42 protein-coding genes are annotated in these 51,514 nt (G+C 55.3%); 30 read left to right on the forward strand and 12 right to left on the reverse strand.

The window, feature by feature from the left end:
* Positions 1-9: 9 nt before the first annotated feature.
* The 5 genes from BN3911_RS00100 (at position 10) to BN3911_RS17045 (ending at position 3,750) form a co-directional block, all read left to right on the forward strand.
* A complete protein-coding gene (locus tag BN3911_RS00100) occupies positions 10-333 on the forward strand; it encodes a FecCD family ABC transporter permease (protein ID WP_341440177.1) in 324 nt (107 codons plus the stop codon).
* A complete protein-coding gene (locus BN3911_RS00105) occupies positions 330-1,115 on the forward strand; it encodes an ABC transporter ATP-binding protein (RefSeq protein WP_066859668.1) in 786 nt (261 codons plus the stop codon). Before BN3911_RS00100 ends, BN3911_RS00105 begins: the two co-directional genes overlap by 4 nt.
* A 49-nt stretch (positions 1,116-1,164) precedes the next feature.
* Positions 1,165-1,851 (forward strand): precorrin-2 dehydrogenase/sirohydrochlorin ferrochelatase family protein, encoded by a 687-nt coding sequence (locus tag BN3911_RS00110; protein WP_066859671.1) that lies wholly within the window; start codon positions 1,165-1,167, stop codon positions 1,849-1,851.
* A complete protein-coding gene (gene cobA, locus BN3911_RS00115; protein WP_066859674.1) occupies positions 1,848-3,350 on the forward strand; it encodes a uroporphyrinogen-III C-methyltransferase in 1,503 nt (500 codons plus the stop codon). Before BN3911_RS00110 ends, cobA begins: the two co-directional genes overlap by 4 nt.
* A 166-nt stretch (positions 3,351-3,516) precedes the next feature.
* On the forward strand, positions 3,517-3,750 hold the full coding sequence (locus BN3911_RS17045; protein WP_147578461.1) for a hypothetical protein: 234 nt from the start codon (positions 3,517-3,519) through the stop codon (positions 3,748-3,750).
* Between the two features lie 216 nt (positions 3,751-3,966).
* Here BN3911_RS17045 and BN3911_RS00125 read toward each other — a convergent pair whose 3' ends face one another.
* The 6 genes from BN3911_RS00125 to BN3911_RS00150 all read right to left on the reverse strand — a co-directional run bounded on the left by BN3911_RS00125 (position 3,967) and on the right by BN3911_RS00150 (position 7,783).
* Positions 3,967-4,518, reverse strand: coding sequence for a helix-turn-helix domain-containing protein (locus BN3911_RS00125; protein WP_066859679.1), 552 nt, complete (start codon positions 4,516-4,518; stop codon positions 3,967-3,969).
* 292 nt (positions 4,519-4,810) lie between these two features.
* Positions 4,811-5,398 carry a helix-turn-helix domain-containing protein gene (locus BN3911_RS00130; protein ID WP_066859681.1) on the reverse strand — a complete coding sequence of 196 codons (588 nt, stop codon included), beginning with the start codon at positions 5,396-5,398 and terminating at the stop codon, positions 4,811-4,813.
* A gap of 95 nt (positions 5,399-5,493) precedes the next feature.
* Positions 5,494-6,063: a helix-turn-helix domain-containing protein gene (locus BN3911_RS00135; RefSeq protein ID WP_066859684.1), complete on the reverse strand. Its 570-nt coding sequence runs from the start codon at positions 6,061-6,063 to the stop codon at positions 5,494-5,496.
* Positions 6,064-6,143: 80 nt separating this feature from the next.
* On the reverse strand, positions 6,144-6,692 hold the full coding sequence (locus BN3911_RS00140) for a helix-turn-helix domain-containing protein (protein WP_147578463.1): 549 nt from the start codon (positions 6,690-6,692) through the stop codon (positions 6,144-6,146).
* 18 nt (positions 6,693-6,710) lie between these two features.
* Positions 6,711-7,310 carry a helix-turn-helix domain-containing protein gene (locus BN3911_RS16885; RefSeq protein ID WP_147578464.1) on the reverse strand — a complete coding sequence of 200 codons (600 nt, stop codon included), beginning with the start codon at positions 7,308-7,310 and terminating at the stop codon, positions 6,711-6,713.
* Positions 7,311-7,438: 128 nt separating this feature from the next.
* Entirely contained in the window at positions 7,439-7,783 is a 345-nt protein-coding gene (locus tag BN3911_RS00150; protein WP_066859688.1) for a helix-turn-helix domain-containing protein, read from the reverse strand.
* Positions 7,784-7,914: 131 nt separating this feature from the next.
* Between BN3911_RS00150 and BN3911_RS00155 the strand changes: the two genes are divergently transcribed.
* From BN3911_RS00155 to BN3911_RS00180, 6 genes are all read left to right on the forward strand, one after another.
* A complete protein-coding gene (locus BN3911_RS00155) occupies positions 7,915-8,637 on the forward strand; it encodes a hypothetical protein (protein ID WP_066859692.1) in 723 nt (240 codons plus the stop codon).
* Between the two features lie 2 nt (positions 8,638-8,639).
* Complete coding sequence (locus BN3911_RS00160) at positions 8,640-9,686, forward strand: M56 family metallopeptidase (protein WP_187127653.1); 1,047 nt, start codon at positions 8,640-8,642, stop codon at positions 9,684-9,686.
* Positions 9,683-9,997 (forward strand): hypothetical protein, encoded by a 315-nt coding sequence (locus tag BN3911_RS00165; protein ID WP_066859698.1) that lies wholly within the window; start codon positions 9,683-9,685, stop codon positions 9,995-9,997. The genes BN3911_RS00160 and BN3911_RS00165 overlap by 4 nt, the downstream gene beginning before the upstream one ends.
* Before the next feature lie 136 nt (positions 9,998-10,133).
* On the forward strand, positions 10,134-10,985 hold the full coding sequence (locus tag BN3911_RS00170; RefSeq protein ID WP_066859700.1) for a DNA methyltransferase family protein: 852 nt from the start codon (positions 10,134-10,136) through the stop codon (positions 10,983-10,985).
* A 57-nt stretch (positions 10,986-11,042) separates the two neighbouring features.
* Entirely contained in the window at positions 11,043-11,951 is a 909-nt protein-coding gene (locus BN3911_RS00175; protein WP_066859703.1) for a type IIL restriction-modification enzyme MmeI, read from the forward strand.
* A gap of 303 nt (positions 11,952-12,254) precedes the next feature.
* The gene (locus BN3911_RS00180; protein ID WP_066859706.1) at positions 12,255-13,235 is read left to right on the forward strand and encodes a phosphotransferase enzyme family protein; all 981 of its coding nucleotides are present in this window, start codon (positions 12,255-12,257) and stop codon (positions 13,233-13,235) included.
* 118 nt (positions 13,236-13,353) lie between these two features.
* Here BN3911_RS00180 and BN3911_RS00185 read toward each other — a convergent pair whose 3' ends face one another.
* Both BN3911_RS00185 and BN3911_RS00195 read right to left on the reverse strand, forming a co-directional pair.
* Positions 13,354-15,894 (reverse strand): heavy metal translocating P-type ATPase, encoded by a 2,541-nt coding sequence (locus BN3911_RS00185; RefSeq protein WP_066859709.1) that lies wholly within the window; start codon positions 15,892-15,894, stop codon positions 13,354-13,356.
* Between the two features lie 392 nt (positions 15,895-16,286).
* The gene (locus BN3911_RS00195; protein WP_066859715.1) at positions 16,287-16,613 is read right to left on the reverse strand and encodes a metal-sensing transcriptional repressor; all 327 of its coding nucleotides are present in this window, start codon (positions 16,611-16,613) and stop codon (positions 16,287-16,289) included.
* 239 nt (positions 16,614-16,852) lie between these two features.
* On the opposite strand from BN3911_RS00195, the gene BN3911_RS00200 reads away from it, so the two are divergent.
* Positions 16,853-17,779, forward strand: a complete 927-nt coding sequence (locus tag BN3911_RS00200) for a helix-turn-helix domain-containing protein (RefSeq protein ID WP_066859717.1) — start codon at positions 16,853-16,855, stop codon at positions 17,777-17,779.
* A gap of 597 nt (positions 17,780-18,376) precedes the next feature.
* Here the strand turns inward: BN3911_RS00200 and BN3911_RS17050 are convergent.
* A complete protein-coding gene (locus BN3911_RS17050; RefSeq protein WP_066859719.1) occupies positions 18,377-19,138 on the reverse strand; it encodes an AraC family transcriptional regulator in 762 nt (253 codons plus the stop codon).
* Positions 19,139-19,291: 153 nt separating this feature from the next.
* On the opposite strand from BN3911_RS17050, the gene BN3911_RS17320 reads away from it, so the two are divergent.
* The 10 genes from BN3911_RS17320 to BN3911_RS00260 all read left to right on the forward strand — a co-directional run bounded on the left by BN3911_RS17320 (position 19,292) and on the right by BN3911_RS00260 (position 31,958).
* The gene (locus tag BN3911_RS17320) at positions 19,292-20,056 is read left to right on the forward strand and encodes an SDR family NAD(P)-dependent oxidoreductase (RefSeq protein ID WP_066859722.1); all 765 of its coding nucleotides are present in this window, start codon (positions 19,292-19,294) and stop codon (positions 20,054-20,056) included.
* Between the two features lie 173 nt (positions 20,057-20,229).
* Positions 20,230-21,054 (forward strand): type I 3-dehydroquinate dehydratase, encoded by an 825-nt coding sequence (locus tag BN3911_RS00215; RefSeq protein WP_242871043.1) that lies wholly within the window; start codon positions 20,230-20,232, stop codon positions 21,052-21,054.
* Entirely contained in the window at positions 20,948-21,685 is a 738-nt protein-coding gene (locus BN3911_RS00220) for an SDR family NAD(P)-dependent oxidoreductase (RefSeq protein WP_066859729.1), read from the forward strand. Before BN3911_RS00215 ends, BN3911_RS00220 begins: the two co-directional genes overlap by 107 nt.
* Before the next feature lie 50 nt (positions 21,686-21,735).
* Positions 21,736-22,752 carry an NAD(P)H-quinone oxidoreductase gene (locus BN3911_RS00225; protein ID WP_066859732.1) on the forward strand — a complete coding sequence of 339 codons (1,017 nt, stop codon included), beginning with the start codon at positions 21,736-21,738 and terminating at the stop codon, positions 22,750-22,752.
* A gap of 60 nt (positions 22,753-22,812) precedes the next feature.
* A complete protein-coding gene (locus BN3911_RS00230) occupies positions 22,813-23,862 on the forward strand; it encodes a serine hydrolase domain-containing protein (RefSeq protein ID WP_066859735.1) in 1,050 nt (349 codons plus the stop codon).
* A gap of 94 nt (positions 23,863-23,956) precedes the next feature.
* Positions 23,957-25,681, forward strand: a complete 1,725-nt coding sequence (locus BN3911_RS00235; protein WP_066859740.1) for an extracellular solute-binding protein — start codon at positions 23,957-23,959, stop codon at positions 25,679-25,681.
* 162 nt (positions 25,682-25,843) lie between these two features.
* Complete coding sequence (locus tag BN3911_RS00240; protein ID WP_066859743.1) at positions 25,844-26,779, forward strand: ABC transporter permease; 936 nt, start codon at positions 25,844-25,846, stop codon at positions 26,777-26,779.
* 14 nt (positions 26,780-26,793) lie between these two features.
* Entirely contained in the window at positions 26,794-27,711 is a 918-nt protein-coding gene (locus tag BN3911_RS00245) for a carbohydrate ABC transporter permease (RefSeq protein ID WP_066859747.1), read from the forward strand.
* A 225-nt stretch (positions 27,712-27,936) separates the two neighbouring features.
* The gene (locus tag BN3911_RS17445; protein WP_207644486.1) at positions 27,937-31,500 is read left to right on the forward strand and encodes an HNH endonuclease; all 3,564 of its coding nucleotides are present in this window, start codon (positions 27,937-27,939) and stop codon (positions 31,498-31,500) included.
* A complete protein-coding gene (locus BN3911_RS00260) occupies positions 31,497-31,958 on the forward strand; it encodes an SMI1/KNR4 family protein (protein ID WP_066859752.1) in 462 nt (153 codons plus the stop codon). The genes BN3911_RS17445 and BN3911_RS00260 overlap by 4 nt, the downstream gene beginning before the upstream one ends.
* A 287-nt stretch (positions 31,959-32,245) precedes the next feature.
* Here the strand turns inward: BN3911_RS00260 and BN3911_RS00265 are convergent, their stop codons facing one another.
* Genes BN3911_RS00265 through BN3911_RS00275 form a run of 3 tightly spaced genes read right to left on the reverse strand, consistent with a single transcriptional unit; the run spans position 32,246 to position 33,335 of the window.
* Positions 32,246-32,623 carry a DUF5655 domain-containing protein gene (locus BN3911_RS00265; protein ID WP_066859755.1) on the reverse strand — a complete coding sequence of 126 codons (378 nt, stop codon included), beginning with the start codon at positions 32,621-32,623 and terminating at the stop codon, positions 32,246-32,248.
* Positions 32,623-33,030: an iron chaperone gene (locus BN3911_RS00270; RefSeq protein ID WP_066859758.1), complete on the reverse strand. Its 408-nt coding sequence runs from the start codon at positions 33,028-33,030 to the stop codon at positions 32,623-32,625. The genes BN3911_RS00265 and BN3911_RS00270 overlap by 1 nt, the downstream gene beginning before the upstream one ends.
* A gap of 23 nt (positions 33,031-33,053) precedes the next feature.
* Positions 33,054-33,335: a DUF1905 domain-containing protein gene (locus BN3911_RS00275; RefSeq protein ID WP_066859761.1), complete on the reverse strand. Its 282-nt coding sequence runs from the start codon at positions 33,333-33,335 to the stop codon at positions 33,054-33,056.
* A gap of 279 nt (positions 33,336-33,614) precedes the next feature.
* On the opposite strand from BN3911_RS00275, the gene BN3911_RS17055 reads away from it, so the two are divergent.
* The 8 genes from BN3911_RS17055 to BN3911_RS00320 form a co-directional block, all read left to right on the forward strand.
* Positions 33,615-33,773: a hypothetical protein gene (locus BN3911_RS17055; RefSeq protein ID WP_154669684.1), complete on the forward strand. Its 159-nt coding sequence runs from the start codon at positions 33,615-33,617 to the stop codon at positions 33,771-33,773.
* 122 nt (positions 33,774-33,895) lie between these two features.
* On the forward strand, positions 33,896-35,395 hold the full coding sequence (locus BN3911_RS00285; RefSeq protein WP_066859767.1) for a PBSX family phage terminase large subunit: 1,500 nt from the start codon (positions 33,896-33,898) through the stop codon (positions 35,393-35,395).
* 392 nt (positions 35,396-35,787) lie between these two features.
* Positions 35,788-38,052: a portal protein gene (locus BN3911_RS00290; protein WP_066859769.1), complete on the forward strand. Its 2,265-nt coding sequence runs from the start codon at positions 35,788-35,790 to the stop codon at positions 38,050-38,052.
* A 237-nt stretch (positions 38,053-38,289) separates the two neighbouring features.
* Complete coding sequence (locus BN3911_RS00295; RefSeq protein WP_066859772.1) at positions 38,290-39,930, forward strand: hypothetical protein; 1,641 nt, start codon at positions 38,290-38,292, stop codon at positions 39,928-39,930.
* 162 nt (positions 39,931-40,092) lie between these two features.
* Positions 40,093-47,238 carry an RHS repeat-associated core domain-containing protein gene (locus BN3911_RS00300; protein WP_066859775.1) on the forward strand — a complete coding sequence of 2,382 codons (7,146 nt, stop codon included), beginning with the start codon at positions 40,093-40,095 and terminating at the stop codon, positions 47,236-47,238.
* Positions 47,239-47,242: 4 nt separating this feature from the next.
* Positions 47,243-47,647 (forward strand): hypothetical protein, encoded by a 405-nt coding sequence (locus tag BN3911_RS00305; protein WP_066859778.1) that lies wholly within the window; start codon positions 47,243-47,245, stop codon positions 47,645-47,647.
* Complete coding sequence (locus tag BN3911_RS00310; protein ID WP_066859781.1) at positions 47,637-48,551, forward strand: hypothetical protein; 915 nt, start codon at positions 47,637-47,639, stop codon at positions 48,549-48,551. Before BN3911_RS00305 ends, BN3911_RS00310 begins: the two co-directional genes overlap by 11 nt.
* Positions 48,552-49,127: 576 nt before the next feature.
* A partial coding sequence (locus tag BN3911_RS00320) for a hypothetical protein (RefSeq protein ID WP_207644487.1) occupies positions 49,128-51,514 on the forward strand: 2,387 nt, incomplete at its 3' end.

A 51,514-nucleotide genomic window follows, 5' to 3' on the forward strand; every position in this document is an offset into this window, starting at 1 on the left:
GCCCGGAGCCTGGGCCTGCCGGTGCGGCGGGTCCGGCTGATCCTTCTGGCGCTGGCCGCCGCGCTGGCGGGGGCGGCGGTGAGCTTTGCGGGCCTGCTGGGCTTTGTGGGGCTGATCGTCCCCCACATGGTGCGGCGGCTGGTGGGCGGCGAGGGCAGAAGCCTGCTGCCGGGCTGCGCTCTGGGCGGCGCGGCCCTTCTCACCCTGTGCGACATCGCCGCCCGCACCCTGTTCGCCCCCTACGAGCTGCCGGTGGGCATCGTCCTCTCCCTGGTGGGCGGCCCCTTCTTCCTCTGGCTGCTGTTCCGCAAAAAGGGGGTGATCCACCCGTGATTGAGCTGCGCCATCTCAGCGCGGGCTACCGCGGGACGCCCGTCCTGGAGGACGTCACCCTTACTTTCCCCACCGGCTGCGTCACCGTCCTGCTGGGCCCCAACGGCTGCGGGAAGACCACGCTGCTGAAGACCGCCCTGGGGCTGCTGCCCCCCCTCTCCGGCGAAGTTCTTTACGGGGGAGTCCCCCTGTCCTCCCTCTCCCCGGCCCAGGCGGCCCGGCAGGCCGCCTATATGGCCCAAAGCCGCAACATCCCCACCATCACGGCCCGGCGCATGGTCCTCCACGGCCGCTTTCCTTACCTTTCCTTTCCCCGGCGTTACCGGAAAGAGGATTTTGAGGCCGCGGACCGGGCCCTGTCGGCTGCCGACGCTCTGGCGCTTGCGGAGCGCCCCATGCAGGAGCTCAGCGGCGGCCAGCGGCAGAAGGTCTATCTGGCTATGGCCCTGGCCCAGGAGACCGAAAGCGTCTTCATGGACGAGCCCACCACCTGGCTGGACGTGCGCCACCAGCTGGAGGTGATGCGCACCGCCCGCGCCCTGGCCGAAAACGGCAGGGCCGTGGTGCTGGTGAGCCACAACCTCTGCCAGTCCCTGCGGGTTGCCGGACGGGTGGCCCTGCTGGCGGAGGGGCGGCTGCAGCAGCTTTCCGCCCCGGAGGCGCTCTATGAAAGCGGCGCGCTGGACCGGGCCTTCGGGGTCCGGGTCCGGCGGGTGGAGACGGAGGGCGGCTGGCAGTATTACTGCGAGGAGCCGCCGGAAGGCGGCGTACACAACGGCTGACGGAAGCGGGAAAGGGAAAAGCGTTCTCCCGCCCGGAAAGGAACTGGCTATGGCATATTTCCCTCTGTTTATTGAATTGGAGGCCGCCCCCTGCCTGGTGGTGGGCGGCGGCCCCGTGGCCCTGCGCAAGGTGCAGAAGCTGCTGCCCTACGGCCCGAAGCTCAAGGCAGTGGCCCCGGACTTCCTGCCCGCGTTCCGCCGCCTGGAAAAGGAGGCGGGGCTGGAACTGCACTGCCGGGAATTCCGGCCGGACGACCTGGCAGGCAGCACGCTGGTCATCGCCGCCGCAGGCGACAGGGCGGTGAACCGCAGAATCGCCGCCCTGTGCAGGGCGGCCGGCATCCCGGTAAACGCGGTGGACGACAAGGAGGCCTGCACCTTCCTGTTCCCCGCCCTGGTGCGCAGGGGGCCGCTCTCCATCGGCATCTCTACCGGCGGGGCCAGCCCCAGCGCCGCCGTCTTTGTCAAGGAGCGGGTGGAGGCCTGCCTGCCCGTCCCCCGGGATACGGACGGGGCGGACGGCTTCGGGGAAATCCTTGCCTATCTCGCCTCCCTGCGTCCCCGGGTCAAGGGGGAAATCGGGGAAGAAAGCCTGCGGGCGGCCCTGTTTTCCGCGCTGTTTGACGCCTGCCTGGAGCGGGGCCGCCCCCTGACGGAGGAGGAGTACGCCGCCCTCATGGGGCAGGTTTGTTCCAGGGGCTGCGCCCCATTGATCGGAAAGGAGAGGGAAGGATGAAAGAAACCGGCTGTGTCTATCTGGTTGGCGCGGGCTGCGGCAGCGCGGATCTCATCACCGTCAGGGGCCTGCGCCTGCTGCAAAGCTGCGGCGCCGTGGTCTACGACGCGCTCATCGACCCCGCCCTGCTGGAGGAGGCCCCCCTGGCGGAGCGGTACCCCGCGGGCAAGCGCAGCGGCAGTCATTCCATGCCCCAGGAGGAGATCAGCGCCCTGCTGGTGCGGCTGGCCCGGGAGGGGAAAACCGTGGTGCGGCTCAAGGGCGGGGACCCCTTTGTCTTCGGCCGGGGCGGCGAGGAAATTCTGGCCCTGCAGGAGGCGGGGATCCCCTTTGAGGAGGTGCCCGGCATCTCCTCCGCCGTGGCCATTCCCGCCGAGGCGGGAATCCCCGTGACCCACCGGGAGCTGAGCAGGAGCTTCCACGTCATCACCGGCCGCACAGCGGCAGGGGGGGAGCTCCTGCCCGAATCCCTGCAGGCCCTGGCCGCCCTCCAGGGCACGCTGGTGTTTTTGATGGGCCTGGGCGGTTTGGAGCGGATCGCCGCCGGGCTGATCGCCGCGGGAAAGTCCCCGCAGACCCCTGCCGCCGTGGTTTCCGGAGGCAATTCTCCCAGCCCCGCCAACCTGCGCGGCACGCTGGAAACCATTGCGGAACAGGCCCGCGCCGCCGCCGTACAGGCTCCCGCGGTCATTGTGGTGGGGGAAACCGCTGCCCTTCATCTGGAATCCGGCATTTCCCGGCCTCTCCGGGGCGTGAGCGTGGGCCTGACGGGAACCCCGGCCTTTGCCGCCAAATTGGCAGACAGTCTGCGGCCCCTGGGGGCCCGGACCTTCCCCCTGCTCACGGCCCGCATCCAACCGCTGCCCCTGGAATTTGACCTGTCCCGTCTGGGGGACGGCGCCGGAAGGTGGATCGTCCTGACCAGCGCCAACGGGGTTTCCTGTTTCTTTGACCTGCTGAACCGGGAAAAAATCGACCTGCGCTCCCTGAAGGGCTGCAAATTTGCCGTCATCGGGCAGGCCACCGGGGAGGCCCTGGCCCGGTACGGCGTCTTTGCGGACCTTTGCCCAGGCTGCGCCACAGGGGAGGATTTGGCCGCGGCCCTCTGTGCCGCCGTCCGTCCCCCGGAAACGGCGCTGCTGTTCCGGGCGGCTGGGAGCAGTCCCGCCCTGGGGAAAGCGCTGGAGGGGAGCCGCATCCCCGTGGAGGAGCATTCCCTCTATGAAACCGTCTACGTTCCCTGCGAACCCCAGGAACAGCCGGACTACCTGACCTTTGCCAGCGCGGGGAGCGTGCGGGCCTATTTCCGCGCCTTCGGCGCGCCGCCGGAAAGCTGCACCTGCGTCTGCATCGGCCCGGTGACCGCCGCCGCCCTGCAGGAGCGCACCCCGGCCCCCTTCCTCACGGCCCCGGACATCTCCGCCGCATCCATAGCCTCCGCCATCCTGCACCACAAAACTTCCGCTTTCTTTCGCAGAAAGCGAGGCCATGAACTCTGAGTTTTATCCCCCAAGCTGTCTTTTTTCCTCCGGCCGGGGGGAAAAAAGGCGGCCTCATTTTATTCGGTCATCTTCTTGCCACCTTATCAGCCGCCTTTGGTCTTGGTCGGTGCTGGGCGCATGCCACTGGCATGCAGCGCCCTTAGCCTTCCCCTTGAGGGGAGAGGTGGAACAGATTCCTGCGGAATATGCTGGCTGTGCCGTGACGGATGAGGTGGAAAGCTCCCCGCTTACACCGCAGCGGCAGAGTACGGGCGGAAGATGGCCGAGCGGAGGCGAGGCTTATCTTCTTGACACCTCATCAGTCACCTTTGGTGACAGCTTCCCCTCAAGGGGAAGCCTTGGGCTGGGCGAAAACCCGGCAGCAGCCGGGGCCGCGGGAGCAAACCCGAAAATTTAGGAGACGAGCGCAGAATATCTCCTTACGCGGCGCTGCCGCTGTCTGTGGAAAAAACAAGGAAAGCATCCTAATTGGAAACGAACCACCCACCCTTGGCGGCGGGTGGTTTTCTTATTGCCTGCAAACCGAATACAGCTGTTATTCTGAAAGAAATTGAAGATGGAAAAACACCCTTGAATTTGGCTATGGATAGCCGGATTCAAGGGCGTTTTCGCTTTATGCTAATTCCTTCAGGGCTTTCACAACTACTTTTATGGTTTCCAAAGCAACAACTCGTTTGTATCCATCCAGATCGGCAACCTCGCTTTGGAGGAAAGACGCCTTAATGGGAGTTGCCGATATTAGACTATCACATAATGCGGCATCGGCAGACATTTCAAGTTCATTTAGGATGTGAACGACTAAATCGAAACTTGGAATTTTAGTCCCGCTTTCTACTAAATTCAAATAAGAGGGAGTAATTTCCAGCTGTTTAGCAAAATCAGCTTGCTTAATACCCTTTTCAATACGGTAATCACGGATTCGTTTTCCAAATTGAAGTAAGGAAAGAGAAAGCCCATCAGACTGCTTCTGCATATCGGGGCTATTACCTATCAAATAGTCAACGGTTACTCCAAAAAAATTGGAAATAGCGATAAGCATATCTATGCCGGGTTCCTGATCCGTTTCATATGCCGATACTCTCCGGGAAGAAATACCGAGGGCCGCGCCCAGCTCTTTCTGTGTAAGATTAAATTGTTCTCGCAGTTCACGTAATCTTTTTACCAATTTGGTATCCTCCCTAAGATTCGATAAGATCAGTATACCATTACGCAAGTGCAAATCAAGGATGGATTTTGATTTCAAAAAACAGTTAGAAGTTCCTTAAAACCAATTCTGCGCATTTATTATCGCTAGTAATGTGGAATTGGAGCAAGGCGCTTTCTATTTTGCACCTTGCTCCAATTCCAAAAAAGTATCAAAAAGGCTTTCTATTGCATCTAGGAGCAGTCGTTGGTGCGTTGGATTCAATTCATCCATTTTTAAAAAGGGAAATTCCCTTTTTGATTTGCAAGAAATGTTACCTTGTTTCGTTCTCGTCAGGTAAATTGACATCGGCTGATTTTAAAACTTCCACGGTTTTCAATAGTAAGTCTAAAGCAAGTCTTTGTTTAAAAAGCGGGAGTGAAGAGACGGCACACTGCACAAAGGTCGCTTGCCGAGGGATCGCGCCATTAAGTACGTCCCGGAGGATATCATCTGCAGGTGCGTCTAAAATATTGAGCATACGAATAAATGTTTCCATTTTAGGAAGCTTTTTTCCGTGCTCTATAAGGGAAATATACGCGGGCGTAACGCCTAGTGCTTTTGCAAACTGAGCTTTGGTCATTTTTTTCAAATTCCGATATTTTTCGATCTGAGAACCTATGCTATCAGTGTTTATAGGTACAACTGCTTTCGGTGTTTGTGTGATATCTTCGTTTAATAAGCGATTGATAGCAATACCGAAAAATTCAGACAAGGCGAACAGGGTTTCGATGTCCGGTTTAACCGTACCATGTTCATAGGTGTAAATTCGACGAATGGTCAACCCAGTAAATTCCGCCAACTGTTTTTGTGTAAGATTGCAGGCATTGCGCAAAGCTTTCAAATTATTAGCTAATAACATATTTCCCAAAATGACGCACTCCACGAAAATAATTTATTGAAATGACAATGGGGTGTCAATGCGCTGTCTGTCACAAATCATCCAAATAGCAGTGGCTATTGACCTGCTTTCTCAATTTCAGCCAATGTCCTGAAAACAGATTCAATCGTGTCGAGCATAATCCTTTGGTTTGTGGGACGAAGTGAAGGAATAAGCGTCTCCAAATATCGTGCCCTTGTCGTATGTGCGGCGACCAGATTATCGGCAAGTGCGAAATCAGCTGACATCCCCAATGCGTTCATAAGTTCAATAGCTGTATCGAATTTCGGTATTCTAAATCCCTTTTCTATAGCGCTAAGATATTGCACACTTATATGGGCACGGTCTGCTATAGTTTTTGGGGGAATAGCTTTTTCCTCCCTGAACCGACGAATCCGATCCCCAAATTTTGCCAAAGATAAGCTATAGCCATCTGCGTCGGTAACGGAGGGGCTTTGCCGATCCATTAAATCATCAAGGCTGATTTCATAAAAGTCTGCAAGATCAGCAAGTGTATACAAATCCGGCTCGGCTTCACCGGACTCATAACTGGAAATCCGTCTTATAGTGAGATTTAAAGCAGTAGCAACATCGTCTTGCGTTAAGTGACGCGACAGGCGATAAGACTTTAGTTTATCACCGAGCATTGACTTCACGACCCTTTCCTGAAGATGATGTAACCACAAAAATAATATATTGAAATGACCATTTCAATATATATCCAACGCTATAATGTTTTTAAAATCGCTTCAATAAGATTAAGTGCTTGGGCCCTTTTTTCTACTGGCAAAGAAAAAACGCGATCCTGCAGCAAGGCCGATTTGATTGGGGCACTTGCCGTCAAAACATCCATAAAAGCATAATCAGCAGAAGCACCCAAGGCATTTAGAATGCGAATTGCGGTCTCCAATTTGGGGCTACGTCCATTTTCGATTGCCCCTAAATAAGTACATGTAATCCCAGCCGCCTCTGCGATATCTTTCTTTTCGAGGTTGTGATTGATACGGAACTGCTGTATTCTTTCTCCGAATCGAGAGATATTAAGTGGTTCCGCTAATTCATCATACGGCTGTGTGTCGGGATTTGACCGTCCTAACAGGAAATCCACTGATACATTAAAAACATCGGCAAAGGCAATGAGCAAATCTATGTCAGGATTCACACCTTCCCGTTCGTAGGAAAAAATCATACGAACCGTCACACCGCGCCCAATAATTTTGCACAGTTGCATTCTGCTCCAACCTTTACCGTTTCGCAACGCTTCCAAGTTTGTCACTTTAGGATACCTCAAATGTCAATCTGATGCTTTCTTGATACCTTGATCTTCTTCCAGCTTTTCTATCATGCTCTCAATCATGTCAAGCATAAACTTCTGTTTTTCAGGGCGTAAAGCAGCCATTCTGATTTCCAAATAATGGCTTCGTACAGTGTAGCCTGATACTAAAGAATCCATAAAAGCTGCATCAGCTGAAGCACCAAGGGCATTCAAAATCTTAATTGCTGTTTCTAGCTTAGGAATTTTTTTGCCAGCTTCAATCAGCAAAAGGTATGTTTGAGATATACCGATTTCCAAAGATAATTCCTTAGCTGAAATGTTTTTTTCTGTTCGACACTGACGGACCCTTTTCCCAAAAGCCCATAGACACAAATCAGAATCTTCCGGCTTGGGGAACACTGTTGTCTCCCTGCCTATCAGATAGTCTACTGTAACCCCAAAAAAGTGTGCAAGTTTATCCAAAGTTTCTATATCCGGTTCAGCTTTTCCTGTCTCATAAACAGAGATGCGTTTCGGATCAAATTCTTCGTTATCATAGGCTCCAAGGGCTTCAGCTAGAGCTCTTTGGCTAAGGTTATGCTGTTCCCGTAAGTGACGAAGCCTGTTTAAGTTCGCCAAGGCCACCGCCCCTTTGCATTTTAAGGTATAAATCGTACAACTAAGTATATATCACAAGACAAAAAACAGGAATCTTTTAAAATGTCGAAACATTTGCATTGACGAGACAAAAAATAGGATATATTATATTACTTGGAGACGCGCTTTTGTTCTTCATTCATAGTCTCATCGAATTCATCCAGAATCCCAAGAAGATATTGTACTAGCTTTGGGTTATTGACCCTGTTTATGCGATATGCAAGTTCCTTATCAGCGTCAGTCAGACTGTCTCTTACTTCTGTGAACTCCAGGAGGTAGTCGCTAGATACGTTGTAATATGTCATAAGGGCTTTTAATGCTTTTTTAATGCTCTTCCCTCTGTTTCCGGCTTCCCATTGCTGAAAAGTGGATTGGGTAAGGCCAATGCTATCAGCGGCTTCATCTTGTGTTTGCCCAGATTCTATCCGTAGTTTATGGATGTGTGTCTCTTCCATTTTTTCGACCTCCTCACGGACTTCACTATTTGTTTGAATTGTACCTTTATTTTTTTGCCCATGCAAATTGAAAATATAAAGATAAACATATAAATTTATATTTTCAAGTAAAATTGGAGGAAAAATTGAGAATGATAGAGATTGAAAATATAGAAAAGTTAGAATTATCCTATTGGTTAAAAAGATACTTGAAGTCAAATAGGATGACCGAGGACAGTTTTGCAGCTTATAGCGGTCTGGATGTTGACACTGTACGTAGAGCTGTTTCACAAAAAACTATACCTCAGTCAGCAATGAAATCTATAGGTGCAAGCATCCATAGATCCTATGAAATGTTTCGGGTTGCACCCATAGAAGATCCGGCTGTCAAAACGATGATGGCAATGCTCGCATTGGAATGTCGAGAAAACTCTATGTGTAATAAAGCTGACTCAGACACTGTCAGTCATGCCTATAGGATTATTAAAGAGAATTATGCCGTCGAAGATATTGAGCGTGCCTCCCAGTGGTTAAGATATTTATTACAGCATCCAGATAGTAAAGAGGCTACGTTTGTAATTGTCCAAATGGAAGATATCATAAAAGATTGTCTCAATCAAAAAACAGCATCCCAGAGCATACTAGACGATACTTCAACCCTGAATCGAGTGCCTAAAACATTGCGTAAGCTCAGGAGAACGGTAGGAATGATACAAAAGCCCACTTGTGGAATTAGCAGCCTTAGCCAAAGGATACGCGTCGCTTTTCAAAGTGAATTGGATGCTATTCCCGCACCCGGTTATGCTGAAAAGGAAAGCCCCGAAGCCATAGCCAAGGCAAAAACGCACATAGCCGGAAAAAACAAGGGAAAGTGAGAGTGTCGTTTTACTCTGTGCTTATGTCTGTCGTCTGGTGCGATTTACTGATCCTGTTAATCTACTTTCTGCGCCGCCGTTTGTGGTTCGTCCGGGCTTTTGGCTCTCATAGCCTCATTGTCCTGTATGTTGGGTGTGCGCTCCGCCTTTTGCTTGGTTTCGAGCTGGAGGCGGCGGTGGAAATTCCGGTGCGGTTCTTCAATCCGGTAGCAACGTTGCTGATGAAAACTGTTCCGCTTGGCCCGCGTAGTATTCCCATCAAAACGGTGCTTTTGTCGGTGTGGCTCTTGGTCGGCTTGGCGGCTATGGCCCAGGTGTTTCGGAAGCACCGGCGTTTTTGGAAAGCCGCCCGCTCCTTGCCGGAGGCTGGTGAGGAAGTGAAACGGTGTTTGTCTCAAATAGTGGATAGCCGGGATTCCGAAAAACTGCGCGCTGTGGTTTCTTCGCAAATCGGTTCGCCTTTCTTGACCGGGTGCTTCCAAGGGACGGTTTGTTTACCGGATCGGAATTGGAAGAAGCGGGAACTGCTCTGCGTCCTGCAGCATGAGGCTGCGCACTTCAAACATCATGACGAATTTACCTATTTGCTGGCAGATCTCTTTTGCGCGTTTTTTTGGTGGAATCCCTGCGCGTACCTCTTGAGACGCTGCGTCAAGGAAATTCTGGAATATAGGGCGGATGAAGAGGTGGTCAGAGGAAGGAAACCCAGTGATGTGCGGTACTACTGCATGACGCTCATCGAGTTCGCAGGAACCGAGACTTCCATCGCGCCCAGTTTTGCAGCTTCCAAACTGGAATGCCGGGTGGCAAGGATTATGGACAAACCGTTTGCCAAGGCGGGAAAAGTCTTGAGCGGAGCGACTCTGTTACTGACAGCTGCCGTTTTGTTTCTCGTTTCTTACTGCATCATATTTCAGTCCTACTTTGTGGCGGACGTGGAGCCCTGTTTCATTCTGGAAGATAGGATATCGGCAAAACCGCAAAGTGAATGTGAGTTGGTAAAACTGCGGGAGATCTTACCCGCTGAATATTCAGGAGGAAAGTTATGAAAAAATTTGCTGCCCTATTTCTGGCCGCCACGCTTCTGACGTCAGGTCCTGCCCTCGGTGCGGGAGTACAAGCCCACGCCGCAGAAACGCCCCCTATTGTGGCGAATGCCGGCTTCCGTGATTTGACGCCGAAGCAGATTGCGGAACTTCCATACATCACCATTGAGCGGGCCGATTTTGGACCGTCCACCAGGGCGGATGTGATCGAATGGTACATCGTGAGAGATAAGAACACAGGGAAACGGTATGCCCGCCGCTGGAATGCTACCTGGGGCTACTGGGTAGACCCGGACTGGATTCCGATTGACTAATTCAACTGCCCTTGTTGGCGCTCCAGTTTTGGAGCGCCAAAGTTTCGGACTGCAGGGTGAAAAATGATTACTTTAATAAAGCGGAACCCGCTGACGGATAAGCGCGGGAAACGGAAAAGAAAGGAAAGATAGGGTTGTGAGAGAAAAGGGCCGGTTGGACTGGGAAGCCACGGTGGGGAAGATCAAGAAGCAGGGGAAACCGCTGTTTTTTCAGGAATCCATACCAATAGCAGCGGAGTTGAATCTGGTTATGTCCCCGAAGGCCAGGGACAAGCTGCTCAGGCTATTTCCCGCGGCGGAAAGCTGCCTATACCCCTTTGTAAGCGGCAACACGCTGTTCTACAGGGAGAGGAAGGATTGCCTCTGGCTGCCGGGCTGTCCCGATATCTTTCTGAGAAACCGTATTTTGCTGGCGGCGGAGGCGGAGCTGAACGGGCCGGACCGGGAGAGCTGGGGAAGGGCGTACTGCGGCCTTGTTCCCGCGAACAAGGAGGAGCCGCTTGTAGCGGCTGGGCAGAGATACCGAAAAGGCTCGGGGGCGCCGGTGCGGATTTTCCGGGAGCCTGTGGCGGTGGGGGAGCTGGTGATTGCCAGCAGAGGAAATACCCTGCTGCAGTACGGCTTGCTGTCGTCCCGAATGTTCCGCGTGTGGAGCAATGCGTTGAGCAGGAACGCACAGACCCGCAACTTGTACCAATATGTCTACAATGCTTTTCCGGTTCCGAAAGCGGAGAGGAATTTTTTGGAGAAAATAGAAAGCGCCGCCTTTGAGCTGGCGGAAGGCGGAAATAGGGCGGAGAAGCGCAAAAACTTGGACAATTGGGTAGAAGAGCTGTATGGAGGGCCTTTTGCTTCCGATGAAGAACGCCTGAACAGGCTGGCGGCACTTTTCCTATCGAGAAAGCGTCCGGCAAGAACTGAGAACAAAGAAAGAATGGAACCTGCCGGACCGGCTGCTCCCGGCGTGAGCCTGACATGTGCGGGCTGAAGAACGCCCCGGCGGCTTCGGGCACTGCCAAAATTTGTAGAGAAGGAGAGCGGACGGATGAATGCTGCAAGGATAGAAGTACGGAACCATGTTCAGAAAATCAAGGAGCAGGGGTGCGGGAAAGCTCTGATTCCGGATTGGATTGCCTATGGTACTTCCGCAGAGCCGGGAACGCAGCTTTTTCTGCTGACGGAGGCGCAGGCAAAGAGAATCAGGGAGGAATCTCCAGACACGGCGAAGCTGATCCGTCCCTATTACAGCGATGAATACTTCAGAACGGGAATTGCAAAGTCCTGTATCCTGCTGGAAGGAAAACCGGAAAAGGCCGCCTTACGCTATCTCTGGGAGAACCTGTGGAAGGATGGGGAAAGGAAAAGAAGCAGCTTTTACGTTCCTTCCGCACTGCGCCGGGCGCGGCGGGGGCGTCTCATTCTGCCGGGATGCCTGGATCCGGAATTTGAAATCATGCCTATGGCGTGGGTCCAAGCCGATTCGGTAATAGGGAAGGGGCTGCTCACCATTGCCGACCCCTCCGCGTTGGCTTGCTGTGTGGCGGCGTCCCACGCATTCCATGTATGGCATCGGGCGTTTTCCAGAAGGGATGAGGAGGGAAGACTGCACTATACCATGCTGTACCGCTGTTTCGAGAACTGTCCCAATCCCGGTCTTGCGCCCGCGCTTGCAGAGGAATTGACGGGAAAATTAAAGCGCTTCCATATGGAGACAATCCGGGCAATTCGTGAAGCCCGCCTTGCCGGAAAGCCTTTCACCAGATATGAAGACTTTGCTTCCAGAGAGACGGCGGCGTGTCTGCAGCAGGTCAACGAGGCTGTAAATGCGGGCTATGGGGCTGATTGCCAGCCCGCCGGCGGCGATTCCGGGGCTTTCCGGGAGCAGCTTTTGTGGAAGCTTTTGGAGGTACACGAGTGCCAGCGGCAACAGGCGGAGCGCTCCAAACCCATCTGACCGCGCAGTATTGCCGGGCAGCAGGCGGCTGGAGGAAAGTAAAGTTTTCGCCCACCTTTGAGAATGGTGCGGCGGAGGGAATCACGCATTGACAGCGGCAGAAATTTCTGATAGAGTGATAACAGTATTGAAAGGCAGGTGAGCGGGCAGTATGAAAATCGAATTTTATCTGAAAAACCGAAGTAATACCGCTCGCTTGATCAGCATCGTATAAGAGGCACTCGTGTTTATGATCAGTAAGCGATAAATTTTGCACTTCTGTTTTTCAGGAGTGCTTATTTTATTTTTGAAAGGATAGACACGATGTTAAAACTCAAATACTTATTTGAAAACTATGGCTTGGCAAAGGAAGCGCTTGAAAATTGGGAGCATGATGAGGACACGCTTGACAGGATGCTGTCTCAGTTTCGGATTTCTTCCAATGCAATTTATCCGTTTTGCCAAAATGGCGAGGTCTGTTTTTTACGGCTTTCCCCTCTTGAAGAAAAAATGGAGAACAATGTGTTTGGAGAGATGGAATTCATCCGTTATCTTCTGGAGCGCGGCTATCCCGCCTTAAAGCCCATCGGGACAAAAACGGGGGAACTATGCTTGAAGCTGGACACCGAGTGGGGTCAGTTCTACGCGGCCGCGTTTCGCAAAGTGGACGGCGTGCCGGTAGAAGACACGGAGCTGTCGCACGAAATTATGCGGGAATACGGAAAAACGCTGGGGAGGCTTCATTCCCTATCCTCTCACTATGCTGCAAAAACGAAAAAGTGGACGCACAGTGAGGTTTTGGACTGGATTATGTCGGTGCTTTCAGAATACCATGCTCCGGAAGCTGCCGTTTCAGAACAAATCGCCATAAAAAATGAACTGGGTAGACTTCCGGCAAACCGCAATACGTATGGATTGGTTCATTACGATTTTGAACTGGACAATGTTTTCTATGACAAAGAAAAGAAGGCCTGCTCTGTCATAGATTTTGACGACGGCATGTACCATTGGTTTGCCTTAGATTTGGAACAGGTTTTTGAATCCCTCGAAGACAGGCTAAGCGGCGAAGCCCTTCAATCGGCAAGAAACGAATTTATCGAAGGGTATCAGGAGGAACGCCCGTATACGCGGGAGATGGAAGAATGGCTTCCGCTTATGCGGCGGTTCAGCAATCTGTATGGCTATGCGCGGCTGATCCGGTGTGTTGCGGAAAAATTTGCCGATGAGCCTGAATGGCTGACAGAGCTGAGAAAGAAATTAGAAAGAGCCATTTTGGAAAAAGAAGCAAGGCTGCTGAAACCGTAAAGGGCGTCCCTGCGAACAACGGGACCGGCTCTGTGCCGCGCTCATTTTGTATGGGAAAAACCCCTCCTGACGCAAGAAAAGGAACTGCGTCAGGAGGGGTTCTGTCTGCCGTGCGCTTTCAGCTTTTCGTGAATGGTTGGCGTCTGATATCCAATACGTTGTAGCCTGCTTTTTCCACTGCCTTTTTCAGGGCGCTGTGCCGGAGGCCGGAGGGGATTTTTGCCGCGGCGGTTCCGGTTTCATGGCTTACGGAGAGGCACTCTGTGCCCTCCAGGGACTCCAGGGCCTGTTTCACCGCCGCCTCGCAGTGGCCGCACATCATGCCCTGAATCTGCAGGGTGACGGCGGCGGGTTCCTCCTGCCCCTTGGCGGCGGGGGACTTTTTCCTCTTCCTGTCCCGGCTGGGGTCATACAGCTTGAAAAGGTTCAGGCGCAGGGCGTTTGCGACCACGCAGACGCTGGAAAGGCTCATGGCCGCAGCTCCGAACATGGGGCTGAGGGTCCAGCCGAAAAGGGGAATCCAACAGCCCGCCGCCAGCGGGATGCCGATGACGTTGTAGACAAAGGCCCAGAACAGGTTTTCATGGATGTTGCGCAGCGCGGCCCTGCTCAGGCGGATGGCCGCCGGCACGTCGGGAAGCCTGCTCTTCATCAGCACAAGGTCCGCGGCGTCGATGGCCACGTCGGTCCCCGCGCCCACGGCGATGCCGGTGTCCGCCCTGGTGAGGGCGGGGGCGTCGTTAATGCCGTCGCCCACCATGGCCACCTTCCCCTGCTTGCGCAGCCTGCCGACCACTGCTTCCTTGCCGTCGGGCAGCACGCCGGCAATCACCTCGTCCACGCCGGCCTGGGCGCCGATGGCCCGTGCCGTGCGCTCGTTGTCGCCGGTGAGCATCACCACGCGGATGCCCATGTCCTGCAGCTCCTTCACCGCCCGGGGACTGTCCTCCCGGATCACGTCCGCCACGGCGATGATGCCCAGAAGCCTGCCGTCTTTGCTGAAGAACAGGGGCGTTTTCCCCTGTCCGGACAGCTGCTCCGCCCGGCGGACCGCCTCCTCCGGTAGGTCAGCCCTTTCCCGGAGGAAATTCAGGTTCCCGCCTGCCAGGGCTGAACCGTCCAGAAAACCGGACAGTCCGTTTCCGGGGACAGCGCGGAAATCCGCCGCCCCTTCCGCCGCGATTCCCCGCTCTTCCGCCAGGGAGAGGACGGCCTTTGCCAGGGGATGCTCGCTTTTCTGCTCCAGGGACAGGGCGGCTTTCAGAAGCTGCTCTTCGGTGCAGCCCTCCGCGGGGAGAAGGTCGGTCACTTTGGGCGTCCCGCTGGTGATGGTGCCGGTTTTGTCCAGCACCGCAATCTGCGTCCGGCCCGCCTCTTCCAGGGAGACCGCGGTTTTAAACAGGATGCCGTGCCTGGCCCCCACGCCGCTGCCCACCATGATGGCCACCGGCGTGGCCAGCCCCAGGGCGCAGGGGCAACTGATCACCAGGACGGAAATGGCCCTGGACAGGGCGTAGCCGGCGCTCTGCCCCGCAAGCAGCCAGACGGCCAGGGTGATCAGGGAAATGCCGATGACTACGGGCACGAAAACGCCGGATACCCGGTCCGCGATTTTGGCGATGGGGGCCTTGGTGGCCGCCGCGTCGCCCACCATCCGGATGATTTGGGAAAGGGTGGTGTCCTCGCCCACCCGGGTGGCTTCACAGACCAGAAAACCGGACTGATTTACCGTGGCCGCGGAAACGGGGTCGCCGGTGGCCTTGTCCACAGGGACGCTCTCCCCGGTGAGGGCGGATTCGTCCACCGCGCTGCCGCCCTCTAAGACCACCCCGTCCACGGGGATGCTCTCCCCGGGCCGGACCGCGAAGCGGTCCCCGGGCTTTACCTGCTCCACGGGGACTTCCGTCTCCGCGCCGTCCCGCAGGAGCAGGGCGGTTTTCGGCCGGAGCTGCATCAGGCTCCGGAGGGCGTCGGTGGTCTTGCCCTTGGAGCGGGCCTCCAGCAGCTTGCCCACGGTGATCAGGGTCAAAATCATGGCGGCGGATTCAAAGTAGAGGCCGTGGAGATAGCTCATGGCCGCCCCCGCGTCCCCCCGGGCCAGCGCGCCGCTCATGGCGAACAGGGCAAAGGCGCTGTATCCAAAGGAGGCCGCGGAGCCCAGCGCCACCAGGGTGTCCATGTTGGGGGCGCGGTGGATCAGGCCCCGGAAGCCGCTGACAAAGAATTTCTGGTTGACCACCATCACCGCGGCGGAGAGCAGCAGCTGCACAAGGCCCACCGCCACGGGGTTGCCCTCAAAAAAGGGGGACAGGGGCCAGTTCCACATGGCGTGCCCCATGGACACGTACATCAGCGGCAGCAGCAGGCAGAGGGAGGCGGTCAGCCGCCGCCTCATTTTCAGGATTTCTCCGTCTCCGGCTGTCCCGGCGGAGGCCGTGCCCTCCGCTTTCGCCGGCGCGGCTCCCTTTTTGGACGCGCCGTAGCCCGCCTTTTCCACGGCGGCAAGCACGGCCTGGGGGGAAGCCGTTCCCTCCACGCCCATAGAATTGGTCAGCAGGCTGACCGAGCAGGCGGTGACGCCGGGCACCTTGGACACCGCCTTTTCCACCCGGGTGCTGCACGCCGCGCAGCTCATTCCCGTCACTTCATATTGTTCCAAAGGGAACACTCCTTTCTTTACAGATATTGCTCTTTGCCTTCCCCTCGAGGGGAGAGGGGGAACAGATTCCTGTGGAATCTGCCGGATGAGGTGGAAAGCCCTTCGCCTTCCCCTTGAGGGGAAGGGGGACCGCTTGCGGTGGATGAGGTGGAGTGTCTTATTTATCACACCGAGGCGGCAGAATACAAGTCAGAGCCACCTCATCAGTCACCTACGGTGAAGATCTCTGAACAGAGTGAAGAGATCTTTTTGACAGACTTCCCCTCGAGGGGAAGCCTTGGGCCGCGGGAAACGAGCCGAAAATTTGAAGTCCGAGCGTAGCGGAGCGAGCGACCCCCGCGACTCAAAAGTCTTTGGCCGTCTTTCTTCAGAAAGACGGGGCGGCTTAAAAATTACTTCATCAGTTTTCGCAGCAGGTCGGTGAGTTCGTCGATTACGTTGTCGTTGCCCTGCCGGATGTTCTCCGCGACGCAGGTCCTGATGTGGTTTTCCAGAAGCGCCTTGTTGAAGCCGTTCAGGGCTGAGCTCACCGCTGACGCCTGCACCATCACGTCGGTGCAGTAGGCGTTTTCCTCCAACATCTTTTGAAGCCCGCGCACCTGGCCCTCAATCCGCTTCAGCCGGTTCATCAGGTCCCGGTACTCTTTTTCAGGCCGCTCCTTCGTTTTACGGGTCTCCGCCGGACAGCAAGCCCGGCTTTCCGTCTCCCGGTGTTCCATAGCGTTTCGGTCACTTCCTTTTTTGTGTGAATACCCCATGGGGGTATCTCTTGATCTCTACTATATACCCCATAGGGGTATTTGTCAAGGGGAATGGAAGAAAAACCGGCGGGGAAAAGATGTGCTGGAATGTTACACGGGTTCTGTGGTATGGTATAGGCTGAAGAGGATAGGGAAAGGGAGCGGCGTTCTCGCCGCTCCCTTTTTTTGCCGGAACAGAGGATAGGGAGGTTTTCTTGATGGGGACGGGAACAGCGGGGAAGACGGGACGTTTTATCAGGCTGGACCAGGAAACGGTGGGCAGGCTGCGGCCCACCGAGCTGGCTGTCTATGTGGCGTTGTGCGCCTTTGCAGACGGCAAAAACAGAAGCTGCTTTCCCTCCTACGCCACGCTGGCCAGACGGGCCGGGTGCTCCCGCCGCACGGCGATCCGGGCCGTGTCCGGGCTGGAAAAGCTGGGGCTGGTAATCAAGCAGGAGCAGCGGAGCGTCAAAGGGGATCCCACCGCCAACCTGTATGTGCTGACGGAGCAGCGGACGCTGGAAGACCGCGGGACGGTTTTCCGGGAGCCGGAGGTTCCCGCTGTTCCGGAGAAGGCTGCGGAACCGGAGGAAGGGCAGAAAGAACAAAGTGAAATAAATTCACTAAAAAGTGCACAGGAAAGCCGCCGCAGGGAAGAGAAAATGCCATCGCGCCCAGTGCCGGCTTGTCACCGCAGTGATGACAAAAAGTCACCACCCCCAGTGCTAAATTGTCACCACCCTAGTGACAAATTGGCACCCGAACTAGAAGAACTTAACAAGCCCCAATGGAACAAGAGCCATTCTATCCCTCCTTCCCCGGCACTGCGCAGGGACAGGGAGCGGGAGAGGGAGAGAGTGAAGGAAAAATTGGAGTACGGATATTTTGCGGAGAACATGCCGGACAAGCTGCCTTTTCTGGACAAGCTGATCGCTGTGATGCTGGAACTGCGCCGGGAGGACGCGCCGGAAAACCGCCGGGTACTGGAAGCAGTGGACAGCACGGTGATCCTGGATTTCCTGGAGGAGATGAAGGAGAAGCAGAGGGCGCTGATGGGCGTCCGGAATACTTCCGCCTGGCTCAAAAAGGTGTTTTTGGAGTTCCTGTGGAAACGCGAAGCCGCCTTGGCCGCCCTGGACCCCTAACCCCGCTTTCTTTCGCCGCTTTCTTTCGCAGAAAGCTTGGCAAAGAACTCTGAGCTCCAGCCCTCCAGCAAAAGCTGCTCTCACTTCGTTCGGGCCGGAAGAAGCCCGGTACTTTCCGCAGGAAAGGCGAACGCTTCGCGTTCGAGGGGTTCTTCCCGAAGATCTCCGAACAGAGTGAGGAGATCTTTTGCTTCCAGGCTGGAGAAGGGCTGCCCTTAGCCTTCGGCTTTCGGGTTGGGAGGGCCTTAGCCTTCCCCTTGAGGGGAGAGGGGAAGCAGATTCCCTGCGGGAATCTGCTGGATGAGGTGGAAAGCTTCCCGCTTACACTGCAGCGGCAGAATACAAGTCAAAACACCTCATCAGCCGCCTACGGCGGCAGCTTCCCCTCAAGGGGAAGCCTTTGGACTTTGCCTTCCCCTTGAGGGGAGAGGGGAAACAGATTCCCTGCGGGAATCTGCTGGATGAGGTGGAAAGCTTCCTTTTTTCTCCGTAGCGGCGGAATACAAGCCAGAACCACCTCATCAGCCGCCTACGGCGACAGCTTCCCCTCAAGGGGAAGCCTAAGGGCGTTCCCCCTCATCAGCCGCTTGTTCGGCGTCAGATGCCCTCAAGGCCATAGCGGTTCCTGTATTCCGACGGGGTCAGGCCCGAATACTGTTTGAAGGCGCGGCAGAAGTGATAGACGCTGGAAAAGCCGCATTGATAGGAGATTTCAGTGACCGATCCCCTGTTTTCCCGGAGGGCCTGTCCGGCTTTCTGTATGCGCGCCTCAATCACATACTGCTTTGGCGTGGTCTTATAATTCTCCCGGAACATCCGGCGCAGGTAGCTTTCACAGACGCCGGCCTCTGCGGCGATTTTACTGTTGGACAGCGCGGTGTCGTCCAGATGGTCGACCACATATTGCGTGGCCCGCCGCAGGCTGACGTTCCTGTTTTGGGATTCTTCAAAAAGCCGTTCCAGAACGCTGTAAAAGAGGCTCATCATCTTCAGGCGGCTGCCGTGCATCGTGGCAAGCCGCCTTATTTTTTCGTAATCGCTGAAATATTCCTCCGTCTGGCTGAGAGGGATCACGATGAATTCCTCCGTAAGCGGCTCCATACAGGTGAAATTGAGCAGAGGGAATTCCCCGCCCAGGTTATTATAAAGGGTATAGGTGGCACCCATGGGCAGAATCACGGCGCGGTCGGGAGCAGACACGAATTTTTTCCCTCCGTGCGTATAAGTGATTTTTCCGCTTTTACAGAAGGACAGGCCGAAGGTACTGCGGTTCTCAATTTGGATGTGCTTTCCTGCAGTGGCGCTGACAGTATAGACAGATTCCAGCTCCTTCACCGTAACCCATTCCAGACGATACATTTGCCTCACCTCCCTTTCATTTTACTGTTTTTTGAAATAATTTCCAAGTATTTTGAGAAAAATTGTATCGGAAATGTTAAATCGCTTCGGTTTTTTGCATTGAACTGCCTTTGGCCTGAAATTATAATGTTTGCAGGAGGGAAGGTGAGTTTTATGGTTTCTTTGAACAAAACGGCAATCGTGACCGGCGCCGCGTCCGGGATGGGGCTGCTGTTTGCGCAGAACTGGGCCGGGCTCGGCGGCAGCGTCGTCCTGTGCGACGCCGACGGGGAAGCCCTGGCGAAGGCGGCCCGCGGAATCCGTGACAGCCATGCCGGTCAGGCTTTGGACGTGCTGTGCGACGTGAGGGAATACGGGCAGGTGGAGCATGCCTGCAGAACCGCTTACGAAACCTTCGGCAGTCTTGACCTGGTGTGCAATTTTGCGGGAGGGACCGCCACCCGTGTGCTGGGGGTGCGCGGGACGATCGGAGAATTTCCCGATGTTCCCATCGCCGTGTACGATTGGGGCATCGACGTGAATTTGAAGGGCCAATTCTATTTCTGCCATGCCGCCAGCCGCTATATGCGCCGGCAGAAAAGCGGGCTTATCGTCAACATCGGTTCCATCACCGGCATGGAGGGGGACGGCTACGGGGTGGATTACCCCACCGCCAAAAGCGGCGTCATGTTCGGCCTGACCAAATCTGTGGCGCAGTACGGCTCGCAGTACGGCTTTCGCTGCGTCTGCGTTTCTCCCGGCCCGGTCTTGACGAGGCCCGGCATGGCGGAGATGGAAACCCTGTTGGGCAGGGCGGCCGAGCCCCAGGAAATTGTCGACCTCATCCTGTTTTTGGCGTCGGACAAGGGGCAGTTTATCAACGGCGAAAATATCATGATTGACGGCGGCAGAAACGCGATGGGCAGAGGGAAAGCGTGAAGCGTATTTTTGAAACGGTGTTTTGCGGCTTTCAGGGTTGGGAAAATCCCGATTTTGCTGTGCAAAACCACCCGCAATTCCACGAGAAAGGAATGCTTTCGCAAAGTGAAAGCCATGGTTTATAAGTGGTGAAAGGGTCTTTTTTTGGAAACGAGAGGGCGCTTTTAACGGTGATGGTGCAGGCGGATACCCCCCGGAGAATCCAGGAGCTGATGGACTGTTCCGCCCTGGAGGGAGCGGAGGCCTTTGGAATACAATTCGAGCGGCTCAGGCCCGAATTCAGAACCGGGGAGGTATACCGGCAGCTGTTCGCCCGGACAGACGGCAGGCCTGTCTATGTGACAAATTACCGGTCTGCGCAAAACAGGGGAAAAACAGACGACATGCTTGCCCGGGAGCTTCTGGAGCTTGCCGGATGCGGCGCCGACCTCTGCGACGTGATGGGGGATTATTTCGACAGGCGGCCCGACGAGGCCGCCGTGGACAGGGCGGCGATCCACAGGCAGCTCCGGCTGATCGAAGCCCTTCATGAGAGGGGCGCAAAGGTTTTGATGTCCTCCCACATACATAAATTCACCCCGGCGCAGCGGGTGCTTGAAATCGCGCTGGAGCACCAGAAGCGCGGCGCGGACATCAGCAAAATCGTCACCGGAGCCCAGACGATGGACGAGCAGGTGGAAAACCTGAAAATCATCCTGATGCTCAAGAGAGAGCTGCAGATCCCGTTCCTCTTTCTCTGCGGCGGCCAGTGCGGCATTTTAAGGCGGATCGGCGGCGAGCTTGGCTGCTGTATGTATCTCTGCGTACACGAGCACGACGGGTTTGCAACGCCCGTCCAGCCGCTTTTGCGGGATGTGAAAACAATGAGAGAACTATTGGGGAGGCCGGCGTATGAAATTCAGCAACAGGACTGCCCTTGTAACGGGAGCGGCAGTGGGAATCGGACGGGCGGCTGCGAGGATGCTGGCGTCGGGCGGCGCGGATGTGGCACTGCTTGACCTCAATGCCGAAAAGCTGTGCGGCGCGGAGAAAGAGGCGCGGCAGTACGCCGGCCGGACGGTTGCGCTTCCGTGCGATATCAGCAGGGAGGCTGAGGTTTATGCGGCCGTCTCAAAGGCGGAAGCCGCCCTTGGACACATTGACATTCTTGTGAACAACGCCGCTGTCTGGAGGTGCTGGGACGCCTTTGTCAATGTCTCCGCGGAAGAATGGAGAAAGTTTATTGACGTCAACCTCATGGGGACGGTCTATTGCACCAGGGCGGTGCTTCCCGGGATGCTGGAAAGGCGGTACGGGAAAATTGTAAACGTGGCTTCGGTGGCGGGCGTTTACGGAAACGCCAACATGGCCCATTACTCCGCCACAAAGGGCGCGGTGATCTCCCTCACCTATGCGCTGGCCAAGGAGGTTGCCGAAAAGGGGATCTGTGTCAACTGCGTCTCTCCCGGGAGCGTGAGTCCAGCGGAAAACCCGGATATGGATTACTTTCAGGAAAGCGGGCTCTCCTACCTGGGCAGGACGGGCACTGACAACGAGAACGCCAACCTGATCTGCTTTCTCGCCAGCGACGAGGCAAGCTATATTTCAGGCCAGAACATACAGATCGACGGCTGCAGAAGAAAGCTGTAGCGGAGGGGGGCCGGGCGGGGGCTTTCCTCATTTGGAAAAGGGGGATGTTTATGAAAGCAATTCTCGTGAACGGGGACAGAAGCCTTCGCTGGGACGAGGTTCCCGATCCGGTTCTGGGAGAGGACGACTGCCTGATTCAAGTTGAGGCGGCGGCGCTGAACCGGGCCGACCTGATGCAGCGGGAAGGGGATTATCCGCCGCCTCCCGGCAGCCCGGAATGGATGGGCCTTGAAATTTCCGGAACAGTCATCGGGATGTCCCCGGGGGCGCGGCGGAAATCAAAGTTCCAAATTGGCGATCAGGTCTGCGCGCTTTTGGGCGGCGGCGGGTATGCCCAGTATGCGGCCGTGCGCTGTGATATGCTGATGCCGGTTCCGCAAAACTGCTCGATGATCGAGGCGGCGGCGATGCCGGAAGCCTTTGCCACCGCCTACCTGAACCTGTTTCTGGAGGGAGGGCTGCAGCCCGGCGGCACCCTGCTGATGCATGCCGGCGCCAGCGGCCTGGCCAGCGTCGTCATCCCCATGGCGAAGGCATTCGGCGCACGGGTGATCACCACTGTTTTGACCGGCGGGATTGCCCGCAGCATAGAGCATTTGCAGGCGGACCGGGTGGTCGTCACCGCCCGGGAGGATCTCTCCGAGGTCCTGAAGGAGGAGCTGGCGGACGGTCATGGGGTGGACGTGGCAATCGACTGCCTGGGCGGCGAAACCATGGGGAAATGCCTTCCTTACCTGGCCCGCGGCGCAAGGTGGATCATGATTGCGGCGCTGGCGGGAGCCAAAACGGAAATTGACCTGAAGAATCTTTATGTGCGGAATGTGCGGATCATCGGCAGCACCCTGCGTTCCAAAAGCCCGGAGGCAAAGGCGGGGATTTTGGCGGAGCTGGTGCAAAACGTGTGGCCCAAAGTGTCGGCGGGCGCGGTCAGGCCCACCATTTACAGAGTTCTGCCCATCACCGAGGCGGAGGCCGCCCAGGAGATCCTCTACCGCGGAGAAAATGTGGGAAAGGTCGTTTTGACAGTGGGAGGAGGCAGCCGGGGGCGTTTCCCGGCTGTGCCGTGAGAAACCGGGGAGGCGGAGGCCGGAGAGGGCCGCCGTTCCGCCTCAGAGAGGAGGAATCAAATGCTGCTGAGCCGTACGGCGGAACTGCTGCAACAGAAACAGAAGGACGGGGATTTTACTTCCTATGCCCTGTTTGTCAGCAGGAGGGGAGAAGAGGCCTTCTTCCATTCCGCGCAGGTGGACGGGGATACCTATTTTGACATAGCGAGCATGGGCAAGGTTCTGGTGACCGCCCCTTTGATTTTGCAGGCAGTGGGGGAAAAGAAGCTCTCGCTGGACGACCCGCTCACAAGGTTTTTCCGGCATGTGCCGGAGGAGAAGCGGAAAATCACCGTGAAACAGCTGCTCACCCACACCTCGGGAATCGTGAGGCACCCTATCTCCCCGGAGGCGGCGGGACGGGGAGCGGAGGCGGTGGCGGAGGAGATCCTGAAGCATCCGCTGGCCTTTCCGCCGGGGACAGGGTATCTCTATTCCTGCAGCGGGATGCTTCTGCTGGGGTTTCTTCTGGAAAGGAGTTACGGCCTGTCCCTGGAAACCCTTTTTGAGACAAGGCTGAAAGGGCCGCTGGGGTATACGAGAAGCAGGTTCAATATTGCCGTGGACGAACCGAACGCGGCGCTCTGTTACAGAAGCGAAGACGTAAACGGCCTGCCTCACCCCTGGGACGATGAAAACATACGGGTGCTGCAAACAAGCGCCGGTTCGGGCGGGCAGTTCTTTACCCTCTCCGATTTGAAAAAGTTCTCAGAGGCAGTCATGGCCAAAAGCGGCGGGCTGTATCCAGAGAATTATTACGCTTTGGCGGAGGCGGATTACACCGGAAAGTGCGGCGAGGGCAGGGGCCTTGGCTGGCTTTATGTGGACGGGAGATACCCGCAGACGGGCAGGCTCTTCCCCGCGGGCAGCTTCGGGCATTGCGGGCATACGGGAACTTCGATTTTCTTTGACCGCGCCGGCCGGCTGTATGTCATTCTGCTGACCAACGCGACCAGGGCCCTGAACAGGAAAAACGGGTTCAGGGGGTACGATTACGGCAGGGTCTGCCAAATGAGAGAGGAGATCCACAACGCAGTTTACGAGGATTTTGCCGCGGAGAAGCTCCTTTGAAGGAAGGGCCGGCAGATCCGGCGCGGTTTGTTCCGCCTGCTGCGGCAAGGAGAGTGCGACACAAGTAAAATCAGAAAAAGAAAGGATGTCAGGTATGAAAAAGTTTTTATCCCTTGTGCTGAGTTCGGCTTTGCTGATTTCCGCAATGGCGGGCTGCGGCCCGTCCAACGCGGACGGTTCCGGTTCGGCCGCTTCCGTAGAGTCCGCCGTTTCGTCCGTGTCCGGCGGGGCTGAAGAATCCGCCGCAGCGGGAGAAAAGCCGGCGCTCACCATTGGCCTGCGGCCAAATCCGCTGACCACCGACTATGAGGACAACTATCTGACGGACCTGATGGAAGAAACCGCAGGGGTCAGCCTGGAATTTTTCTTCTTCCCATCGGAGGGGGCGGAGGCAAAACAGAAATTTTCCATGATGGTGGCTGGTGGCGAAACGCTGCCTGATATCGTTGTATTGCCGGGGCTTTCCGACGTGGAGCGTTACAACTACGGTTCCGGCGGCTACTTCATCCCGTTGGACGAGTATATGGAAAACGACGCCGTAAACTGGAATAAGACCATGGATACCTGGGCCACGGGACAGCAGAAAGAGAGCGTGCTGCGGGATGCGCGTTCCTTCGACGGGAAGATCTACGCGTTCCCTCAGTTTTACTGTGACCCCGCGGACGCGTCCTCCCTGTACATGAGCATCAATAAGCAGTGGCTGGACAACCTGAAGCTGGAAGTCCCCGCCACCACGGATGAGCTTTACACGGTGCTGAAGGCGTTCAAGGAACAGGACGCCAACGGCAACGGCGACTCCAAGGACGAAATCCCCATGATGGGCCACACCGGCTGGCAGGGCAGCGCAGCCACTTTCCTGCTGAATTCCTTTACCTATTTTGCCTACAGCGGCGATTTTGGCTACCAGCTCAACGCGGAGAACGGACGGCTGAGCGCGCCTTTTGTCACCGAAGAGTTCCGGGAAGGGCTTCGTTTCCTGAGAAAGCTGGTGGAAGAAGGGCTGCTTTCGGATTTGAGCTTCTCTCAAACGGACGCGGAGGTAAAGAGCATCCTGCAGGCTCCGGAGGACCAGGACAGCCTGGTGGGCGTCGTGGTAGGCCATCCCTCCCCGCTGTTCGGCACCGGTGTGCCCCGGGTGAAGGAGTATGTGGGGATTCCCTCTTTGAAAGGGCCCGATGGGGTGGAATGGGCCCCGTTTTCCTATCAGTCTGGCACGTATCAGGTCTTCATCACCGGCGACTGCGGGAATCCGGACGCGGCCTTCCGCTTCCTCGACGCCATGTCGGAAACCGAAATGAGCCTGACCATGCGGTTCGGTAAAAAAGACGTCAACTGGAGATATGCGGAGGGGGAAAGCCGCTACAGCGGGATCGGCGAGGAATATAAGGCCGTTTACGAGCAGGGCTTTGATCCGGAGGAAACCGTGCCCTGGACAACGGAGAATGCCGTCATCTGGCATGATAATGTCTTTAACTCCCTGCCCCCGCTTCTGATGGGCGGCGCTCTGGCGGTGCCCTATGCGGACGAATATCAGGAATATAAGCTGACGGAGCTGTGCTACAACGTGTTCCCCAGGCGTTACAATCTCCATCCGGAGGAAATGCCCGTCAAGGTCACCTTCAACGAGGAGGAGACGGACCGAATCCACGATATTCTGAGCTCGGTCCAAACCTATGTGGATGAGTCCATCACCCGTTTCGCGCTGGGTGATCTGGACGTCGAGACCGGCTGGGAGGCATATCTTGCCGAACTGGATACCATGGGCCTTGCAGAGTACCTGGAAACCTCCCAGGCGGCGTATGACCGGGCCATGGGATAAACGGGCGCGCCGGAACGTTCCGGAAGGGTACAGCGCTTGAATGGGTCCGCCGCCGTCTCCCGCGCCTGATGTACGGCGGCGGATTTCCGCGCCGGAGCGGGCTTTCGCAAGCGGACGGGTTTGACTGGAGTCTTTTATATTTGTGAGGGGGAATGGTTGGAGATGAGGGGAAGATTTATCACCTTTGGCCGCAAATGCAGGGAACGCTGGCAGCTGTTTTTGTTTTTGATCCCTGCGGCGGCGGTGGTCCTGATTTTTAATTACTGGCCCATGCTGGGGGCGCAGATTGCCTTCCGCGATTATCAGCCGAGGGCGGGCATCTGGAACAGCCCCTGGGTGGGGTTCAAGCATTTCATCAAGTTTTTTCATTCCTATCAGTTTGAGCGGGTGCTGGGCAATACCCTGATCCTCTCCTTTTACAGCCTGGCGGCGAGCTTTCCGCTGTCTATCCTGATGGCGCTGGCGATCAATCTGGTGCGGAGGACCGGGTTCAAAAAGTTCGTGCAGACTGTTTCCTACATGCCGTACTTCATTTCCGTGGTGGTGCTGGTGGGAATCCTGAACCAGGTGCTCAGCCCGGTGGTGGGGATTTACGGAGGCGTATACCGGCTGTTCTGCGGCTCAGGTTATCCCCCGGATATTCTGGCAAACGCGGGGACGTTCCGGCACCTTTACGTGTGGTCGGGCATCTGGCAAAGCCTTGGCTGGAATACGATCATCTATCTGGCGGCCCTATCCTCTGTGGATTTGGAGCTGCATGAGGCCGCCCAGCTGGACGGGGCAAACCGGTTGAAACGGGTGGTTTATATCGACCTGCCCATCCTTCTGCCCACGGCGGCAATCATGCTGATACTCAGTGTGGGCAGCCTTATGAGCGTGGGCTTTGACAAGGCGTATCTGATGCAGAACAACGCGAACCTGTCCGCCTCGGAGATCATCAGCACCTATATTTACAAGACCGGTATGAACAACGGCACGGCCCAGTTTTCCTATGCGACGGCAATCGGGCTGTTCAATTCAGCGGTAAACTGCTGTATGCTCCTGGTGGTCAACAAGCTGGCGGACAAGGTGGGCGACGGCGGCTACGGGCTTTTTTAGGGGAGGGAATGGATATGAGCAGAAACAAAGGCGGACGCCCTGCCGGAGCAATCCGGGATTCCAGGGAGGACAAAATTCTCTACACGGCGGTAACTGCCGTTCTGATCGTCTTCCTTCTCCTGGTGGCGTATCCGCTGATCTATGTGGTTTCGTCCTCCTTTTCCTCCGGCACGGCGGTGAGCACCGGGCAGGTGTTCCTCTGGCCGGTGGATTTCAGCCTGGAGGGGTATAAGACGGTATTTGCCCACAAGCTGATCGGCGCGGCGTACCGCAACACCCTTTTTTACACGTCGGCGGGCACGGCCATCAACGTGACCATTACGGTGATGTGCGCTTATCCCCTGGCGCGCAATGATTTTCCCATGCGGAAGTTTTTCTCCGTCTTCTTTCTCGTCGTCATGTTTTTCAGCGGGGGGATGATCCCCACCTATATGGTGGTGTCGAATCTGAAGCTGACCAATACCATTTGGGCGATGCTGCTGCCCGGAGCCATTTCCGTGTACAATATGATCCTGGTGCGGACCTTCCTCAAGAACAGCATCCCCCAGGCGCTTCTGGAGGTTTCACAGATCGACGGCTGTTCGGACGCGAAATACTTTTTCCATATCCTTCTTCCGCTGTCGAAACCCGTCATTGCAGTGATTACCCTGTATTACGCGGTGGGCCACTGGAACGCCTATTTCAACGCCATGATGTACCTGAGCGACCAGGAGCTCTATCCGCTGCAGCTCATTCTGCGGCAGATTCTGGTGGCAAATCAGGTGAACTTGAACGAAATGGTGGATGTGGAAGCGCTGGTGGCCAAGCAGGGGCTTGCCGATGTGCTGAAGTATGCCCTGATCGTCGTCTCCACCGCGCCCATTCTGTGTGTCTACCCGTTCCTCCAGCGTTTCTTTATGAAGGGCGTTATGCTCGGCTCGGTAAAAGGGTGACGCGGCGGAGGGCTTGTCCGCCATATGGGAGAAAAGGCAGTCCCACGGAAAAGATGTTCTGGAATGTTACATGGGTTCTGTGCTATGCTATAAACTGAAAGACAACAGAAAAAGGGAGCGGCGGAAACGCCGTTCCCTTTTTTGCGTGGAAAAAAGGCAGTCTCCGGAGGGGTTCCTTCGGGGCTGTCTTTTCTTTTGGAAAAAAAGAAAAAAAGGAGGAAGAAAATGCAGGTAGAGACTGGAGGAGGAAAAAGACCGGATGGGGGGACGTCAGACCAGGAAAGATTGGAATACGCCCGTGCCTGGGTGAGGGACGCGCTGCAGGAATGGGAAGAGGAAAAAGCAAAGATCAATCTGCCGAAGCCTGCGGAGCATGTGGGGAACAATCCCCTGCAGACGCCGGGATTCAGCCGTCCGGACGGCCGGGCGCAGGCAGCGGATGTGGCCTTTGGCGCCATGAAAGCGGCAGAGCAGGCTGCAAAGGCAAGAGAAGCGCAGTTGGAAAAGCAGCTGGAGCAGGCCAGGCAGCGCACATCTGCCCTGAGTTTTCTGGAGCCGGATCAGGCGGAGTTTCAGAAGCAGGCTCAGGAATCCCTGGAAAAAACTTTGGAAGAAGCCAGGCGGAGAAGGGAGGCCCTGCTGCCGGATTTCCAGAAGACGCAGTACGCCATGCTCCCCCTGGAGCCGGATTGGGAGGAAAAGTCCCAGTACCGCTCCACAGCCAACGGAAAGGATGCATCCTACACCACCGGCTACAGCTATAATCCCGGTTACGACTATGGATTTGCCACCAGTATCCCGCAGGAAACTGGGTTTCAGGATGAGAGGTACGACTATATCAACAAAAATCCCCAGGCCATAAAGCTGGTGGACAACAACGACACCATCACAGGGAGCTATTTTTTGGGCCTGGACAAGAATTATCTCAAGCAGATGACCGGAGAAGAGGTGAAAACCTACAATTACCTCTACGCCCGGGACGGCAGGGAAAGGGCGGAAAAATACCTGGAATTCATTACCCCGGAGCTGACGGAAAAGCAGAGGCGTCAGGAGGAGCAAAAAGCGGCCCGGGAGGCCAGAGAGGATCCCGTTGGGACGTCCGTGGCCAGCGTGGTGGCGTCCCCGCTGAAGTTTTTGACCTATCTCAGCCAGCTGGCAAATTTTGCCGGGGATGGAAAAATCGACCAGAACGCGGCCTACAACCGGAATTCCTACAAGAGCGCGGCAGTCCGCAGGGAAGTAAGCAAAATCGCGGAGGAAAACTGGGGAGTACCGGGAAGCTTTCTGTACAGCATGGGAATGGGGATGGGAGACTTCCTGATGGCCACGGCGCTGACAGGAGGGAACCAGACGCTGACCCTGGCGATTTTGGGGACCGGAGCGGCGGCGGACGCGACCATAGAGGCCAAGGACCGGGGATTGGAGGACTGGCAGGCGTTCACGCTGGGGACCATAGCCGGAGTGGCGGAGGTGATAACGGAAAAGGTGAGCCTGCAGACGCTGCTGGACAAGGCATCGCTGGGGAAGGACGCGGTGGGCTATCTGCTGAAGAACACGCTGGCCGGGGGAGCGGAGGAGGTTGAAAACAGCCTGATCAATATGACGGCGGATTTGCTGGTCTCCCAGGAGAAATCGAAATGGGTCGCGAACATAGGCAGGTATCGGGAGCAGGGATACTCAGAGAGGGATGCGTTTTGGATGGCGCTGCGGGATCAGGCGGTGAATCTGGGCGGAGTTTTTCTGGGCGGCATGGTTGGCGGAGCCATTATGGCCAGAGCGAACATGCTGGGAAACAGCGTCTTTCACAAATACCAGAGCTTCAAAAACGGCGGCCTGACGCCCGACTGGACAGGCCCGGGCTGGGGAGCGGATTTTCTGCAGCCGGAGGGGTGGCTTTTCCTGCCGGAGGAGTCTGGGGTCCAGCTGACTCAGGGGCTGCAGCCGGATGGGAGGTTCCTGCTGCCGGAGGGACAGGTTTGGATTCCGGAGCAGCCTGCGGCTGAGCTGCCGCGGCTGACCGATCCGCAGAGCCGGACGCCCTCCCAAAGCCAGGCAGGCGACGAAGCCGCCCAGGGGTTGATTCAGCTGCTGCTGAACCAAGGGGAAATCACCCCGGAGGAAGCGGCTGGATTGATGGCACAGAACGGGGGAGCGGAGATTTTGTATCCGGAACAGCCTGCGGCTGAGCTTCCGCAGCTGACCGATCCGCAGGAGGCCGAACCTGCACTGCCGGAGCAGAGCCAAACGTATTCCCAAAGCCAGGCGGGAGAGGAAGCCGCCCGGGGGTTGATTCAGCTGCTGCTGAACCAAGGGGAAATCACCCCGGAGGAAGCGGCTGGATTGATGGCGCAGAACGGGGGAGCGGAGATTTTGTATCCGGAACAGCCTGCGGCTGAGCTTCCGGACTGGGCCGCCGAAGGGATGGAGAAATTTGGGATTCCAGAGCTTTCCGGGGAACAGACGCTCCCAGAGCAGGGCCAAACGTCCCCCCAAAGCCAGGCGGGAGAGGAAGCCGCCCAGGGGTTGATTCAGCTGCTGCTGAACCAAGGGGAAATCACCCCGGAGGAAGCGGCTGGATTGATGGCACAGAACGGGGGAGCGGAGATTTTGTATCCGGAACAGCCTGCGGCTGAGCTTCCGGACTGGGCCGCCGAAGGGATGGAGAAATTTGGGATTCCAGAGCTTTCCGGGGAACAGACGCTGCCGGAGCAGGGCCAAACGTACTCCCAAAGCCAGGCGGGAGAGGAAGCCGCCCAGGCGTTGATTCAGTTATTGCTGGATCAGGGGGAAATCACCCCGGAGGAGGCGGCAGAACTGACGAACCAGGAAGAAAGGCGCATCCAGATACCAGATTGGGATTACGGAGAACCGGAAGGGAGTTCGTTATTTGACCGTTTTTCCCTGCCAGGGATAGAAAGTTTTCTGCCGGGGGAATTCCGTGGGGGAAAGGATTTGTTCCCCCAGGGGAACGGCCTGCCGGAGGAATTCCAGAGGCCCCAGGGCTTGAGCGATTGGGATTGGAGCTTAAGGCAGGGCGAAGCAGCCGAAGCAAAGAACGATCTGGAAAGAAGCGCGGCGCTGTATAATGTGGGACGGACCAAATTGAATGCGGCGAAAAGAATTTCGGAAGAGCTGGGCCGGAAGGTGGTCTTCGACGGGACGATGTCCGTGGACAAAACGGGCGCAATAGATCCGGAGACGGGGACCATCCGCCTGAATGCCAGAGTGGGCGGGCCGGAGAATCTTTTCGACAACGCCGTACGGCTTTTGGAGGAACAGCCGGCTGAATTCCCGCTGGACAGTGCTGATGCTGGAGGGTATAATGCAGGGGAAGAGAGGCTGCTCCTGGAGGCTGCGGGGGTTGGCAGGGTTGAGATCATCGCTGTAGATGATTTGACAGATAATTTGTTGCAAACGAAGCCTAAAAATTCTCCTAATCCGCAAAAGTGGCTAAATAAGGGTGGGAAAATAAGTATCGATAAAGATGGTGTCTGGGTATACACTAACAGCAAGGGCCAAAGTGTGAAATATGTGGATGGCTATCCTGATTTTAAGGGCGCAGGCTTGACAAATCAGGAAGTAGATATTGGCCAGTTTAAAGATTACACAACAGACTTTAAAAATGCAGATTTATTAGCACCGAACGGACCCAGAGATGCAGTAAATAATACATGGCACCATTCACAGGATGGGCACACACTTCAAGAAGTTGATAAGGCAGTGCATAAAGAGTTTACGCATCGCGGGGGAATGTCCCTGAATAATATAAAAAGAGGAGAATTAAAATGAGGATAAACAATTTTAAACAGTTAAATGAGGAGCAAATTCAAACCATAGAGACACAGCTGCGAATAAAATTACCGGAAGACTATAGGAAATTCTTGAAAGAAGTGGGCGGCGGGGTTGTAGAAAAGGATGCATCTAATAGAATCCGGATAGATGGATTGGGCGGAGATATTGTTTTAGATGTTTTGTATGGAAATGATATGGAGCATGAAAAAGCAAGTATCACATTTTGGATGAAGCGGTTTGAGGGAGAATTGTTAGAAAAAGCAGTGCTTATAGGCGATGATTTACTGCAGGGGTTTTTAGTAATGATTTGTGATGGAGAGGATAAAGGGATTTATTATTGGGACGATTCCTACCGTTTTGCATCTTCCTGTGATGAAAACAATATGTACTGGATTTCCGATTCCTTTGACGGGCTTTTGAGGCTAGTGGCAGGAAAAAAACGAATTGATTCGTAAGAAAGGTGCAATGTTCTTAAGAAATTGTACTCTGCCATGGAATACAGAAAAAAGGATTGGCCGGATACGATGGATTTGTTGAGTTGAAACCGGGACAGAAAAACTGTAGTACGGCGGAGAGGGGAGCGGCGAGAGGCCGCTCCCCTCTTTTGCGTTGGGAGGAAGAGACGGGGCGGGAACTTGCAGCGTCCTGCAGTTTACGGTCACGGTTGACGTCTTCTTTTTGTTTTGCAGAAGGTTGGGGATCGAAAAGTGCATTATTTATTTGAATGCCCAGCGCTCTTCTTTTATTTGGAAGCGGCAAACTCCGCTGCTTCCCTGATCCAGCCCATCAGCTCCCCGTCAATCTCATCCTGCCGGGAAACCAGCAGGTGATGTGTCCAGCGGTTTGGGTAAGGCTCGGCTGCAATATCGATACGGGGAGATTCTGCCTGATGTTCCAGGCCGAAGGTTACTACTATATAATGGTCCGGACAGTCCTTCTTTTTCCGCACCCGCATAAACGATACGCAGGCGAATAAATGCTTGTTGTAAAAGGAAATCTGGCTTTTCTGCACCTTGATGCGCACATTGTCAATTTCGCTTAAAATCCGTTCTTCCAGTTTCTCATAGAGCGGGAGGGAATCCATATGTCCTTCAAAAAACAAAAGAGTACCGGCGTCCATTATTCTTCCCCCTCCTTTCCGCACCAGGCTGCAATTTTGGCGATCAGTGCAAGGGGCAGCGGTTTATCATAGGGAAACTGGATCGTCCCCTTGCTGGTTTTGTATGCTGCCAGCTGATTCGCAAAGGCTTCCACCGCCGCAGGGCCGGGATACAGGCCAACGTGTTTTTTGGATGCCGCAAACTGGATGAGATTCCTCTTTTTCCAGTAAGTCGGCATGCTCCATGAAATCTTTTGTATCGCGTCCGGCAGTGCGCTGCGGATGGTTTCGCTGATCTGCAGGAGATATGTCCGGGTATATTCCGGCTGTTGTGCAATATATTCCTCAATAGTCTGCGGGGCAGTTCCGCAGTAATGGTTTTGATTTGTATTTTTGAATTTCCTACCGCATTTTGGACATTCCCACATGGTTTTCCTCCATCTGGCTTTGGTCAGACAGGTTTCACAGTGACTTTTACGGTATCGCCCGGCTGTTTTCCTATTTTTAACTGAATATCTTTCCGAATGCCAATAATATAGCAAACAGAGCCGTCGTCATTTTTCAGGCCCATATTTACGATGCTGCCGGAATACGGCTCGCCGTCAAAGGTGATTTCAGCCTTCACTCTGCCCTTTCCAAACTCCTTGCGAATATCGTAAGGAAACCGTACATAAGCGCCGCCCTTTTCAGGGACTGGCTGAATCACGGCCTCGAACCCATAAGTTTTTTGCATAAATTATGATTCCTCTCTCAGCTGGTTTCATTTTACGGAAAGAAAATCCTGCTTTCCCCCAAATTTTTTCAGCTCCCTACGTCCGGCATCATTCAGGGAAAAGAAGCTCCGTGAGATTTTCCAATATTTTGCCGCCTCCGTTACAGAGTTATACCGGTAATCATAATTACTTATTACCGGTACAGCGTAACACGCAGCAGATGCTGATGTCAATGTTTTTGGGAAACCGGAAAAGACCTGACAAAGCTCTTCCCAAGAAGATATGATGCCGGATTCCTCTTGAAAAACAGAGTAGAAAATTCCATGTTCCTCCATGAGGGCGGCATTTCGGGGACAAGGGCCAGCCGTCCCGGCTGTCAAAAGGCGCCGGCGCTGATGGGGGAGAGCAAGGGCCGAACCTTTTTGTGTGCCGAAGACTGCTGCAGGGAGGGACTTTAAAAGATGTTCTGGAATGTTACATGGGTTCTGTGCTATGCTATAAGCTGAAAATGGAATGAAAAGGGGAGCGGCGGAAACGCCGTTCCCTTTTTTGCGTCCGAAAAAGGAAAGGAGGCGGTGCGGTGGAGGTACACATTCAATTGGACGTGTTCAACCAGGCTTATCTGCCGCTGCTGGACGACGAGGAGCACAGGTACCTGGTGCTGTACGGAGGCGCAGGGTCGGGGAAATCCGTGTTCGCGGTGCAGCGCTTTCTGGTGCGCATGCTGCAGAAGGAGCTGTGCAACATTCTGGCGGTGCGGGCGGTGGCCGCCACCAACCGGGATTCCACCTATGCCCTGTTCCGGCAGGTGATAGCCAAATGGGGGCTGGGGGAGCTGTTCCACTGCGCGGATTCCGACCTGCGCATCACCTGCGCCAACGGGAACTCCGTCATCTTCAAGGGGCTGGACGACACGGAAAAGCTGAAATCCGTCACCTTCCCCAAGGGGGAACTGACAGAGGTGTGGATCGAGGAGGCTTCAGAGGTGTCGGAGGAGGAGTTCAATCAGCTGGACATCCGCCTGCGGGGCGGGGGCTCCCACAAGCAGATGGTGCTCACCTTCAACCCTGTGTCCGTGCTGCACTGGCTGAAGCGGCGGTTCTTTGACCGGGAGGATCCCCGGGCGCGGACGCTGAAGACCACCTACCGGGACAACGCCTTCCTGGACGGTGCGTACCAGGAAACCCTGGAGAGCTACCGGGACGCGGACCCCTACTACTACGCGGTGTACTGCCTGGGGGAATGGGGCGTGCTGGGCCAGACCATTTTTGACGCGGGCAAGGTGACGGGGCGGCTTTCCCGGCTGGGGGAAAGGCCCTGCAGGCGGGGCGAATTCCTGTTTGAGACCTATTACGACGAGGCCTGCCGCGAGGTGCTGATCGACCAGGGGTCCATCCGGTTTCTGGAATCGGACTCGGGCCCCGCTGTGATTTACAGGGAGCCGGAGGAGGGCGTGCCCTACGTGGTGGGCGGGGATACCGCCGGGGAGGGCTCGGACTACAGCGTGGGACAGGTGGTGGACAACGTGACCGGGGAGCAGGTGTGCACCCTGCGGGGCAGGATGGACGAGGACGTTTTTGCCAAACAGCTCTACTGCCTGGGGCTCTATTACAACGGGGCGCTGCTCTCGGTGGAGGCCAACTTTTCCAGTTATCCCATCCGGGAGCTGGAACGGCTGCGGTATCTCCGCCAGTTTGTACGGCAGGCGGAGGACAGCTACACCCACAGGCTGCGGGACGCCTACGGCTTCCGGACCACGGCGGTCACCCGGCCGGTGGCCATCGCCGGGCTGGTGGAGGTGGTGCGGGAGCATCCGGAATGGCTCAACGACAAAGACACCCTGGAGGAAATGCTGACCTTTGCCCGCAACGAGAAGGGCAGGGCCGAGGCTCAGGCGGGCGCTCACGACGACTGTGTGATGGCGCTGGCCATCGCTTACTACAGCAGGGAGCAGCAGAGCGTGTTCCGGAAAAAGGGGAACGTACAGTGGACCCACGACATGCGGGAGGATTACGAGAACGCCTCCCCGGAGGAGAAACGGATGCTGCGGAAACGTTGGGGAGAAGATCTCCTCACGTAGTTCGAGCATCTTTTTGCCACCTCATCAGTCACCTCGGCGAAGATCTCCGAACAGAGGGAGGAGATCTTTTGGACAGCTTCCCCTCAAGGGGAGAGGGGGAACAGATTCCTGCGGAAATCTGCCGGATGAGGTGGAAAGTCCCATTCTTTCATCCGCAGCGGCAGAGTAAGGAGGTAGAGCCGCCTCATCAGCCGCCTTGGCGAAGATCTCTGAACAAAGTGAGGAGATCTTTTTGGCAGACTTCCCTTCAAGGGGAAGCCTTTGATCTTGGCCTTCCCTTTGCCGGGAGCCGCTGACGGAACGCGTGATGCGGGCTGAAGATTTCCAGATAACGCAGCGACGGCACGGAGCAATCCTTGCGACATAAAAATAAAAAAGAAAGGATGTTGGAAATGAAAAAGAAGGAGAGGCAGGACAAGCTGAAGCTTTGGCAGGAAAGGCTTGAAAAGAACGAGGCGGCGTATGAAGAAAAGCTTGCGAAGATGGATCGGAGGGAGAGCGTCTACCGGGGAGCGCGGGAGCTGAGCAGAAAGGTGGCGGGGGACCGGAAGAGCAAGGCTGCCCATGTGAGGAACCTGACGGCGGAGCTGATTGAGGCGCAGGTGAATTCTTCCATCCCCCAGCCCAAGGTGACAGCCAAGCGGAAGGGCGATGAGAAAAAGGCGAAGCTCATCGAGGACATGCTGCGCAACGAGCTGGACAGGCTGCCCTTTGAAACGCTCAACGACCAGATGGAACGCACGGTGCCCATCCAGGGCGGAGGGATGTTCCTGGTGGAGTGGGACAACACCCAGCGCACCCACTCCACAGTGGGGGAGCTGGAGGTTTCCGTGCTGCACCCCAAGCAGATCATTCCCCAAAATGGGGTGTATACCGGGGTGGAGGATATGGATTACCTCATCCTCAAGCTGCCTCAGACCAAGGAATACCTGAAAAGGCGGTACGGGGTGGACCTGGCGGAGGAAACGGAACAGGAACCGGAGGTGAAGTCCGCCGGGAGCTGGGAGGCCGCGGACGACATGGTAACCCAGTATGTGGCCTATTACCGAAACGAAAAGGGCGGCATCGGGCTCTATTCCTGGGTCAACGGCCGGGAACTGGAGGATCTCCCGGACTACCAGGCACGCCGGGTCCGCAGGTGCGCGGCCTGCGGGGAGCCGGAACCTCTTGAAGGGGAGAGCTGCCCCAAATGCGGGGGAAAGGACTGGACGGAGGCGGAGGAGGAATATGAACAGATTCCCCCCGGGGCGGTGCGTTCTGACGGCACCCCGGTGATCCCCGCAGAGCTGTTGGAAACTTTGTACGGCGGCCTACAGGAGGGGGAGAAGGAACTGCCGGAAGCAGCTCCCAGCGCCCGCGAGACGGGAAAGCTGTTCCCAGAGAGCGGGATACCGGGACTGGAACACCCGGAAGCATCCGCTGGAATGCGGGATGCGGAGAAATTGTTCCTGGAAAATGGGCTGCCGGAGCAGGAATACCCGGAAGCATCTATCAGAACGCGTGATGCAGGGGAACTGTTCCCTGTCAGCGAGGGTGCTGCTCCCCAGTGGGGAGCGTCCAGCACCGACCGGAGCGGAAGCGGAGAAACGCGGGAACGCGCCGCCACGCCGGCGCTGGTGGAATATTATAAGCCCAATTTGTTTCCGGTGATTTTGCAGAGGAATGTGTCGCTGTACGGGGAATTCCTGGGGGACTCGGATGTGGATAAGATCGAGGACCAGCAGAACACAGCCAACCGGATTGAATCGAAGATTGTGGAAAAGCTGGTGAAATCCGGCTCCTATCTGGTGCTGCCGGATGACGCCAGTATCCGGGCAGACGCGGAGGAAATGAAGGTGATCCGCCCCGGTACGCCGGCGGCGGCCCAGATGATCGCGGTGAAGGATATGGAGGGGAACATCTCCCAGGATCTGACCTATCTGCAGCAGGTGTACGAGGAGGCGCGGCAGATCATTGGGGTGACGGATTCCTTCCAGGGCAGAAGGGACGCTACGGCCACCTCGGGCAAGGCCAAGGAATTCTCCGCGGCCCAGGCGGCGGGACGGCTGGAATCCAAACGGGTGATGAAGGACGCGGCCTATGCCAGACTGTTTGAAGCCATGTTCAAATTCAAGCTGGCCTATGCGGATGAGGCAAGGCCCGTGAAGGCCCGGGACCTGTCGGGAAATTCGGTGTACGAGGAGTTCAACCGCTACGACTTCCTGGAACAGGATGAGGCTGGGGAATGGTACTGGAACGACCAGTTCCTCTTTTCCTGCGACAACTCCGCGCCGCTTGCCAATAATAGAGAGGCCATGTGGCAGGAAACCAGAATGAACCTGCAAAGCGGAGCTTTTGGAGATCCCTCCCAGCTGGAAACCCTGCTACTCTTTTGGATGAAAATGGAGCTGCTGCACTACCCGGGCGCGGGGGAAACCAAGCAGTATCTGGAAAACAGGCTGACGGAACAGAAGCAGCAGCTGGCACAGATGCAGCAAATGCAGCAAGCACAGCAGGCTCAGGTTCAGGCGCGGCAGCAGGAGGCGCAGCAGGTTCCGGGCAGTCCGGGCACCGGCGCTCCCGGCCTGGGAAAAGCAGGGGGAATGCCGGGAGGAATGCAAAGGCCTCAGGATGGGGCAGCAGAGGATAGGACGCGTCTTCGCCAGCCCGGGTTTTGAGCATGAAAAATTCCCGGGGGAGGACTTGCAAGAAATTCCATAAAATGGTATTCTGTATCCACAAAAGTGTTTTTTTCCATAGGAAAGACAAGGACGACAAGCTGCCGAAAGTGCGGTTTTATGCGTCCGGACCGAGAGAAAGAAGCACGGAATAAAAATGTTTCGGACAGAGGAGGGGTACCCCTCCTCTGTCCCCGGATCATGATCCGGGGACAATATACATTGTGAGAGGGAATTATGAAGAAAATGAGGCTTTTGCCGATACTGCTGGCCATCGCCGCGGTGCTGTTCCTGTGCCCGCTGACGCTGGAGGACACAGGAACCAACGACAAGCGACTCCAATGGGTCACCGATGCTTTCGGCGAAAATGCGGTGAGCGTGAGTGAGGACAAAAGAATTGGCAAGGTTACCCTTGCGCTGAGCGGGGAGGTAGAGCTTGCCGATACCTTGTCAGTTCCACCGGGAATGGATTTGACCATCCAGCTGGACGGCTGTACCCTTACCGGTCCGGCGGGGAAGAGCGCCATTGAGATGGCCGCTCCTGATTCTTCGGCCGATGACAGCGCCATCACGCTGACCATCACCGGCAGCGAGGGCAGTCAGATTTTGGGCGGGGCTGGTACCGGCGGAAACGGCGGCTGCGCTGTGGAACTGGCGAATGGCTGCTCCGGCGTTCTCAGCATTTCCGGCGCTGTAGCCCTTGTGGGCGGCGATGCTTCCAGCGTCGGCACTGCCAAAGGCGGCGATGCCATCGGCAGCAGAGGCGTTTCCGGTGTGGTGGACGTTATCCTGCGGGACGACAGTGTTCTCACACTGCAGGGCGGCAGCGGCAGTGAGGGCGGCTACGGTATTTTTGCCTCCGGCGGCGATGTGACTGTGGGCGCTGGCTGCAGGATTGCCGGGGGCAGCGGTCACGGCGGCAGCACCGGTTACGGCCACGGCATCAGCGGCGTCGGCATTCATGCCATGGGAGGCAGCGTGACTGTGGGCGATGGGACGATCATCACCGGCGGTACGGGTAAAGGCGTCGAGGGAGGCGACGGTATCATTACCTCCGGCGGCAGCGTGAAGGTGGGTGTTGGCTGCGGGATTACCGGCGGCGACGGCAGCATCGGCGGCACCGGCATCTATACCAACGACGGTGAAGTGACCGTGGGGGATAAGACGGCCATCAGGGGTGGCACCGGCACCGGCGAAGGCGGCTACGGTATCTTTACCCACAGGGGAGCTGTGGAGGTGGGTGCTGGCTGTGAAATCATCGGCGGCGACGGCGTTTCCGGCATGGGAGGCGGCGGCGTTTCTACTACCAGCGGCAGCGTTACTGTGGGAGATGAGGCGGCCATTAAGGGCGGCGGCGACAGCATGGGCGGCTGCGGTATCTCTACCTGCGGCAATGTGACCGTGGGAGATAGGGCGACCATTGAGGGCGGCATCAGCAGCAGCGGCACCGGCGGCGCCGGTATCTATGCCGCAGGAGACAGCGTGACTGTGGGTGACGGCGCGGCCGCCATCGGCGGCGCCGGCAACTCCGTTGGCCGCGGTATTCTGAGGAAAGAAAATGGGGCGGAAGCTGTTGTCCCCATCACGGACGGCAGAACGGGCGCAGTGCTGACGCCTGTCACAGCGTTTTTTCTGGAAATCAGGAACGGGGGTGTGGCCGTGCCTCCAAATGGCGTTGTCACCGTGGAGACCGGGAAAAACGACCCTGTTATCACCATTACCGCCCCGGAAACCGGCGGCACAGTGATTTTTGGCGGCAGCGACGGAAAGCTTACGGTCACCGGCGGCATGAGGGTTCAGGTGGGCGACGGCGACCCTGTGACTGTCCCGGCAAGCGGCAGTGTCAACGGTATAGCAGGCACAGCAGACCTTCCTTAGGTGAGAGAAAAGCCCTCTGCAGCGGATTTGCGGGGGGCTTTTCCGCTCAATCTGGGGCGGTTCATTGTACTTTTCTGTTTTGGACATCTTATCATATGGTTGTTACAGCTGCATAAGGCTAGCAAAACGTTAAGGAGTAAAGAAGAAAAGAGGAAAAGGGTTATGAAGAAACTGAAACAGGCAATCGCGGTTGCTTTGACAGCGGCGTTACTGCTACAGGCCGGTCCCATGCAGGCGACGGCGGCAGAGGATGCTTTTCAGATGGCCGCTCCAAGCGCGGAAGAAAACATTCCACCCGAAGGGTTTACAGAAGAAATAACAGGTCAACTTGACGTGCTATATGAAGAGGAGGACCAGCGGGAAGCTTCTGCGAAGCATTTTCGCCTGAGCGACGGTTCTTATGTGGCCGCTTCTTATCCCTGGGCGGTGCATTATGAAGTAGAAGAAGGAAAATGGGCGGATATCGATAATACATTGACAGTCACTTCCCCGAAAGCATCGGGAAATATATTGGAAAAAACGGCTGCTGCAAGCGTCTATCGTGCAGAGAACGGGGAGGAAATAAAATCCTTTGCAGCGGTTTTGCGTCCCGATGAGACATTGTTTTCCCTCACTAATAACCAGTATGGTTTGGGTATGGCAGTCCTGCATCCAGAAACAGCGCAGATGTTGATAACGGAAAAGAAGGTTGAAGAGGAGCCGGAAGAGGAACTGGAATCTTCAGCGTTGCCATCAGAGGATGAGTTAGGATCTTCATCGTCAGAAACACCGGAATCAGTTCCGGAAGTTTCTGAAGGAGAAAGCAGCCGGCCAGAATCGGAGAATTCTGAAATAAACTCAGAGGCTGACAATGCGGGAAGTACAACAGACCAGGCAAAATCCCAGAATTCGCAGATCAATGACGAAGAGTCTCTCGGTTCTGGACTGGCGGAAGAAAATACGGAATCCTTTTCCAGCCAGCTTGAAGAGATACAAGGAAGCTCGGAGACTCCGGAGTCTTCCCTGCCCAGCGAGCCGGAGGAGAGCAAGGAGGCCCTGGAGTCTTCCTTGCCCAGCGGGCCGGAGGAGAGCACGGAGATCCCAGAGTCTTCCCTGCCCGGCGAGCAGGAGGAGAGCATGGAGGTCCCAGAGTCTTCCCTGGCCAGCGAGCTGGAAAATACAGGAAGCCAAGTGCCTCCGGTTGAAGGTAGTGAGGAAACAGAACTGTCAGCGATGGCTGAGCGTGTTACGGCTGAAATTGAGAATCCCGTAACGTCAAAAGTCCCTAACAATAGCATTGACGGGATCACGGGCAATGTTCCGGAGGCGTCGCGGATTAGTTTGGAAGAACAGGTAAAGCCCAAGAAAATCTCTTCTACAGTAACCTACAAGGACGTCATGCCCGGTGTGGATCTGCAGTATCAGAGTTATGGATTCAATGTGAAAGAGAGCATTGTAATCAATAAAAAGCAGAAAAACTACCGCTATGACTTCCTGCTGAATTTCAACGGTTTAACGCCAGTTCTGCAGGAAAACGGCGGTGTGGATCTCATGAATGAGGAAAAGGAGATCATCTATCAAATCCCTGCTCCTTATATGGTGGACGCAAAACAGAAAATATCTTATGATGCAAAATATGAACTTGTCCACACAACAGAGGGATATGTCCTGACTGTGGAAGCCAATGAAGAATGGATAGATGCAGAAGACCGTACATTCCCCGTGATGATTGACCCTACCGTGATTCTCTATGGCGGAGATTACCAGGGCAGTATCACAGCTACAACGCTGACCTCCGGTACCACCAACACGGGAGCTGGAGGAGAGAGCCTCTATATCGGCCATGATTCCTATGGAAGGGATATTCAGTCTTTCGTTCAGTTCGGCAAGCTTCCTACGCTCCCTTCCAACTGTAGTGTGGTAAACGCGGTATTGGGTATGTACCAGCATACCTATAGTGCGGTGGGCATGAACCGCCTGTTTTTACGCGCCCACGAGGTCACTGCCGTAAAACCCAGCCAATACGGCACGGCTGCGGATTGGATACGAGCAATGACCTGGAACACAAAGCCTGCTTTTGATGCCAATGTCTCGGAAGCTTATGCCAGGGTGAATGCTGGAAATCAAGGGAGCTATGTGACGTGGGATATTTCCCGTGTGGTAAGTAAATGGTATGCTAACAAAACTTCCAACCGAATCCTTGCGATGGATGCCATCGGTCCCAATCAGTTCAGCAGCTCCAGCTATGCAGCCAGTGCCTTTTGGATGAATGTGGGAGCTACTCCCGTCTTCATGATCTATTACCGCAACAATGTAGGGCTGGAAGGCCGATATACCTATCAAACCGCTTCTGTTGGCAGGGCGGGCACCGCTTATGTGGGAGATTATACTTCCCAGCTCACAGTGGCTAATACCCTGCTTTCTTCCTACAGTGAAGTGATGCCTTTCTCTCTTACCGCTTATTATAACTCTCCTTATCATGGCAGATATTTTACGGCGAACAATGCGGTAGGGATCCATACTGCCGATTATACTACCATGAACATAGGAGACGGCTGGAAGCTGAATGTGCAGGAAACTGTGGTGAAGCAAACTGTGAAAACAAATGATGTCTCCACAGAGTATTATATCTACACGGATGCCGATGGCACAGAACATTACTTTGAAATAAAGCCAGGACAGAGCTCCTATCAGGACGATGAGGGATTGGGGCTTACGCTTTCACTTTCAGGAACTGTACATACTTTAAAGGATGAGACGAATAATCGGAAAGAGTTTACCAACGGATATTTGACAAAGCTCATAGACCGAAACGGGAATACGATTTATTTCCTGTATAACGACAATACAGCTTACAGTACCTCGAATCCGGTAAATCCGTCTGCAACTGTGTGGAAACCCAAGGCCGGTCAATCTAACCGGATGACGCAGATTTGGCAGGCAAATGACAATGGCAGCGCTGCAGATGTGCAGGTACTGATCTGCAAGTTTACCTATTCTGGAAACTATTTGAGCAAGGTTACAGATTCCCAGGGACGGGAAGTTTCCTTGCAATATACGCTGCCGTCTTCCGGCATGCAAAAGCTCAGCAAAATCGTGTTCCCCGATGGGTATGAGGCTGAGTATGCCTATTCAGCCGGGGCACAGCTTTTGACCAAACTTTTTGATGGCGAAGCACAAGCCGGAGTGGAGTTCGGTTATCAGAACCAATATGATAACTGGCTTGTCCAGAATGCGAAGGAGTTTATTGCCTCCAGCATAAATGGGACGCAGAGTGTGGGGAATGCATGGCATAACTGGTCGCCCAGCCTGCAACAGCGGCAATACCGCTTCTATGGTCAAGATCATATTGCGGAAACGGAAGACGATATCGTCACCCACTATACCTTTGACATTGCCGGGCGTACTGTGAATGTGGTCAATCACAATACAGACAGAAGCAAGGTATTAGGAACGTCTGCGGCGGCTTATACCAAAAATACTGGGACGTCTAAGACAAATAACCGTGTTACCGGGGCTGCAGCCTCCGGTATTACTTCCGGAAACCGGCTGAACAACAGCGGCCTGGAACAGAACCCAAATTCTTCTTATGGATGGAATGTTTCCACAAACATCAGCGGAGGAAACGCAGCGCTTCGTGCCAATGTCAGTGAAGTAACCCCTGCGATTACCCCCAGGACTGGTGGATATTTGATGAAAATGTACGCTCCGTCCGGCAGCAGTGGCACGGTAAGCGGACAGCAGACGGTATATTTGGAGGCGGGGAAAACATATGTGTTTTCCGGGTATGCCAATTCCTCCGGTATTCAGAATTTTGGCGCAGATGGGGGGATGAGCGTCAGCTTTCAAAATACCAGCGGTGTAACGCTTGCAGAGAGCAATATACTGAATTCTGCCACCTCTGCCAAAATCCAGTCCGGCTGGAGCCGTCTGGAGGTGAGTTTCACGCCGGATAACAGCGGGGATTACCGGGTGTCGGCTAATGTAAAGAATGCAAGTACGTATGCGGCGTTCGATGATTTCCAACTGGAAGAGGTGGTGCTGGCCTCTGCGGAAATGCCTGAAGGGAAACAGGGAACCGCCTCTTCCGCCAATCTGCTGCAAATGGGCGGGGTAGAGCTCTGGAATTCCTCCGGTCCCAGCATAACCTCTGTACCGGTTTATTGGACCTATGACACTGCCAGGGCACAGCCGGTACGTGCAACTGGGGACGACGCCGGCCGCGGTTTCATTTTCCAGATTTTGGGCCACCCGGATGCACAGCGCCGGGCTTCCCAGACTGTGGTTGTGAACCGGCCTTCTGATACCACCTATATGCTTTCTGGCTGGGGCAAAGCGATGTCTGTCACAGACTGTGCGCCAATTACGGACTTGACCAACGACAACAGCACCTACCAGCGTTTCTTTGGCATGATTGTGAAAGTGTTGTATTCAGATACTGCCACACCGGAATATCAGTATGTATCGTTTGATCCGCAGTATGACGGATGGCAGTATACGTCTGGCTTCATTGTACCGAAACGCGCAGGAAAGACGGTATCCAGCATTACGGTGTCCCTGGCTTACGACCACAATGTGAATACCGCCTGGTTTGACCAGATTTCTTTGACCGAGGAGCCTGCGCAGACCTATACCTATGATTCCAATGGAAAGCTGAAATCTGTCACGAAATCCAGCCAGAGTACCGACACCTATACCTACAGCGGTCCGGATCTGACCAAATTCGTTTCTTCAGCTATGGGAACATTTGACTACACCTATGACAGCGATCATAACATGACAAAGGCCACAAACGACGGGGTAAATCTGACGGCGCAGTATGATACGGCTGGAAACAATACCCTGGCAAAGCTGCAAAAGGGCACCTCCGGCATTTACATGCAGAGCAGTGCTGCTTACACGGCGGATAAAAACCATACGGCATCCGTTACCGACGTGAATAACATCACCACCCGCTATACCTATGATAACCTGAACAGGCTGAGCAGTACCATAACTCCCTATCAGGGCGGGACCCTGACGGAAACCCAGACGTATGGCGCTGGTTCAGACAGGGTGACGAATAAATTTTCCTCTGGGACTTATGCGCTGAGCAGCACCTACGAAAACGGGCAGTTGACGGTCACTTCCAGAAAGAGTTTTGCAGGAAGCACGACGAACTGGCAGAGATATTTAATGCCTGCGGATTCTTGGGGAAATATCACCAGCGTGCAGGTACAGAGCGGAAAAAATGCAGGCAGTGAAGCGGATGTTGCCTGGGAAGCCCCCATCACGCTGGGGGACTACGAGTATGCGGAAAACAACGGCCCCCTGACGCAGATGACCTATGGAAACGGCGATTCGATCCGTTATTCGTATGACGTCTATGGACGGGGCGTACTGGCGGAATACCGGACGGGAAATTTGCTGGATTATACCCAGGTCAATACATACGACGCCAACGGGAATGTTGCCCGCAGCGCCGTACTGGACGGAGCTGGAAACCTCATAGCGGACTACCTGTACGAATATGACAGCCTGGGCCGGCTGATCCGCAGCGGGCAGAGTGGGGATGGGGTAACGGAGCTGGAAACGCAGCACCAATACGATGCCCAGAACCGGCTGTGCGCACAGTCCTGGAAGGTACCGGGGCAGATTCCGATCGTCCTCTGGGATGCCTATACCTACAATAACAACAACGGCACGCTGCACAGTATGCTGCTGGGAACAGGGAGAAGTATCAGCTTTGGGTATGATAACCTGCTCCGGATGCAGTCGGAAACGCTGGAGGGTGTCTACCAGCGGAGAAGGAATTATACGAACGCGGGAACGACAAACCATGAAACCAATCAGATCAATTATTTTAACTATCTAACGGCAGACGGTACGTCCATGAAGCTGGGATACCAGTACAAGTACGACGCGGCAGGGAACATCAAAGAGGTATACAGCCGTACCGGAACAAATGCCCTTGCATTGGAGTCCAGTTATGAGTATGATAGACTGGGACAGATCACCAAGGCTACGGACAGCCGCGGGACGGAAACGTATACCTATGACACAGCGGGAAATCTGCTGAGCCGTGCGCTGGGTGGAACTGGGAGCACCTATACCTATGGAAACAGCAGCTGGGGCGATTTGCTGACGGCATTTAAAGGCCAGGGGATTGCCTATGAGGGACAGACTTACAGCGCCGCTTCCAACACGGTATCTGGTACGGCAGTAAGCGGGAATCCGGTGAGTTACTACAACGGGACCCGTTGGGCGATGGATTGGAAGAACGGCACACAGCTAAGTACCGCCAGCGCCAGCGGAAAAAATGTGTCTTATATCTACGATAAAGATGGCCTGCGCACAAGCAAAACGGTAAATGGCGTGACGTATGAGTACGCGTATGCGGGCGGAAAGCTGATGTGGCAGGGCTGGTCCGGGAATGAGATCTATTTCTTCTATGACAATGCCGGAGCGCCGGTGGCGCTGTACTATTTCCCCGCGAACGGAGGAGAGAGAATCACCGGTTACTACATGACGAACCAGCAGGGGGACATCGTCCGGATCGAGAACCAGTACGGAACGGTGATAGCAAGCTATGCCTACGACGCGTGGGGAAAACCGGTTTCCGCTGCCGGAAGCATAGCGGATATCAACCCGCTGCGGTACCGGGGTTACTATTACGATACTGACACAGGGTTCTACTATCTCCAATCCAGATACTACGACCCGGTGGTTTCCAGATTCATCAGCGCGGACAGCTTTGCCTCCACTGGTCAGGGTATCCTGGGCTACAATATGTTTGCGTACTGCAATAATGATCCGGTGAATTATAGCGATCCGTCCGGCGATATTGCAATTGTTGATGACATAATAGCTATCGGTCTGTTCTTTATAGCGACTGTTGTCTTGGCAGCTATTGCGTCAAGTGTTGTTCAGTTTGTGCAAAATATTACTGGTAGTGCCACTTCTGGTTCGATAGCAGGTTCCTGGAACAGTGCGTCGGATATTCCGAAAAGAGATTATGCAAAAGAATTCGAGGAACAAGAAAAGAAAATAATCGCCTCCAGAGAAAAGAAATCGCCCATACTTTTTCCTGTCAACCCAATGGATTTTAATCCGATTGGGCTCGAACGAATACCCCGTGTTGAAATGAATCAGGGCAAGAATGGCGGGATTATTCATTGGGTATATCCAGGTACAAGCGTGGTAATTTTCGAATGGAATCAAGACTTAAATAATACTTCGCACTACCATACTATGAGGCCAAGAGATGCAAACCATCATAATGAGGGCATTCATTATCTGCCTGGTACGCCGATCCCTGAACCATGGCGTTCAATGTTCTTTGGAGGATAGAAGGATGAAAATAGATAAAACAACAACAGCGGAAGAAATTAGCCGGATGAATGTAGTTGACGCTTGTTTTTCGGGCTTTCACTATGATAGTGAAAGCCACGAAATCAAGTTTGAGCTAACAGAAGAATATCAAAAAAAGAAATTCTGCTTTCGGTTTGTGAATGTAGTATTGTTTGAAATGCAGAGCTGTGCTTTTTGGGGAGCCAGTCCCCATGTCTACTTTTGGGAACATCAGCATGATACAGAGGATAACACTTTTGTATGTAGTTTGTTCCGGAAAGAAGAATCCGGCTTCCAGGTCCCTGACGGATATCTTGAGTCGGTACTTTCCATGACTTCTGGCGATTCTCTCACAATAGTATGTGAGTCAGTTGACTTTACAGAAAAGAGCTATGCTGTTGACCGCTGAGAGAAAGACTGAGTTATCACAAAAAGAGACTGGAATATATCAGAAAGCAGGATTGAAAATGCACTATGACTTTCATAACAAAGAAGAAATAAAGCAAATCCCTGTTGCTGGCTGCGATTTTACCTTAATTGACTATGATTACCGTAATCGGGAGGTGTATCTGCAATTTAATAGCGCATCGAGAGGAGAGATTGTATATTTGAACCTCCACAATGTGCTGTATTATACGCTTCGGAATACAGAAATAGGGTCTGGTAAAAAAATAGCCGGAATCTCAATACAGGAAGACTGTCTGCCCCTGAAGCTTCTTAGAGAAGTAAAGGAAGCAAAGTACAAAAAGGAGCCGTCATACCTGAATCAAAATATACTATTCGTATCTATTGTGATTCAAATGGTTTCTGGCGGGCAGGTATTGATTATATGTGAGACTGTGGATGTTGAGATACAAAATTCACAAACGGATAGCGAAATCGACAAACTGCTGGATATGCTGGATTCCCGCAAAGACCCCAAAATTCAAAAAGAAGGGATAGAATTAGCCAAAAAAGTCAAGCACCTATCCGTCTTTATCCGTCCAACTGAGGGGAAGTATCTCTGGGAAAATTGTGCTAAAATTCTCAGCCAGAGAACGGATAAGGAACTGGGAAGATATCTGGAAGACCTTTTCGAATGGGAGAAAGATACCAGGTGGCCGGGTGCGAAAATAATTTTTGACAGGCTATTTAGCATACCGTCTTCCGATCTTGCGGCGGCGTACAGCCAAAGCCTGAAAAAGGCCGTAGCAATGAAGGCGGTCTCCTGGACAAGCTCTTTGCAGTATTTTGCTGAAAAGAAGGATGGTCTCATTGATTTGCTGCCAGAGGAGCAGAAGAAGTTTCTGGTTGAATGGCAGTGGCATTGGTGAGATAGTATAGATACCGTAAAAGTAGGCGTACGAAGTTACAAGTAAATGTGGAGTTTCTGAATCAAAAATAGAGTTGTTCTATGAGAAATATAGGGTAGAGTGTATTTGGTGGTATTCTGGAGAGCCGCGGGAGCCGATTTATGTCAATGGGAAGCTCGGGTCGGTAAAAGGGTGACGCGGCGGAGGGCTTGTCCGCCATACGGGAGGAAAGAAGGCGGTCCAGCGGAAAAGATGTTCTTTTATGTTACATGGGTTCTGTGCTATGCTATAAGCTGAAAATGGAATGAAAAGGGGAGCGGCGGAAACGCCGTTCCCTTTTTTGCGTGGAAAAAAGGCAGTCTCCGGAGGGGTTCCTTCGGGGCTGTCTTTTCTTTTGAAAAAAAAGAGAAGAAAAAGGAGGAAAAAGATGCAGGTAGAGACCGGAGGGGAAAAGATGACCTCGCTTCCGCTCGGCCATCTTCTGGAAGAACCCCTCGGGCATGAAATGCCCGCCTTTCCTACGGAAAGTACCGGGCTTCTTCCGGCGGGGCGAGAAACTGGAAGGAGAGAGGAAGGGAGACGTCAGACCAGGAAAGGATGGAATACGCCCGGGCCTGGGTGAGGGACGCGCTGCAGGAATGGGAAGAGGAAAAAGCAAAGATCAATCTGCCGAAGCCTGCGAAGCACGTGGGGAACAATCCCCTGAAGCTGCCGGAAGAGTACAAGCTTACCTCCGGCAGCCAGTGGGAGCAGGAACCGCCGGAGCTTTCCGGATTTCCGCCGCTTGGGAGTCCGGACGCGCTGAATTACACAAAGGAGGACGGGGCGTGGATCAAATCCCAGCTGGAACAGACAAAGCAGGCGATGAGCCGTGCCAGAGGGAACTCCTTTTTGGCCAACGACCCGTTTGCGAAGCTCCATCCGGGCAGCCAGGGAAATCTTTGGAAGCTTCCTTCCCTGGGATTCGAGGAAAAGAATTCCTTTGGGGAGGAGAGCGATCCCTTTGGGATTGGCCCTCTGGAAAGCCCGGTAAATTGGGAGGATGAGCTGGCGGAACTGACCCAGCAGCGGGACGTCTGGCAGCAGCGGTGGACGGACTGGAACAACTTGATGTATCAGAAGGAGCTGGAACAGAAAAGGCTGGAACTGGAAAACAGCGCCCTGGAGGATCCGGAGTTCGGAACGCGTGTAAAGGAGGGCGAGAAAACGCTTGAGGAGCTGTTCAAAATCGCCTTCTACGGCGGGAAGGGCAGGGGAATGCTGGATGACCGGGACACCATGACGGAGGAGGAAAAGCCCTACTATTACTATTATCTGTCCAAGGGCCGGGAAGAAGAGTATAAGGAGACGCTCCGGCGGAAGCTGGACGCACGGACCAACAGCCGGATGGTGCAGAACGCGAAGGAGTACGCAGAGGGGGACCCGGTTGGGGCTGGACTCTTCTCTGTGCCAAGCAAGATTTTCGGAGTGGGAGGCACACTGCTGGACGTGGCGGCGGGCCGGACGGGCAGCCCGGACAGCCCCTACAAGCCTTCGGCAAATCCCAACACTCCTGGACAGAGGGCCCAGCATGTGAACGACGTGTACCGGAATACCGGCCTGGAAATGCTGGAGGGGAATCCCCTGGCCCAGGGGGCGCTGAATATTGCGTACGGTGTGGCGGACACAATCCCCGCGCTGATGATGAGCAGCGCGGGAGCGCCCAGCCTGGGCCTGGCTTACATGTCCCTGATGGAAGGGGAGGAGGCCTATGCGGACGCGGCCAGCCGCGGAGCCACCAACGACGAGGCCGTCCTGTCCGGCGTGGGAATGGCGGCGATCACGGCGGCGCTGGAACAGGCGCCGATGAAGAAGCTGACAAACATCTTTACCGGGGGCAAACAGGAGGGGACGTCGATCCTGATGGACATCTTCTTCAGCGCGAAAAAAGGGGCGACGGGCAGCTACTGGGAACAGGTAGCCGGAACAGCCTGGGACGAGGCGGTGATGCAGGGGAAATCCCGGGTCAGCGAGATGACGTATCAATTGATGGAGGAAAACCATTGTGACTGGAAGACGGCGAACAGTCTGGCAAAGGAGAAATTCTACAAGTCGGACGCCATGTACGCCGCCTTGCTGGGAGGCCTGAGCACGGCCATCCTTGCGGCGGGAGGACATGCCTGGAACGGTTTTCTGGACGCCCGGCAGGGAGCTCAGGCCAGGCAGGTGTATGGAGAGCTGATGCAGGCGGGCGAGGCGCCCCAGGGCGGTCTGCTTTCCGGGGAGCGGGCTTATCTGGAACTGGCGGGCGGCGGTCCGGGAACAGGTCTGGCGTGGACGGGAGAGGCATCCGGAGGACAGGGGGGACTTGCCCTGCCCGGAGAGGGGGTTCAGCCTCCGGCGGCGGGTAACCGGTCTGGGCAGGCTTTCTTCCCCCCGGGGCCGGACGCCGGGCTGACGCCGCAGCCGCAGGACCGGGCGTCCGCTCAAATCCAGGCGGGAGAGGAAGCCGCCCGGGGTCTGATTCAGCTGCTGCTGAATCAGGGAGAAATCACCCCGGAGGAAGCGGCTGGATTGATGGCACAGAACGGGGGAGCGGAGATTTTGTACCCGGAACAGCCCGCGGCAGAGCTTCCGCAGCTGATCGACCCGCAAGAGGCCGACGCATTGCAGAATTTTGAGCCTGACGACAGGTGGAGGCTGCCGGACTGGTACGAGGAACGGCTGGGAAACAGCGGGCTGGTCCCGCAGAAAGCCGGGTCTGCACTGCCGGAGCAGAGCCAAACGTCCTCCCAAAGCCAGGCGGGAGAGGAAGCCGCCCGGGGGTTGATTCAGCTGCTGCTGAACCAAGGGGAAATCACCCCGGAGGAAGCGGCTGGATTGATGGCGCAGAACGGGGGAGCGGAGATTTTGTATCCGGAACAGCCTGCGGCTGAGCTTCCGGACTGGGCCGCCGAAGGGATGGAGAAATTTGGGATTCCAGAGCTTTCCGGGGAACAGACGCT

Origin of the sequence: Neglectibacter timonensis, from assembly GCF_900048895.1 — a bacterium.
Classification (GTDB): Bacteria; Bacillota; Clostridia; order Oscillospirales; family Acutalibacteraceae; genus Acutalibacter; species Acutalibacter timonensis.

What these genes read in the sequence shown, in the direction of transcription:
- BN3911_RS00110 (WP_066859671.1), top strand. Translation starts at nt 1,165, where the DNA reads ATGGCATATTTCCCTCTGTTTATTGAATTGGAGGCCGCCCCCTGCCTG.
- cobA (WP_066859674.1), top strand. Translation starts at nt 1,848, where the DNA reads ATGAAAGAAACCGGCTGTGTCTATCTGGTTGGCGCGGGCTGCGGCAGC.
- BN3911_RS00130 (WP_066859681.1), bottom strand. Translation starts at nt 5,398, where the DNA reads ATGTTATTAGCTAATAATTTGAAAGCTTTGCGCAATGCCTGCAATCTT.
- BN3911_RS00135 (WP_066859684.1), bottom strand. Translation starts at nt 6,063, where the DNA reads ATGCTCGGTGATAAACTAAAGTCTTATCGCCTGTCGCGTCACTTAACG.
- BN3911_RS00150 (WP_066859688.1), bottom strand. Translation starts at nt 7,783, where the DNA reads ATGGAAGAGACACACATCCATAAACTACGGATAGAATCTGGGCAAACA.
- BN3911_RS00155 (WP_066859692.1), top strand. Translation starts at nt 7,915, where the DNA reads ATGATAGAGATTGAAAATATAGAAAAGTTAGAATTATCCTATTGGTTA.
- BN3911_RS00165 (WP_066859698.1), top strand. Translation starts at nt 9,683, where the DNA reads ATGAAAAAATTTGCTGCCCTATTTCTGGCCGCCACGCTTCTGACGTCA.
- BN3911_RS00175 (WP_066859703.1), top strand. Translation starts at nt 11,043, where the DNA reads ATGAATGCTGCAAGGATAGAAGTACGGAACCATGTTCAGAAAATCAAG.
- BN3911_RS00180 (WP_066859706.1), top strand. Translation starts at nt 12,255, where the DNA reads ATGTTAAAACTCAAATACTTATTTGAAAACTATGGCTTGGCAAAGGAA.
- BN3911_RS00195 (WP_066859715.1), bottom strand. Translation starts at nt 16,613, where the DNA reads ATGGAACACCGGGAGACGGAAAGCCGGGCTTGCTGTCCGGCGGAGACC.
- BN3911_RS00200 (WP_066859717.1), top strand. Translation starts at nt 16,853, where the DNA reads ATGGGGACGGGAACAGCGGGGAAGACGGGACGTTTTATCAGGCTGGAC.
- BN3911_RS17050 (WP_066859719.1), bottom strand. Translation starts at nt 19,138, where the DNA reads ATGTATCGTCTGGAATGGGTTACGGTGAAGGAGCTGGAATCTGTCTAT.
- BN3911_RS17320 (WP_066859722.1), top strand. Translation starts at nt 19,292, where the DNA reads ATGGTTTCTTTGAACAAAACGGCAATCGTGACCGGCGCCGCGTCCGGG.
- BN3911_RS00215 (WP_242871043.1), top strand. Translation starts at nt 20,230, where the DNA reads ATGGTGCAGGCGGATACCCCCCGGAGAATCCAGGAGCTGATGGACTGT.
- BN3911_RS00220 (WP_066859729.1), top strand. Translation starts at nt 20,948, where the DNA reads ATGAAATTCAGCAACAGGACTGCCCTTGTAACGGGAGCGGCAGTGGGA.
- BN3911_RS00225 (WP_066859732.1), top strand. Translation starts at nt 21,736, where the DNA reads ATGAAAGCAATTCTCGTGAACGGGGACAGAAGCCTTCGCTGGGACGAG.
- BN3911_RS00230 (WP_066859735.1), top strand. Translation starts at nt 22,813, where the DNA reads ATGCTGCTGAGCCGTACGGCGGAACTGCTGCAACAGAAACAGAAGGAC.
- BN3911_RS00235 (WP_066859740.1), top strand. Translation starts at nt 23,957, where the DNA reads ATGAAAAAGTTTTTATCCCTTGTGCTGAGTTCGGCTTTGCTGATTTCC.
- BN3911_RS00240 (WP_066859743.1), top strand. Translation starts at nt 25,844, where the DNA reads ATGAGGGGAAGATTTATCACCTTTGGCCGCAAATGCAGGGAACGCTGG.
- BN3911_RS00245 (WP_066859747.1), top strand. Translation starts at nt 26,794, where the DNA reads ATGAGCAGAAACAAAGGCGGACGCCCTGCCGGAGCAATCCGGGATTCC.
- BN3911_RS17445 (WP_207644486.1), top strand. Translation starts at nt 27,937, where the DNA reads ATGCAGGTAGAGACTGGAGGAGGAAAAAGACCGGATGGGGGGACGTCA.
- BN3911_RS00260 (WP_066859752.1), top strand. Translation starts at nt 31,497, where the DNA reads ATGAGGATAAACAATTTTAAACAGTTAAATGAGGAGCAAATTCAAACC.
- BN3911_RS00265 (WP_066859755.1), bottom strand. Translation starts at nt 32,623, where the DNA reads ATGGACGCCGGTACTCTTTTGTTTTTTGAAGGACATATGGATTCCCTC.
- BN3911_RS00270 (WP_066859758.1), bottom strand. Translation starts at nt 33,030, where the DNA reads ATGTGGGAATGTCCAAAATGCGGTAGGAAATTCAAAAATACAAATCAA.
- BN3911_RS00275 (WP_066859761.1), bottom strand. Translation starts at nt 33,335, where the DNA reads ATGCAAAAAACTTATGGGTTCGAGGCCGTGATTCAGCCAGTCCCTGAA.
- BN3911_RS00290 (WP_066859769.1), top strand. Translation starts at nt 35,788, where the DNA reads ATGAAAAAGAAGGAGAGGCAGGACAAGCTGAAGCTTTGGCAGGAAAGG.
- BN3911_RS00295 (WP_066859772.1), top strand. Translation starts at nt 38,290, where the DNA reads ATGAAGAAAATGAGGCTTTTGCCGATACTGCTGGCCATCGCCGCGGTG.
- BN3911_RS00300 (WP_066859775.1), top strand. Translation starts at nt 40,093, where the DNA reads ATGAAGAAACTGAAACAGGCAATCGCGGTTGCTTTGACAGCGGCGTTA.
- BN3911_RS00305 (WP_066859778.1), top strand. Translation starts at nt 47,243, where the DNA reads ATGAAAATAGATAAAACAACAACAGCGGAAGAAATTAGCCGGATGAAT.